At 44.1% G+C, this 56,453-nt stretch carries 65 protein-coding genes (2 of these 65 cut by a window edge); 54 read left to right on the top strand and 11 right to left on the bottom strand.

Annotation, left to right across the window (positions count from 1 at the left end; translation table 11 throughout):
* Window positions 1-407: the 3' end of a helix-turn-helix domain-containing protein gene (locus MHH46_RS19510; protein WP_076190838.1), read on the top strand. It extends 1,315 nt beyond the left edge of the window; only the last 407 of its 1,722 coding nucleotides appear in the window; the start codon falls outside the window, past its left edge; the stop codon is at window positions 405-407.
* Between the two features lie 97 nt (window positions 408-504).
* On the opposite strand, the gene MHH46_RS19505 is transcribed toward MHH46_RS19510, so the two are convergent.
* Together MHH46_RS19505 and MHH46_RS19500 are read right to left on the bottom strand one after the other, a co-directional pair.
* Window positions 505-723, bottom strand: coding sequence for a helix-turn-helix domain-containing protein (locus MHH46_RS19505; protein WP_076190840.1), 219 nt, complete (start codon window positions 721-723; stop codon window positions 505-507).
* A 60-nt stretch (window positions 724-783) separates the two neighbouring features.
* Window positions 784-1,002, bottom strand: coding sequence for a helix-turn-helix domain-containing protein (locus MHH46_RS19500; protein ID WP_076190842.1), 219 nt, complete (start codon window positions 1,000-1,002; stop codon window positions 784-786).
* A 105-nt stretch (window positions 1,003-1,107) separates the two neighbouring features.
* On the opposite strand from MHH46_RS19500, the gene MHH46_RS19495 reads away from it, so the two are divergent.
* The 3 genes from MHH46_RS19495 to MHH46_RS19485 all read left to right on the top strand — a co-directional run bounded on the left by MHH46_RS19495 (window position 1,108) and on the right by MHH46_RS19485 (window position 3,705).
* Window positions 1,108-1,410: a DUF6809 family protein gene (locus tag MHH46_RS19495; RefSeq protein ID WP_076100341.1), complete on the top strand. Its 303-nt coding sequence runs from the start codon at window positions 1,108-1,110 to the stop codon at window positions 1,408-1,410.
* Between the two features lie 1,026 nt (window positions 1,411-2,436).
* The gene (locus tag MHH46_RS19490; protein WP_076190846.1) at window positions 2,437-3,429 is read left to right on the top strand and encodes a hypothetical protein; all 993 of its coding nucleotides are present in this window, start codon (window positions 2,437-2,439) and stop codon (window positions 3,427-3,429) included.
* A 15-nt stretch (window positions 3,430-3,444) separates the two neighbouring features.
* Window positions 3,445-3,705, top strand: coding sequence for a helix-turn-helix domain-containing protein (locus MHH46_RS19485; RefSeq protein WP_076190848.1), 261 nt, complete (start codon window positions 3,445-3,447; stop codon window positions 3,703-3,705).
* Window positions 3,706-3,736: 31 nt separating this feature from the next.
* Here MHH46_RS19485 and MHH46_RS19480 read toward each other — a convergent pair whose 3' ends face one another.
* The gene (locus MHH46_RS19480; RefSeq protein ID WP_076127116.1) at window positions 3,737-4,570 is read right to left on the bottom strand and encodes a MurR/RpiR family transcriptional regulator; all 834 of its coding nucleotides are present in this window, start codon (window positions 4,568-4,570) and stop codon (window positions 3,737-3,739) included.
* Window positions 4,571-4,751: 181 nt separating this feature from the next.
* On the opposite strand from MHH46_RS19480, the gene MHH46_RS19475 reads away from it, so the two are divergent.
* From MHH46_RS19475 to MHH46_RS19460, 4 genes are read left to right on the top strand one after another with little or no spacing between them, the layout of a single operon-like run.
* Window positions 4,752-5,630, top strand: coding sequence for a cell division protein FtsQ (locus MHH46_RS19475; RefSeq protein WP_076127114.1), 879 nt, complete (start codon window positions 4,752-4,754; stop codon window positions 5,628-5,630).
* Complete coding sequence (locus MHH46_RS19470; RefSeq protein ID WP_076190851.1) at window positions 5,623-7,365, top strand: ABC transporter ATP-binding protein; 1,743 nt, start codon at window positions 5,623-5,625, stop codon at window positions 7,363-7,365. The genes MHH46_RS19475 and MHH46_RS19470 overlap by 8 nt, the downstream gene beginning before the upstream one ends.
* Window positions 7,352-8,185, top strand: coding sequence for an energy-coupling factor transporter transmembrane protein EcfT (locus MHH46_RS19465; RefSeq protein ID WP_076100351.1), 834 nt, complete (start codon window positions 7,352-7,354; stop codon window positions 8,183-8,185). The genes MHH46_RS19470 and MHH46_RS19465 overlap by 14 nt, the downstream gene beginning before the upstream one ends.
* 34 nt (window positions 8,186-8,219) lie before the next feature.
* Window positions 8,220-9,017 (top strand): PHP domain-containing protein, encoded by a 798-nt coding sequence (locus MHH46_RS19460; RefSeq protein ID WP_305953529.1) that lies wholly within the window; start codon window positions 8,220-8,222, stop codon window positions 9,015-9,017.
* 308 nt (window positions 9,018-9,325) lie between these two features.
* Here MHH46_RS19460 and MHH46_RS19455 read toward each other — a convergent pair whose 3' ends face one another.
* Entirely contained in the window at window positions 9,326-9,550 is a 225-nt protein-coding gene (locus MHH46_RS19455; RefSeq protein WP_076190853.1) for a hypothetical protein, read from the bottom strand.
* A gap of 170 nt (window positions 9,551-9,720) precedes the next feature.
* Here MHH46_RS19455 and MHH46_RS19450 point away from each other — a divergent pair, with 170 nt between their 5' ends.
* The 7 genes from MHH46_RS19450 to MHH46_RS19420 all read left to right on the top strand — a co-directional run bounded on the left by MHH46_RS19450 (window position 9,721) and on the right by MHH46_RS19420 (window position 15,975).
* Complete coding sequence (locus tag MHH46_RS19450) at window positions 9,721-10,560, top strand: DegV family protein (RefSeq protein ID WP_036688632.1); 840 nt, start codon at window positions 9,721-9,723, stop codon at window positions 10,558-10,560.
* Window positions 10,561-10,715: 155 nt separating this feature from the next.
* Window positions 10,716-11,423 (top strand): response regulator transcription factor, encoded by a 708-nt coding sequence (locus tag MHH46_RS19445; RefSeq protein ID WP_170914177.1) that lies wholly within the window; start codon window positions 10,716-10,718, stop codon window positions 11,421-11,423.
* Window positions 11,424-11,493: 70 nt separating this feature from the next.
* The gene (locus MHH46_RS19440) at window positions 11,494-12,819 is read left to right on the top strand and encodes a cell wall metabolism sensor histidine kinase WalK (RefSeq protein ID WP_256717310.1); all 1,326 of its coding nucleotides are present in this window, start codon (window positions 11,494-11,496) and stop codon (window positions 12,817-12,819) included.
* Window positions 12,820-12,860: 41 nt separating this feature from the next.
* Window positions 12,861-13,967 carry an AI-2E family transporter gene (locus MHH46_RS19435; RefSeq protein ID WP_036688627.1) on the top strand — a complete coding sequence of 369 codons (1,107 nt, stop codon included), beginning with the start codon at window positions 12,861-12,863 and terminating at the stop codon, window positions 13,965-13,967.
* Window positions 13,968-13,995: 28 nt separating this feature from the next.
* Window positions 13,996-14,346: an Asp23/Gls24 family envelope stress response protein gene (locus MHH46_RS19430; protein WP_076127105.1), complete on the top strand. Its 351-nt coding sequence runs from the start codon at window positions 13,996-13,998 to the stop codon at window positions 14,344-14,346.
* Window positions 14,347-14,426: 80 nt separating this feature from the next.
* Window positions 14,427-14,798: a hypothetical protein gene (locus MHH46_RS19425; RefSeq protein WP_076190855.1), complete on the top strand. Its 372-nt coding sequence runs from the start codon at window positions 14,427-14,429 to the stop codon at window positions 14,796-14,798.
* Window positions 14,799-14,958: 160 nt separating this feature from the next.
* On the top strand, window positions 14,959-15,975 hold the full coding sequence (locus MHH46_RS19420; RefSeq protein ID WP_076190857.1) for a S66 peptidase family protein: 1,017 nt from the start codon (window positions 14,959-14,961) through the stop codon (window positions 15,973-15,975).
* A 48-nt stretch (window positions 15,976-16,023) separates the two neighbouring features.
* Here MHH46_RS19420 and MHH46_RS19415 read toward each other — a convergent pair whose 3' ends face one another.
* The 4 genes from MHH46_RS19415 to MHH46_RS19400 form a co-directional block, all read right to left on the bottom strand.
* Window positions 16,024-16,308 (bottom strand): YxcD family protein, encoded by a 285-nt coding sequence (locus tag MHH46_RS19415; protein WP_036689115.1) that lies wholly within the window; start codon window positions 16,306-16,308, stop codon window positions 16,024-16,026.
* Between the two features lie 8 nt (window positions 16,309-16,316).
* On the bottom strand, window positions 16,317-16,748 hold the full coding sequence (locus MHH46_RS19410) for a hypothetical protein (protein ID WP_081383222.1): 432 nt from the start codon (window positions 16,746-16,748) through the stop codon (window positions 16,317-16,319).
* 174 nt (window positions 16,749-16,922) lie between these two features.
* Window positions 16,923-17,483 (bottom strand): carbonic anhydrase, encoded by a 561-nt coding sequence (locus MHH46_RS19405; RefSeq protein ID WP_036688619.1) that lies wholly within the window; start codon window positions 17,481-17,483, stop codon window positions 16,923-16,925.
* 14 nt (window positions 17,484-17,497) lie between these two features.
* Window positions 17,498-17,839 carry an iron-sulfur cluster biosynthesis family protein gene (locus MHH46_RS19400; RefSeq protein ID WP_076127099.1) on the bottom strand — a complete coding sequence of 114 codons (342 nt, stop codon included), beginning with the start codon at window positions 17,837-17,839 and terminating at the stop codon, window positions 17,498-17,500.
* Between the two features lie 162 nt (window positions 17,840-18,001).
* Here MHH46_RS19400 and MHH46_RS19395 point away from each other — a divergent pair, with 162 nt between their 5' ends.
* From MHH46_RS19395 to trmD, 8 genes are all read left to right on the top strand, one after another.
* On the top strand, window positions 18,002-19,519 hold the full coding sequence (locus MHH46_RS19395) for a carboxypeptidase M32 (protein WP_036688614.1): 1,518 nt from the start codon (window positions 18,002-18,004) through the stop codon (window positions 19,517-19,519).
* A 56-nt stretch (window positions 19,520-19,575) separates the two neighbouring features.
* Complete coding sequence (locus tag MHH46_RS19390; RefSeq protein WP_036688612.1) at window positions 19,576-20,223, top strand: hemolysin III family protein; 648 nt, start codon at window positions 19,576-19,578, stop codon at window positions 20,221-20,223.
* Window positions 20,224-20,372: 149 nt separating this feature from the next.
* On the top strand, window positions 20,373-20,729 hold the full coding sequence (gene ylxM / locus MHH46_RS19385; RefSeq protein WP_036688609.1) for a YlxM family DNA-binding protein: 357 nt from the start codon (window positions 20,373-20,375) through the stop codon (window positions 20,727-20,729).
* A gap of 21 nt (window positions 20,730-20,750) precedes the next feature.
* The gene (gene ffh / locus MHH46_RS19380) at window positions 20,751-22,139 is read left to right on the top strand and encodes a signal recognition particle protein (protein WP_036688607.1); all 1,389 of its coding nucleotides are present in this window, start codon (window positions 20,751-20,753) and stop codon (window positions 22,137-22,139) included.
* 54 nt (window positions 22,140-22,193) lie between these two features.
* A complete protein-coding gene (gene rpsP / locus MHH46_RS19375; protein WP_036688604.1) occupies window positions 22,194-22,466 on the top strand; it encodes a 30S ribosomal protein S16 in 273 nt (90 codons plus the stop codon).
* A 22-nt stretch (window positions 22,467-22,488) separates the two neighbouring features.
* Window positions 22,489-22,719: a KH domain-containing protein gene (locus tag MHH46_RS19370; RefSeq protein ID WP_036688600.1), complete on the top strand. Its 231-nt coding sequence runs from the start codon at window positions 22,489-22,491 to the stop codon at window positions 22,717-22,719.
* An 89-nt stretch (window positions 22,720-22,808) separates the two neighbouring features.
* Window positions 22,809-23,333 (top strand): ribosome maturation factor RimM, encoded by a 525-nt coding sequence (gene rimM / locus MHH46_RS19365; protein ID WP_076190860.1) that lies wholly within the window; start codon window positions 22,809-22,811, stop codon window positions 23,331-23,333.
* Window positions 23,333-24,124 (top strand): tRNA (guanosine(37)-N1)-methyltransferase TrmD, encoded by a 792-nt coding sequence (trmD, locus tag MHH46_RS19360; RefSeq protein WP_036689109.1) that lies wholly within the window; start codon window positions 23,333-23,335, stop codon window positions 24,122-24,124. Before rimM ends, trmD begins: the two co-directional genes overlap by 1 nt.
* A gap of 603 nt (window positions 24,125-24,727) precedes the next feature.
* On the opposite strand, the gene MHH46_RS19355 is transcribed toward trmD, so the two are convergent.
* Window positions 24,728-24,904, bottom strand: coding sequence for a hypothetical protein (locus MHH46_RS19355; protein ID WP_155288145.1), 177 nt, complete (start codon window positions 24,902-24,904; stop codon window positions 24,728-24,730).
* 205 nt (window positions 24,905-25,109) lie between these two features.
* Here MHH46_RS19355 and MHH46_RS19350 point away from each other — a divergent pair, with 205 nt between their 5' ends.
* Complete coding sequence (locus MHH46_RS19350; protein WP_036688596.1) at window positions 25,110-25,340, top strand: hypothetical protein; 231 nt, start codon at window positions 25,110-25,112, stop codon at window positions 25,338-25,340.
* A 59-nt stretch (window positions 25,341-25,399) separates the two neighbouring features.
* On the opposite strand, the gene MHH46_RS19345 is transcribed toward MHH46_RS19350, so the two are convergent.
* The gene (locus tag MHH46_RS19345) at window positions 25,400-26,350 is read right to left on the bottom strand and encodes a hypothetical protein (protein WP_076190862.1); all 951 of its coding nucleotides are present in this window, start codon (window positions 26,348-26,350) and stop codon (window positions 25,400-25,402) included.
* A 412-nt stretch (window positions 26,351-26,762) separates the two neighbouring features.
* Between MHH46_RS19345 and MHH46_RS19340 the strand changes: the two genes are divergently transcribed.
* The 11 genes from MHH46_RS19340 (at window position 26,763) to MHH46_RS19290 (ending at window position 36,255) form a co-directional block, all read left to right on the top strand.
* Window positions 26,763-27,053, top strand: coding sequence for a hypothetical protein (locus MHH46_RS19340; RefSeq protein WP_051491579.1), 291 nt, complete (start codon window positions 26,763-26,765; stop codon window positions 27,051-27,053).
* A 147-nt stretch (window positions 27,054-27,200) separates the two neighbouring features.
* Window positions 27,201-27,545 carry a 50S ribosomal protein L19 gene (gene rplS / locus MHH46_RS19335; protein WP_036688590.1) on the top strand — a complete coding sequence of 115 codons (345 nt, stop codon included), beginning with the start codon at window positions 27,201-27,203 and terminating at the stop codon, window positions 27,543-27,545.
* 298 nt (window positions 27,546-27,843) lie between these two features.
* Window positions 27,844-28,452, top strand: coding sequence for a signal peptidase I (gene lepB, locus MHH46_RS19330; protein WP_036688589.1), 609 nt, complete (start codon window positions 27,844-27,846; stop codon window positions 28,450-28,452).
* Window positions 28,453-28,481: 29 nt separating this feature from the next.
* The gene (gene ylqF, locus MHH46_RS19325) at window positions 28,482-29,342 is read left to right on the top strand and encodes a ribosome biogenesis GTPase YlqF (RefSeq protein WP_036688587.1); all 861 of its coding nucleotides are present in this window, start codon (window positions 28,482-28,484) and stop codon (window positions 29,340-29,342) included.
* A gap of 187 nt (window positions 29,343-29,529) precedes the next feature.
* On the top strand, window positions 29,530-30,141 hold the full coding sequence (locus MHH46_RS19320) for a ribonuclease HII (RefSeq protein WP_076100429.1): 612 nt from the start codon (window positions 29,530-29,532) through the stop codon (window positions 30,139-30,141).
* A 118-nt stretch (window positions 30,142-30,259) separates the two neighbouring features.
* On the top strand, window positions 30,260-32,431 hold the full coding sequence (locus MHH46_RS19315) for a hypothetical protein (protein WP_076190865.1): 2,172 nt from the start codon (window positions 30,260-30,262) through the stop codon (window positions 32,429-32,431).
* Complete coding sequence (locus MHH46_RS19310; protein ID WP_038571992.1) at window positions 32,428-32,730, top strand: EscU/YscU/HrcU family type III secretion system export apparatus switch protein; 303 nt, start codon at window positions 32,428-32,430, stop codon at window positions 32,728-32,730. The genes MHH46_RS19315 and MHH46_RS19310 overlap by 4 nt, the downstream gene beginning before the upstream one ends.
* A complete protein-coding gene (locus tag MHH46_RS19305; protein WP_076127091.1) occupies window positions 32,727-33,113 on the top strand; it encodes a YraN family protein in 387 nt (128 codons plus the stop codon). Before MHH46_RS19310 ends, MHH46_RS19305 begins: the two co-directional genes overlap by 4 nt.
* A gap of 154 nt (window positions 33,114-33,267) precedes the next feature.
* Window positions 33,268-33,684 (top strand): hypothetical protein, encoded by a 417-nt coding sequence (locus MHH46_RS19300; RefSeq protein WP_051491578.1) that lies wholly within the window; start codon window positions 33,268-33,270, stop codon window positions 33,682-33,684.
* 174 nt (window positions 33,685-33,858) lie between these two features.
* Window positions 33,859-34,368 (top strand): metallophosphoesterase, encoded by a 510-nt coding sequence (locus MHH46_RS19295; protein WP_076127089.1) that lies wholly within the window; start codon window positions 33,859-33,861, stop codon window positions 34,366-34,368.
* Window positions 34,369-34,575: 207 nt separating this feature from the next.
* Window positions 34,576-36,255, top strand: coding sequence for a YifB family Mg chelatase-like AAA ATPase (locus MHH46_RS19290; protein WP_076190868.1), 1,680 nt, complete (start codon window positions 34,576-34,578; stop codon window positions 36,253-36,255).
* Between the two features lie 369 nt (window positions 36,256-36,624).
* Here MHH46_RS19290 and MHH46_RS19285 read toward each other — a convergent pair whose 3' ends face one another.
* Window positions 36,625-37,053 (bottom strand): organic hydroperoxide resistance protein, encoded by a 429-nt coding sequence (locus MHH46_RS19285; RefSeq protein ID WP_036688575.1) that lies wholly within the window; start codon window positions 37,051-37,053, stop codon window positions 36,625-36,627.
* A 142-nt stretch (window positions 37,054-37,195) separates the two neighbouring features.
* Here MHH46_RS19285 and MHH46_RS19280 point away from each other — a divergent pair, with 142 nt between their 5' ends.
* The 19 genes from MHH46_RS19280 to MHH46_RS19190 form a co-directional block, all read left to right on the top strand.
* Window positions 37,196-37,684 carry a MarR family winged helix-turn-helix transcriptional regulator gene (locus MHH46_RS19280; protein WP_235219564.1) on the top strand — a complete coding sequence of 163 codons (489 nt, stop codon included), beginning with the start codon at window positions 37,196-37,198 and terminating at the stop codon, window positions 37,682-37,684.
* 352 nt (window positions 37,685-38,036) lie between these two features.
* The gene (gene sucC, locus MHH46_RS19275; protein WP_038571984.1) at window positions 38,037-39,197 is read left to right on the top strand and encodes an ADP-forming succinate--CoA ligase subunit beta; all 1,161 of its coding nucleotides are present in this window, start codon (window positions 38,037-38,039) and stop codon (window positions 39,195-39,197) included.
* A 62-nt stretch (window positions 39,198-39,259) separates the two neighbouring features.
* Window positions 39,260-40,189, top strand: a complete 930-nt coding sequence (gene sucD, locus MHH46_RS19270; RefSeq protein ID WP_036688571.1) for a succinate--CoA ligase subunit alpha — start codon at window positions 39,260-39,262, stop codon at window positions 40,187-40,189.
* A gap of 224 nt (window positions 40,190-40,413) precedes the next feature.
* Complete coding sequence (dprA, locus tag MHH46_RS19265; RefSeq protein ID WP_076190870.1) at window positions 40,414-41,532, top strand: DNA-processing protein DprA; 1,119 nt, start codon at window positions 40,414-40,416, stop codon at window positions 41,530-41,532.
* Between the two features lie 36 nt (window positions 41,533-41,568).
* Window positions 41,569-43,668, top strand: coding sequence for a type I DNA topoisomerase (gene topA, locus MHH46_RS19260; protein ID WP_076190872.1), 2,100 nt, complete (start codon window positions 41,569-41,571; stop codon window positions 43,666-43,668).
* Window positions 43,669-43,676: 8 nt separating this feature from the next.
* A complete protein-coding gene (gene trmFO, locus MHH46_RS19255) occupies window positions 43,677-45,059 on the top strand; it encodes an FADH(2)-oxidizing methylenetetrahydrofolate--tRNA-(uracil(54)-C(5))-methyltransferase TrmFO (protein WP_076100371.1) in 1,383 nt (460 codons plus the stop codon).
* A 17-nt stretch (window positions 45,060-45,076) separates the two neighbouring features.
* Window positions 45,077-45,619, top strand: a complete 543-nt coding sequence (gene hslV / locus MHH46_RS19250) for an ATP-dependent protease subunit HslV (RefSeq protein ID WP_036688562.1) — start codon at window positions 45,077-45,079, stop codon at window positions 45,617-45,619.
* Between the two features lie 33 nt (window positions 45,620-45,652).
* Window positions 45,653-47,053, top strand: coding sequence for an ATP-dependent protease ATPase subunit HslU (hslU, locus tag MHH46_RS19245; RefSeq protein ID WP_036688559.1), 1,401 nt, complete (start codon window positions 45,653-45,655; stop codon window positions 47,051-47,053).
* 388 nt (window positions 47,054-47,441) lie between these two features.
* Window positions 47,442-47,849 (top strand): flagellar basal body rod protein FlgB, encoded by a 408-nt coding sequence (flgB, locus tag MHH46_RS19240; protein ID WP_036688558.1) that lies wholly within the window; start codon window positions 47,442-47,444, stop codon window positions 47,847-47,849.
* A gap of 6 nt (window positions 47,850-47,855) precedes the next feature.
* Window positions 47,856-48,302 carry a flagellar basal body rod protein FlgC gene (gene flgC / locus MHH46_RS19235; protein ID WP_076190875.1) on the top strand — a complete coding sequence of 149 codons (447 nt, stop codon included), beginning with the start codon at window positions 47,856-47,858 and terminating at the stop codon, window positions 48,300-48,302.
* A 33-nt stretch (window positions 48,303-48,335) separates the two neighbouring features.
* Complete coding sequence (fliE, locus tag MHH46_RS19230) at window positions 48,336-48,647, top strand: flagellar hook-basal body complex protein FliE (RefSeq protein WP_036688553.1); 312 nt, start codon at window positions 48,336-48,338, stop codon at window positions 48,645-48,647.
* A gap of 34 nt (window positions 48,648-48,681) precedes the next feature.
* Window positions 48,682-50,268, top strand: a complete 1,587-nt coding sequence (gene fliF, locus MHH46_RS19225) for a flagellar basal-body MS-ring/collar protein FliF (RefSeq protein ID WP_076127802.1) — start codon at window positions 48,682-48,684, stop codon at window positions 50,266-50,268.
* Between the two features lie 4 nt (window positions 50,269-50,272).
* On the top strand, window positions 50,273-51,289 hold the full coding sequence (gene fliG, locus MHH46_RS19220) for a flagellar motor switch protein FliG (RefSeq protein ID WP_036688550.1): 1,017 nt from the start codon (window positions 50,273-50,275) through the stop codon (window positions 51,287-51,289).
* Complete coding sequence (locus MHH46_RS19215; RefSeq protein ID WP_036688548.1) at window positions 51,282-52,130, top strand: FliH/SctL family protein; 849 nt, start codon at window positions 51,282-51,284, stop codon at window positions 52,128-52,130. The genes fliG and MHH46_RS19215 overlap by 8 nt, the downstream gene beginning before the upstream one ends.
* On the top strand, window positions 52,123-53,436 hold the full coding sequence (gene fliI, locus MHH46_RS19210) for a flagellar protein export ATPase FliI (RefSeq protein WP_036688546.1): 1,314 nt from the start codon (window positions 52,123-52,125) through the stop codon (window positions 53,434-53,436). Before MHH46_RS19215 ends, fliI begins: the two co-directional genes overlap by 8 nt.
* Before the next feature lie 9 nt (window positions 53,437-53,445).
* A complete protein-coding gene (gene fliJ, locus MHH46_RS19205) occupies window positions 53,446-53,889 on the top strand; it encodes a flagellar export protein FliJ (protein WP_036688544.1) in 444 nt (147 codons plus the stop codon).
* 39 nt (window positions 53,890-53,928) lie between these two features.
* Window positions 53,929-54,846: a MotE family protein gene (locus MHH46_RS19200; RefSeq protein ID WP_076127908.1), complete on the top strand. Its 918-nt coding sequence runs from the start codon at window positions 53,929-53,931 to the stop codon at window positions 54,844-54,846.
* A gap of 24 nt (window positions 54,847-54,870) precedes the next feature.
* Window positions 54,871-56,352 (top strand): flagellar hook-length control protein FliK, encoded by a 1,482-nt coding sequence (locus tag MHH46_RS19195; RefSeq protein WP_076190878.1) that lies wholly within the window; start codon window positions 54,871-54,873, stop codon window positions 56,350-56,352.
* Window positions 56,353-56,385: 33 nt separating this feature from the next.
* A protein-coding gene (locus MHH46_RS19190; RefSeq protein ID WP_036688543.1) for a flagellar hook capping FlgD N-terminal domain-containing protein crosses the window boundary here: on the top strand, window positions 56,386-56,453 show its start. 430 nt of this gene lie beyond the right edge of the window; only the first 68 of its 498 coding nucleotides appear in the window; the start codon lies at window positions 56,386-56,388; the stop codon falls past the right edge of the window.

The following is a 56,453-nucleotide window of genomic DNA, read 5'->3' as shown; positions in this document are numbered from 1 at the left end:
CATTGCTGTCTGAGCAGCTTGCAACGGCGCTGGCGGGTCAGAGCGTGGCCTTGATCCGTCCGCGTGAGTCGCTGGTACGGGTGCATACTGCCTCCCATCGCACAGGTGCCGTGCTGTACCGGGATCTTGGTCTGCCAGCTCCTCTATTTGTCGCAGACACTTCCGACACGGCTTATCATATTACAGTTGATAGACTGCCGGCTGTGCATGCCAGCCATTATTTTTTACTTAGTAACGAGATGATGCAGGAGGGGATATCTGCGACAGAGCAAAGCGTCCGAGGGATGTTGGATTCCGATGAGCGACCGTATATATACCCGGTAGATGCCGCTACATGGATCGGCTGCTACGGACCGACAGGTATCAATTACATTGTGGATCAGGTAGCCCGTACCTTGCTGGCCTGAGCGGTATCTAAGAGCAACCGCTAATTTCAGGCTATTTTTAGCCTAAACGTGAACAGCTCCTGTGATTATCACAGGAGCTTGTTTGTGCTGCGGATTATTATTTGTTGGGATAGCATTTAGAATTATCTGTCTGACCTAAAATATAGTCGATGCTTACTTTATAGAAATTAGCTAGCGTAATTAAAACGGCGCTCGGAACATCCAAATTTCCATTTTCATAGCGGGAGTAGGTGGCTTGTGTAATATGTAAAAGCTCCTCTATTTGTTGCTGTGTCAGATCTTTGTCTTCGCGTAAATCACGGATTCCTGTGTACAATGCTCATCAGCATAAGAATGAAATCCTTTGAAAACTGCGATATCTACTCATTCTTTAAATTTAACTTTTAGAGTAAGGAGTTTTTTGGTTCGTTCTGTTTAGTAAATAGTCAGTACTCGTCTTATGATAATCTGCTAGCTTAATCAGAATGGCCGTGGGAATATCAACATCACCGCGTTCATAATTACTATAAATCCTCTGGCTGCATTGCAAATACTCTGCTATTTGGGTTTGAGTTAAATCTTTATCTTCACGCAAATCTCGGATACGTTGATACATACTAAACACCTCCAAGGCAAGCATATCTTAGCGAATTATTCGCTATTGATTTTTAGCGATAAATTCGCTAAGATGATTGAAGAGATGATTTGGGAGGGATGACTGGTGAGTCTTTTGGAGGATTTATATTACGGGAAAATCTGTCCAAGTGAACTTTTGTGTTTACGCGATCCCGAGTATATACAGAACTCCAAGCTAATCTCAGAGTTTATGGACATCCTAAAAGCAAAGTTATCTATAGAAGACTTTACTATGATTGAACAAGCCTTGGATCTGAGTGGCATGCAGAACTCTATCTCATCCGCTTCCGCCTATACTCTCGGATTCAGAACGGGGGCTGCTATGATAATAGAAGTATTAGAACATAAGGATGAACTTATACACTCTAAGGGAGAAGCTATGTCTTGAAAAAATAAAGATAGAGCTATTAGAGGGTAGAAATCGAGAAGAGGAGAACAAAAATTGAACAATATCATTCCAAACCGCATATGTTGATAGACGAACTTCTTCAGGCAGAAAGTTGGGGCATTATTCAAGCGAAGTTGGTTCCTGCTATTAAGGAAGCTATCGCTATGGGAGAGGTTGAAAAACTCTCTAAACTTAGGACTAAGTTTCCATATTCTTTCGAAAATTCATTAAAGCATTTGAAAAAAGCGGAGCGGGAATTCATTCGAAACGGATGACGGAAGTGGGGGAACCTCTTAACATGCGCTGGTTATATGAAAAAGATAATTTGACGATCAGTTTTACCGTAGTGAGAAACTAAGCCAGTCGGAGGCGTAGTTGATATACCGATTAGCTCTCTTTCTTCGCTTAGGACGGATAAAAATATCGGTATCGGAAGCAGTGAAAAGGATATCATTGCAGCTATCCCTGAGGCATCCCGCAGCGAAAAGAAAGTAGATGGTGTTGTTAACTATTGGGTGAACGTTACCAAGCTTGACGAAGGATTCTATCATCCTTCCCTTGCCTTTGTCGTCAAAGAAGACAAGGTTGAAAATCTAGAGTTAACCAAATTACTTATTGATCTGAGTGAATAAAGAAGGCAGGCTTACATGGCCAGCCTTCTTTATTTAGCTTTACAAGGCGACTTCTTTTTTGTGACCAGCCGGATGCTTCAATTGCTTCATTGGCTACATAAATTCCCGTTAGAACTGATCCTCCTGTTTCTAAGATACCCTGGTTGATTACCGGAAGCAGCTTATAGCCTAGGGTCTTTTTTTTGGTGCCTGTAAAATCGGGGCTTGACCATTAAGGGCAGGGCCTTCTTTACGTTATTCCAGACCATTGACAATTATTGTAAAGATGGTGTATTGTAAGTAGTAAGTAGTAAGTAGTAAGTAGTAAGTAGTAAGTAGCAAGTAAATCAAACGCTCACCATACGGAATAAATATCATCCTGTAAATATGAATTAATGGATAGGGGTGGATGGTTATGATGGATCTTAAATTAGCACCAAGTTTTTCATTGATCGCGCTTAATGCACAGAGAAGTCTTCAGATGACTACTGTTAAGAAAGTGTCTTTGCGCTGCATGGCAGCAGCGGTTATATTGGAGCTTTACTTAGAGGGATGTTTTACACAATCTGAGAACAAGTTAACTTTGCACAAGGAAGCACTTGATCAATCTCATTCAACACTCTATAGAGAAACTGTTCTACAACCCTTACTTCATAATAGTGCTGGGGTAACGGGTGACCTAAATTGGTGGTTAAAGAAGGCTTCGAGGAAGTCTAACCATCAATTAAAAAAGTTCGAAACCGCGATTTCAGATTATCTTCAAGCAATGAATTTGCTTGAAGATATACCAAGCCTGATAGGAAGCGATATGTATTTTGATTCTGCTGAAGTTGAAATTAGAGCCTATCGCAGTAATATGGAGGCGTACACAAGCATTACAGAGAATATGCGGGCAGAGATTTTGGAAGAGGGCCCAGTAACAGATGAGGTCATTTGTATGCTATGGCTACTTCGTGAATGTGGATGTATGCATGATTTCTTCTCGCTGAACGAATTAGAAGAGGTGAATATCAAATTACATGATCTATACCAAAGTAACTTATGGGCAAAGGCGCTGTTTCCTATACAAATTCGCCAGGGAGTTGAGTTAGGTATCAAACGTTTTTTAGCATTGAAGACAAAGTTTGCGAAGACCTTTATCGGCAGTAGTCTCAATCTTATCTTCCCTGCCCTAGAGCGATCACGAGCTGTCTTTATAGAAACAGAGTCCTGGTTTGATAATTCTAATCAAAGGTTAGACGCAGTTATTACAAGATTAATGTCCTATGGACATGAAGTTAAGGTGCTGGAGAGAGGATCGATTGCGACTCTTAAAATTGATAATTTGCTCTACGATGCGATCCCACATTTTGTAATGATGAAAGTGCCAATTCAAGGTGTGCGTCTTATTCCGAAGCGCCCGCTGTAAAGGAGTTGGTTATCAATGTCTAGACAACGATCCATGGAGAATATTATGGCGTCAGAATATGTATCGATAGGGGAATTAGTAAGAATCACAAATACTCGTTATAGTACACTCAAACATTATACAGAAGAAGGCATGCTGCCCTTTGAACAGGCAGAGGAGAATTTAACACGCAGATATAAAAGAGAAGAAACCGTCGCGCGCATTCTTTGGATCAAAGAAATGAAAGCAAACGGTTTATCTATCCCACAAATTAAAGAAGCTTTAGGAATGAATTAAATTCCCCTTATCCTTGCAGTCAAATCTAAACCTAACTCCGTGGGAGCTTCCCCCCATACTGCGCGCGCAATTGCTGCAATTTATCCAGCTTGCTTAGACTACTGTCCCTATTCGCTAATCCCACTCCAAGGATCAGATTCTCAATAATATAGGTGGGGCCAACCATGGAATGGAACTCCCAAACCTCACCTCTCCCCGCATAAAGCACGATATCTGCATCTTGGGATCGCGGGTAGACAAGTCTATCTGTGATCAGGATGACCTGGTAATTTGCTTCACGTGCATGGTTCAGTATGACTTCAATCTCAGGCAGTATTTGCACAAATCCAAAGACAAGCAAGACATCTTGTTTGTCAGCATGCATTAAGGTCTCTAGCAGCTCATGGCCGCTGGGGGCCATTTTTTTCATTTGAAGACCAAAACGCGCCATTCGATAGATCATTAGCTCTGCTAATCCGGCGCAAGGTCCAGGGCTGTATACATAAATAATCCGAGCTGTAGATATCGCATCCACTGCACGCTTTAGTACATCGTCGCTTAAATAGCGGCGTGTTTCTTGCAAATGATGTGAACAATTGTCCAGCAGCAGTTGAGGGAGTGAGGTATCGTCTGATCGCTGCATGGCATCACGCATTTTTACAGAAGGTGTGGATTCAAAGCGGAAACGGAGCCGGTTTTTAAAATCTTTGGCATGTTTGTATCCCGCAGCTTTCCAGAACCGTGAAACGGAGGCGATGCTCAAATGCAGCTCGTCTGCCATTTCTTGTTCGGTCATGTAGACCACACGTTGCTCATTTTTTTGAATAAAGTCGGCAATTATCCGTTGATTAGGCGAAAAAGCGCGGTGGTTCCAATCTTTATACAATCTCTCAATCCTCCTATGATGATGCGATAGATAGAATATAACGTGTGAATATGTTGTAAATATTTTTACAACGTTAAAAATATTGAAAAAAATATTACTCTCATTTAACAAATGAAAAAAGCTGTGATGACATGGCCTTCTTATAATGAAGATAAATTCTTATTGGGAGGCCAAATATTTCATGAGCACGATAAAAACGCGTTACACACTGACTCAGTCACAAAAAATGATGATTTTTGTACTGTCGATGTCGCTTTACGGGTTGTCCAATATGTTTACCGAGCTAGTGCCTGGGATCAAACTGGGCCCGATTGAATTATCCATTGAATATTTCGCCTTCATTCCTTTGACATTATGTATGTTGTTTCACCCCTTATATGCGGCGGTCGGAGCAGCTGTTGGTGAGGTAATCTTCGGGGAATTGATGTTAGGCCAATTTGGAGGTTTAGGGGAGCTGGAGAAATTCATTACCTTCTCACTGGCGATGTATACCGCAGGCCGTATGGTGTCTGATCCGAAAAATCGAAGACAAGTTGGAGTGGCTGCGATTACCGGCGTGGCGATTCACCAGTTTTTTAGCTCCGTTATAGATATTGTGAAGGTATGGGTAGGGGTAGAAGAGCTAGAGGCTGTTAAAGGGCTGGCAGAAAGTATCGTTGTAATTGAGGGAGTAGGGTTCCTGAATGATGTCCTTTTCTCCGGCATTTTGTTCGCGCTGATTCCTACCATGTATCTGGTTCCGCGTTTATATGGAAAAATTGAACCTTTGCTCGGCATGAAGCCGCGTGAGCGGAATATGAAATATGCAACAGGAGCATGGCTATCTCCTAAGCTGGTCATTGCCGGAACCTTTCTAGTGATGGTAGCGGTGGGTTCGGAATTGTTATCGGAATCGGGCTGGAACTTCGGTGATTTTGAGCTTGCAGGCGCGGAATCGAATGAAAAGACCTTGATTTGGCTCAGTATGTTGGTAGCGGCTGTTGTAGCGGCAACGGCGATTATTGCACTGCTTCGGCGTTCGGCACGAAAAAGACAGGAAGCGGGTCAAGCAGATGCGTAATACAATTCTTGAATTGAACAAAATTAACTTTACGTATCCGGGAGCCGAACAACCAGTATTGCAAGACGTAGACTTACGACTGGGGGAAGGGGATTTTATTGCGATCATCGGCAGTAATGGCTCCGGGAAATCTACTCTCTGCAAATGCTTTAACGGCTTAATTCCACATTATTACACTGGTGATTTCAGTGGAGAGGTGACAGTTTGCGGCCAATCTGCGGATGGAAAAAGTGTAGCAGAGCTGTCCAAACGTATCGGTTATGTTTATCAGGATTTCGAGAATCAATTGGTACGACCGACAGTGCTTGATGATGTGTCTTTTACACCTCTAAATTATGGGTTTACGGATTACAGGGAACGGGGAGAGCGTGCGCTGGCGCTAACCGGACTTAGTGACTTGAGGCATGAATTTATTTGGCAGTTAAGTGGTGGGCAAAAACATCTGCTCGCTCTAGCTGGAGCCCTAGCTATGGATCCGGAAATTCTGGTGATCGACGAACCCGTAGCCCAGCTGGATCCGCAGCATGCCCGTCATATCTATGATATTTTGCAGCGTTTGAATGAGGAGCATGGAAAGACCATTGTAGTGATTGAGCATCATGCGGAATTTATTGCGGATTATTGCAAAAATGTTGTCCTGATGGATCAGGGGAAAATGCGCTGGCAGAAGCCTGTGCGTGAAGCTTTGTCATCTGTACAAGAATTGCTAGAGCTGGGCATTTACCCACCGGATGTGACCCGGGCGGCTTGGCTGCTACAGCCTGATGATCAGAAGTCAAAGCTGCTTCCCTTAAATGCTGAGGAAGGCAGTACCCGTATGACGCTTCGTCAGGATGCCAAGGAGACACTTCCAATCGGACGTATGCAAGAGCAGCTCCCCATAGCTGCAAAAGAAAAAAATTCTATCGTTCAGCTGGAGAATGTTCACCTCTCTTACCGTACGATTCATAAGGTGCTGCATCCTGTACTGAATGGAATTCAGCTAGAACTGGGGCAGGGAGAGTCCATTGCTCTTATTGGCAACAACGGAGCAGGTAAATCTTCATTAATGAAGCTGATTGCTGGTATTGTCAGACCTACAGCTGGAACCGTAAAGGTTAAAGAAATGACGGTGAACGGGTTGCCGCCTGAACGTCTCTCCGGTACGGTAGCTTATGTATTCCAGAATCCGGAGGAAATGTTTATCGAGGATTCTGTGCGTAAGGAAATCGCTTATTATCTGAAGGCGCGGAAACTACCAGATACGGATGAAAGAGTGGATGAGATGCTAAAGGCGTTTCGCTTAAGCGAGCTGGCTGAACGGGATGCCCGACTGTTAAGTGGAGGGCAGCAGCGCCGGGTATCCTTGGCGATTGGTGCCGCGGTTAGGCCTGCTATCATGTTGCTTGATGAACCGACAGCTAATCTGGACATTTCGACCAAACAAGAAATGGTACATGTGCTGGAGACGCTTCGTAATCATGTGAAGACGGTCGTCATCGCAACTCATGATATGCAGCTTGTCTCTGAATGGGCCAGCAGAATAATTGTAATGCATCAAGGGCGGATAATTGCGGATGGGACGAAGGATGAAATTTTCGCTGACGGCCTTCTTTTACGGCGTACGGGTCTGGCACAGACCCAATTGATGGAGCTAAGTCGTATGCTCGGTCTCCCTAGAATTTGCAGTAGCTTAGAAGAGTTTGTGAGTTTAGTGGAAAAGAAGGAGGTAGCTGCAATCCATGGAAGCTGTTAAACGGGCACTTGACCGTATATCTGTAGAACAAATCAAATTGGAGTTACTCGGGACCGCATATAACAGCAGCAGCACTTTTCTGGGCAGGCTGGATCCGCGAACCCTGCTGCTCTGGTATCTCTTTTTTGCCATCGTGCCTTGGTTTGTACATAACCGGACAATCCTGTTAGGGATGTTCGTGCTTATGGTTTTAACGACCGTCCTCTCCCGGGTCAGCCCTTATATTATTTTTATATTATGTCTCGGCTTAATCAGCCAGATTGGCTGGATGTTTATATTGTCGCTCTTTTTCGGTGGGGGGATTGAATCCTTGCTGCCTATGCTGACACTGACGCTTAAGCTTTCGGTGATTTCGCTGGCGAGTATAACGGTTTTCTCTAGTCTTGATCCGGAACGACTTAGTGACGGCTTACTGTCTTTAGGAATCCCTGATACCTTTGCATTCAGCTTATCTTATGGCTATCGTATTTTGCCTACTTTACTAGAGGAATTCCATCAGATCCTACTTTCCTTTAGATTGAGAGGGCAACGACCGCTTCAACATGGAATTTTCTATTGGCGAACAATAACGTATTATTTGCGAATCGTCATTCTGGCATTTTACCCGCTCATGTTGAACACAGCTAAACGTTCTCGAACAACGATTGAAGCACTTGAGACTCGGGGATTTAGCTACGGCCTTAATAATAAGAAAGTGAAGAAGATCAAGTTATCTTATTTGAAAATGAAGCGGTCCGACTGGTACTTTTTATCCGGATCCACTGCTTATGTCATCTTGATATTCTGTATTGGTTATCTCTACCCTGAACTGGTGTATTAACATAACTTACAAGCTCAAAGGAGACGAATTAGACATGATGAATATTGATCTGCATACCCATGGTAAATTATCTAAGAAATCTACGTTTTCACCCGAATATTTTGCGGAGATGATGTTCGAAGCCAAGGCGAATGGATTACAGGCTGTAGCATTGACCGAGCATTTTAATACTTCTAATTTCTTTGCGATGTATGATGCGCTGGATCAGACTTATCCCTATAACGGGCATTATTACGATGTGAACGGACTTAAACTGTTTCCAGGCATGGAAGTGGATATCGCGGAGACAGGTCACATCCTGTTGATCGGACTGAAGGAGAATGTTCTAGCTGTCCGCGCTTTACTAGATGAGCATACGCAGGAGGGGAATTTCATACCGTTTAAGCAGTTGCTTGATATGGCCGATGAACATAATCTTTGGAAAATCGGAGCCCACCCCTTCCGAACTTCTACGCCTTTACATCAACTGGATCCGGCATTGCTTCAGCGATTAGATGCTTTTGATTTCAACGCTAAGGATATTTACATGCAGGGGGTGGAGACTTATAAGAACCTGATCACGCCCTTTGCTGAGAAGCTGGGTGTGCCTGTGATTGCTGGCAGTGACAGTCATCAGTGTTTGCAGTATGGCAGTGTTGTGAATCGTCTGCAAGACTCCTGCTCAACTGTGGAAGAATTGAAGGAAGCTATCAAACAAGGGAACTATGAAATAGAGGTTTCTCCGTGTCTTCATACCAAAGTAAAGGCTTCGGTAATGATGAAAAAACTATTGAAGCAGTTAATTGGCGAAGCCCCCTCCAGAGATGAAGCGGAGTTAGGATATATGGCGTAGAAAATAGAAGAGGGTTGTTCCATAAGCCATGAAATGATGAAATGGCTACTGGGACAACCCTTTTTGTTGTTCGCTGGATTTCATTACTTTTGCATGTACAAAGATAACTATCGGACACAGATGACCTTAAACGCAGTTTTACTCCGCATTTGGGATGCTAACGGACTCCATAGCCACTATTGGCACGGAAAACACCATATATGAACCTCATTCTACGGAATAACGGCTCTGGAGTCCGAAACTCTGCTCAAAAGGCTGGAAATTTGCCAATAACGTCATCTGGGTCCTCAAATCTTAGAATGTATGAATTATCGTTTGTCTTTCGAATCTTTATTGCTGACTCGGGTGGGTCTGGTCACCCAATTCGTGCGATTCATCGGTTTTACGGTATCAATTCTTGAATTGGAAGGTTCATTCGAAGGTTCTGTAGATTCAGTTTCAGTAGAAGCTGCACCCTCTTGATCTACAGTTTTTTTCCTCGATAGTCCTGTACCATCATGTTTGCCTCTGTTCCATACTCTACCCTTACTCATACATACACTCCATTTCTATACGCTTATTCATAAACCATATCATATAAGGACAAGTTAAGGAAGAAAGACATAACACAGATCGAAGAATTTTTCAAGTTATAAAGGTTACTGGAGATTTCATTTTATGGTGGCTATAATAGTACTGATATTGAAAGGAGAGTACTTATATTATGGCAATCAAGATCATAACAGACAGCGGTTCAGACCTACCCCTTGACTACATGGAGAAGTATAATGTTTCCGTGATCCACCTACCGGTTCATTTTGGGCATGAGTTAATGCCGGCAGATACGGACACGAAAAGCTTTTATGCTCAAATGCGCGAATCCAAGGAGCTGCCTACCACAGCTAGTCCAAGTCCCAACGAATTCCTTGAGAAGTTCAAGCAAGTGGAGGAGGGAACTGACATTATGGTCATTTGTATGTCCTCTAATATTAGTAGCACTTATCAGACGGCTATGATTGCTATGGAAATGTATAAGGATGAAGGACATACCAATGCAATAGAGGTTATAGATTCCAAAAACTTCTCAGGCGGGCTGTCATTGATTGTCGGCCTGGCGGCGCAGTGGTCCTTAACTTGTTCAAGCTTGCAAGAGCTCAAGGAAAAGGTACTTCAGCAGATAGAGGAAGTTAACGCTTATTTTACGCTGGACACTCTGGAGAATGTAATGAAAGGCGGACGTCTAAGTCGGCTCTCGGGAGCCGTAGCGTCTGTACTCAATATAAAGTTGCTGCTCAAAATCAGCGAAGAAGGCACTGTCGAAGTAGTGGAGAAGACCCGGGGTCTTCCAAAAGCACTGAATCGTCTGCTAGCGCATTTGGATGAGAAGCAGCATGATTACGAGAAAGCGGTTATCGCTATTGTACACAGTAATTGTGAGAAGCTGGCACTCGAGATTAAAGAACGCATTTTACTAAAGCATCCCTTCAAAGAAGTCTTACTCTCAAGCATGGGGCCGGTTATGGGAACCTATGCTGGGGAAGGCGGAATTGGCGTAGCTTTTTAAAGTAGTGATCCTCACAATCCAGACAAATTACGATCGTACATGGGACGGTTTCCCGTGTGCGATTTTTATTTTATTACTATGTGATAATTTAGCTATTCTTTAGATTGTGTTTAGGCTCTGTTAATAATCACAGAATATAGTTAGATGGGGGGATTATCATGTATACAATATTGATCGCTGATGATGAAGCAGAAATTGTGGAATTGCTAAGATTATATTTAGAGAAAGAGTACAACATTTTGGAAGCAAACAGTGGTACTGAAGCCTTAACGCAGGTACAGAACCATAAAGTTGATTTGGCAATTCTGGATATTATGATGCCGGGTCTGGATGGACTGCAATTATTGAAAAAGATCCGCGAGGTGCATCATTTTCCAGTGTTATTTTTATCCGCCAAAAGCGAACATCATGACAAAATTCTGGGTCTTGAACTAGGAGCCGACGATTATATTTCCAAACCGTTTAATCCATTAGAAATAGTAGCCCGTGTTGGAGCACTGCTGCGGCGTGTACATCATTTCGATGCGCAAGTCGTTGAGGAAAAAGAAGCTGAACAGATTGTATTAGGTGAATTAATGCTGGATCAAAGCCAGTGTCTGCTTTATCGTTCAGGTGAACCTGTGGTGCTTACTTCTACCGAGTATAAAATTTTGGAACTAATGATGAAGCAGCCTGGACGAGTCTTCACACGCAAAAAAATATATGAGGCCGTGTGGGAAGATTTCTATGTGTACGAAGATAATAGTATCATGGTACATATCAGCAATATCCGGGAAAAAATTGAGGAAGACTCCAAAAAGCCAGTATATTTAAAGACTATTAGAGGGCTGGGATACAAAATTGAAGCGCCTATGGAGCAATAGAGATCAACGACCTTTACAATCATCGCTGACGCTGGATTTTTTGTTGTTTATCTGTATTTTGTTTTTTCTCGTGATTGTATATTATTTGTTTATTAATCTTGATGTGACCCATATTTTTGAAAAAAATAAAATCGCTGATCCTGATTTGAAGGTGGAAGCTAGTGCTTATCGAGATAATCTGGAGCATGGGATAGAAACCAAACGTCTTCTGCGTAGCGGGGGATGGATCGAGGTCTTGGATCAAGACATGAAGGTCACCAAGGTTGTTGGAGAAAAAAAAGACGGTGTAACCCAATATACCAGTAACCAGCTTTTAAAAAGTTTGGAAAATGGAGAAGATCAAGCTTACTTTTATTCGTTGACCACGCTAAATGCTCAGAGCGAATCGGAGTGGCTGCTCTTGAAGCTGCCGCGGGAAGCTATCACCATCACCATTAATAGTGATCCCTTCGTGGCCTACTTTAATCATTCGCTTTCATACTACGTCTTTTTGGGTGTGGGAATGATTCTTTTGCTAATTATCGTGTACAGCTATTGGGTAGCGCGGCGAATCAGGAAACCACTGCGTATCATCACGCTTGGATTGAAGCAGATGATTCAGGGGAATTATGATACTCGAATCGCTTTATATGCAGAGAAGGAATTTTCGCAAATTGGAGAGACTTTTAATTATATGGCAGACGTAATTGAAAAGACGACCAAAGAAAAACGCCAGGCAGAGGAAAGTAAGAAACGGATGATGGTTGATCTATCCCACGATCTGAAGACGCCGATAACGAGTATACAGGGCTTTGCCCAGGCGCTTGTAGAGGGTAGAGGCGAGGATGAAGAACGCCAAAAAAGATATTTAAGCTATATTTATAATAAATCCTCACAAGTTACTAAGCTGATTCAGAACATGCTGGAGCTGTTAAAAATAGATTCACCGGATTTCTTGCTACGAATGGAACATCAAGAACTGGGCGAATTTATTCGTGAAATCATTGCAGATACGTACGGAGAGATTGAACAAAAGAACTTTGTTTTGCATCTAAATGTTCCCGAAGAGGATGTGTTCTTGAACTTTGATGCGGAGCTGCTCTCGAGTGTGGTTCATAATTTGATCTCCAATGCACTGATCTATAATCCTCCAGGTACACATTTGCGTGTGGAGGTGATTCCTTTGGAGAAAGAAGTCACGATTGAAATCGCTGATACTGGAGTGGGTATTCCAGAAGAGCTGTGGTCCACAATGTTTGATCCGTTTGTTCGGGGAGATAAAGCGCGGACAGCTTCGGGAGGGACAGGGCTAGGTCTCTCGATAGCTATGAAAAATACAGAGAAAATGGGGGGTACGCTTCATCTCAGTCGCCGAAAGAAGGAACCTACGGTATTCACCATCCGGATTCCGAAATAACGAGCTGGAAGACATCCAAATCAGAAGACGGGAGAGAAACTATGGCTAAACTGAACAATTTCATCAGAGTTTGTCTAGCGATTCTTTTAGTGTTAGGCATTGTATTTTTAGGCTCACGCGTAGATTTTTTATTCACACCGATCCTGTCTTTGTTCAGTGTCATTATAGTGCCTTTAATGCTGGCGGGTTTCTTTTATTACCTGCTGCGGCCACTGATCGATACCTTGGAGAAATATAAGCTGAATCGTTCTTTGGCGATTATCATCGTATATGTAGTTATTTTAGTGCTTCTGTTTGCTTTTATTATCGGCGTTTGGCCTTCACTTCGCACACAATTAGTTAATTTCGTCGATAATATGCCGAATCTCATTGCCTCCTTGAATCAACAGCTATTGAAACTAGAAGATAATGAATTTCTGTCTGCGTTGATCCCTGCTGATGCGAATCCAGCCTCCACATTGACGGATTATTTGAATAAAGGGTTTACGCTGTTAACGAATTACGTATCAGGACTGTTCTCTTTTGTTTCGAATTTCGCGATCATTTTATTCACCTTTCCGATTATGTTATTCTACATGCTTAAGGAAGGTGGGAAATTCGGACGTAAGATTGTAAGTTTCTTCCCAAAGAAGTATCGTGAAGAAGGAACTACAATGATGACTGAAATCGACAGTGCGCTTAGTGGCTTTATCGTGGGCCGGGTGCTTGTTAATTTAGCCTTAGGCGTTCTGATGTATATTGGTTTCCTTATTATCGGCCTGCAATATGCATTGCTGTTGACTGTAATCGCAGTTGTGATGAACTTCGTGCCTTTTATTGGTGCGATACTGTCTAGTATCCCTATTTTCATCATCGGATTCATTCAATCGCCGTCTATAGCCGTCTGGTCCATCATCATTGTTCTGGTAGCGCAGCAGATACAGGATAATTTAATCGCTCCCTACATCTTTGGGAAAAAGCTCGATATTCATCCACTGACAACGATTATCCTGGTATTAGTTGGCGGTGATTTAGGCGGGATCATTGCGATATTGCTGATTATTCCGCTGTATATGATTGTTAAAATCGTCTTGACCAAGGCCTATTATTTGTTTGTCAAGCAACGCCGGGTAGAGATAGAGGTAGAGGAGAGTCCTGATATCTCTTAAGTTAATAAAACATTATGGAGGGATTTCTATGAATGAAGGAACGGAGCAAGGACTAATTCATATTTCAGATGATGTGGTGACTTCGATCGTCGGGCAAGTGGTTCTGGACACACCGGGTATTGCCGGCATGTCAGGAAGCAGTATCTCGGACAACTGGGCTAAACGTCTAAGCGGTAAAAATGTAAAAAAAGGAATGTCCGTTGAAGTAAAAGAAGTGGATGTTGCCATCGATCTTCAGGTCATAGTTAATTACGGATGTGTGATTCAAGAGGTCTGCTATATACTGCAGCAAAATGTAAGAAATGCTGTTGAAAATATGATGGGACTGTCTCTAGTTTCTGTAAATGTTAAGGTTGAGAAGGTCGCTCTGCCATTCTAAGAATAGCCCATTTAATAGGCACCGTAATCTAGGCTTCTGCATAGAATGGAGCAAATCCATTTACGGAGGTCAGAACATCCATGTCGACATTTAACACTGGGCAGCAACAGAATGTGATTTATCAGGCCGATCCTGCTGTGATCCGGCACCTGCGCGGTGTCCGTGATTCCCTACATCAATCTTGCAAGCCATACCTTAACCATAAGGTGAACGTACAGACAATAGATGGCTTTGTACATGAAGGCGTTATAGCCGGAGTAGATAATAAACACTTGTATTTGAACGTTGCAGCTAATGGGCAAATGCCCCGCGGGTTTTACAACCCTCATCAGCCTTATCATCCTCATCCGGGACCTGGCCCATATCCAGGACCTTATCCAGGTCCCCCATACAATAATAATGTGATTTTACCGCTTGTGTTGTTTGAACTGCTTGCTATCTCTTTAATCTAGTGCTTGGGTTTAATTGAAGAAGGACATGTGCAGGATTTGTGGTCATACGTTGACGCATCCCGCCAGGTCCTTTTTTTGTAGGCGTAAAGTATGTGTTAGAAGAAGGTGTTCTCATTATCACTTTAGGGATATAATGGGTACAAACTCTGGGAGGTGGCATATGATTAGATACCCTTTTTTGAAAAAGAATGCGACGATAGGCGTTACAGCACCTTCATCTGGAGTAGGCATTCAAAATGCAGAACTACTAACACTGGCCTCCGGCCGTTTGAAGTCGCAAGGATTTAATGTCATTATCGGCGAAACGGCATGGAAGCAAGATAAGGCTAAATCTGCACCAGCCAATGTTCGTGGTCATGAGTTTAATGAGATGATCAAAGATGATGGAATCGATGTCCTTATTCCGCCTTGGGGCGGGGAATTGTTAATTGAAGCTCTGGAATTTATTGATTTTGATGCTTTGCAGGACAAATGGATCGTGGGATATTCAGATATAAGCGTCTTGCTGCTTGCGGTCACGCTGACAACCGGGTTGGCTACTGCCCACGGAGCGAATCTCATTGATTTACGGGGAGAGTATTCGGATGATACTACAGCCCTCTGGCAGGCGGTTCTAGAGACACCAGTGGGTGAGTCCATTGTGCAGCATTCATCTCTTAAATATCAGCGGGAATGGCAGCATGATGTGCCTTCGCCATGCGTTTTTCATTTGACAGAGGAGACTTATTGGAAGTCTCTAACTACAGATGCTGTAACGATGAAAGGACGTCTGTTGGGTGGTTGTATAGATGTAATTAGGCATTTGATCGGCACACCTTATGGAAAGCTCCAGCATTTTCAGCAAGAAATGATTCATGACGAACCTATAGTTTGGTATTTGGAAAATTGTGAATTGAACACAGCGGATTTACGCAGATCTTTAGTGCAGATGAAGCTGGCAGGGTGGTTTGAGAATTGTTCGGGGATTATGTTTGGCAGAAGTCCAGCTAATCGGCCTGTGGATAACTATACTGCCGAGGATATCTATGCTGAACTATTTGAAGAGCTTAAGGTACCGATCGTTTATGATATCGATTGTGGTCATGTCCCGCCGCAGGTTACTTTTATTAATGGAGCTTATGCAGAAATTGAAGTGGCAGACGGAGTAGGGACGGTAAAGCAATATTTCTATGAATAGCGTTATATCAAAAAAGGACAACCCCTCGGGTTGTCCCTTTTACTATCATTAGTTCCCTGTATTTACAATCGCTGTGATTTCCTCATCCAGGTCCAGTCTTACATCTTCACGATAGGCGCGAACACCATATTCGCTGAGCATGTAACGCAAGATCGCTTCAATCATATTGGACTCCACTAGAAATTGACTGCGGCCCTGTACCCAAACCTCTGCAGAGTAACCGGTATCTTCTTCCCAGCTCAGTTCTACCTGAACATCCTCTGGACGAACAGCTTTTCGTTCCGCCATGTGCAGACAGAGGGCATTGATGATCTCATCCATGCTTAGAACAATTGTAGACATTAGTAACGACCATCCTGTTCTTCTAAGCGGCGACGTTCTTTTCTACGACGGAAGAAGGACATCACGAGCATAACCAATACATAGATAGCTAGCATATTAACGGCAAAGCCTAGGAAGTCACCAAAAGCTCCCATTCCACCAAACATTCCACCGAATAATAATCCAGCCAAACCACCGATCATCATGCCTTTCATTAAGCTGCCGCCGCTGAAGAAGCCACGTTTTGTATTTGCAGCAGATCCTGCTGTGGAACTTTTAGTGCTGTCACTTTTTTTGATGTTATTTGTTGTTGTTGATTTTTTTGGAGTTGTTGAATAGCTGCGAGTGCCGGATTTGAATCCGCCGCCACCTCGACGTGCATCGGCAAAGTCTGGAGCAACCACTGCAAAAAACAGAGTGAAGGCCATTAGAATCATCATTACGCGTTTCATTGGTTTCATTTAGTACGAAAACCCTCCTGTGAGCATGAATTTTTGTGTATGGTCGGTAATACGCAGACATGTCCCACAAGGTTTCAATTTTATTTATCATAATTTATACTTTTATACACAAAAAAAGCGTGGATCCAGGATCCACGCAAACAGCAGTTAGAGAGTCGTCATTCGTTACTTATACCCATCAGCGACAAGCTCAAGCGCTCCGGTTGCCGGATCGATGATCATGCCATGGATAGGTACATTAGGAGGAAGCAGTGGATGACGTTTAATCAGGTCCACAGTCTGAATTACCCCTTCTTCGACATTGTCAAACCCACGCAGCCATTTTGTAAGTTTGATTCCGGAATTCTCCAGTGTAGACAGCACTTCTTCAGATACTCCACGTTCTTTAATGGAATTGATCATATGGTCCGCATTGAGGGAGGCCATACCGCATTCATAGTGTCCAACCACGATTACTTCTTCAGCATCTAGTTCATATAGAGCTACCATTACACTACGCATAACACTACCAAAAGGTTGAGAAATAACCGCACCAGCATTTTTGATGATTTTGACATCACCATTTTTGAAATTCATGGCTTTCGGCAATAATTCAACGAGTCTAGTGTCCATACAGGTGATGATCAGCATTTTTTTGTCAGGATAACGACTGGTTAAATAAGCTTCATAGTCCTTATTCTCTACAAAACTTTTATTAAAGTTAATAATTTCTGATACGTGGCTCATATTAGCTTCCTCCCTCAAATTCCTTGAATTGTACTTACGTTGCGCATATCTCTTACCATGATATTGTTGCCATAAATCTGAGAATCACTGACCAGCTTATAGGAAGAGAAACGTTCCTCTGCATCGAGTCGCATCTTGTCTTCATAAAAGATTTCCTGTTGCCGGCTTACGATAAAGGGAAGAGAATTCGTCTCTATCCTAGAATCGCCTTGCTCCACTTCTGAAACAATCAGTAACACATTAATTCCGTCACACCCGCAGCCTACCGTATCATAAAAGAGCTTGAAAAATCCTGGCTGATCTCCAAGCCTTTCCTTCAACTTCCTTTCTGCGAGAGGTGTAACTTGAATCATCATAGCCCTGTTCACGCTCCTTGATTTTTGTTCGAAGCATGGTCTGCTTCTTATGTAACTCATTAAATATTTAAAATTAGAGATGTATCTCTGAAGTTGATTATACTCATTCAAAAAAGTATCATCAAGAGGAGTCTGTAAAACAGAGAAAGCAGGTGGAGTAGAATGGAACAACAAGTAAAGGAACGATGGGAACAATTCAGCGAGTTATTAGCAAAAATTAGTGGATATTCAGAGGCCATAGAATTAATGCACTGGGATTTGCGCACAGGTGCACCACGTAAGGGAGTAGAAGTTCGTTCCGGTACGATTGGGATGCTGAGTGGAGAATTGTTCAGACTTGAGATTTCACAGGAGATGGGTGACTTTACAGCATTTTTCAGCCGTCCAGAAGTGTTGAGCCAGCTTACAGCTAATCAACAAAAGATCGTCAACGATTGCCGCAAAGAGTATGAGCGCAGTAAGAGTATTCCTTCCAAAAGATTTGAAGAGTACGCTGTCCTGTCTGCTCATTCCCAAACGATCTGGGAAGAAGCTAAGGAGAACAATGACTTTGCTACATTTGAACCTTATTTGAGTAAAATCGTAGCTCTGAAACAAGAGTTCATCGATTATTGGGGTGTAAATGGCACACGTTACGATACGCTACTAGATATGTATGAGCCTGATCTCACGGTAGAAAAGGTGGATGAAGTGTTCAGTCGCCTCCGCAGCCGCTTGGTTCCGTTAGTGGAAGCTATCGCTGCTTCACCTAATAAACCTGATACCAGCTTCTTGCAGCAGATTTTCCCTAAAGAGCAGCAACAAAAGTTTGGTAACTTTATTCTGAAGCAAATGGGCTATGACTTCGACGCAGGCCGCTTGGATGAGAGTGTGCATCCTTTTGCTACAGGGCTGAATCCAGGTGACGTTCGTATTACGACCGCTTATTTACTTGATAACGTGACTAGCGCCGTCTTCAGTTCACTGCATGAAGGTGGACATGCGCTTTACGAACAAAATATCAGCCAAGATTTAGTGGGAACACCGCTGGCTCAAGGCGCTTCGATGGGGATTCATGAATCTCAGTCGAGACTATGGGAGAATATGATCGGCCGCAGCCGTGCGTTCTGGCAACGTTATTACGGTGATCTGCAGCAGCATTTCCCAGAGCAGCTTGCTAATGTAGATGTAGAGGATTTCTACCGGGCTATTAACAGTGTGGAAAATTCATTCATCCGAATTGAAGCAGATGAGCTTACATACAATCTGCACATTATTGTGCGTTACGAGATCGAAAAGCTTATTTTTAATGAAGGACTATCTGTCAAAGATCTGCCTCAGGTATGGAATGCTAAATATCAAGAATATTTAGGTATTACACCGCCTAATGATGCGCTTGGTGTATTGCAGGACGTGCACTGGTCCGGTGGAGACTTCGGATATTTTGCATCCTACTCTTTGGGAAATATGTATGCTGCCCAAATCTTGAATACACTCCGCAAGGAGCTGCCGAACTACGATGAATTGATTGCTGCGGGAAATCTTTTGCCAATTAAAGAATGGTTAACAGAAAAAATCTACCGTTTCGGAAAAAGCCTGACCCCTTCGCAAATTATCGAACAAGTAACAGGTGAGCCGCTCAGTCCAGATTATCTGGCTGATTATTTGGAGGAGAAATACACGGAGATTTACAAACTGTAATCCAGTGAGGTCCGCGTGGTATAATAGAAAGAAAGCTTAGACGGAAGGATATGGATATGGCAAATACTCACACCTACACCCGGAGAGAAGAAGTCGCGAATGCGATTACGCACGGGATCGGAGCTGTATTAAGCGTCGCTGCACTTGTCCTGCTTGTTGTTTTTGCAAGTCTGAAAGGAACGGCATGGCATGTAGTCAGCTTCTCCATTTATGGAACGACAATGCTGCTTCTGTATCTCAATTCAACACTTGTGCATAGTCTCAAAGAGGGCAAGGCGAAGGATTTGTTCGAATTTTTCGATCACTCCTCTATTTATCTGTTTATCGCAGGCACGTATACACCCTTTTTGCTAGTAGCTATTCGGGGAACACTTGGCTGGAGTTTATTTGGTGTTATATGGGGAATCGCAGTATTTGGCGTTTTCTTCAAAGCGTTTTTTGTTAAAAAGTTCTTGTTCATGTCTACGGTGTTCTACATTGCTATGGGTTGGCTGATTGTTATCGCCTGGAATCCTCTTTCAGCAGTGGTAGCGGATGGTGGCATGATTCTGTTGATGGCTGGAGGAGTGCTTTATACTCTAGGTACAGTTTTTTATGTATGGAGAGGGTTTCCGTTCCATCACGCGATCTGGCATGTTTTTGTTCTTGCGGGCAGTGTCACACATTTCTTCGCCATATTGATTTATGTACTGCCAATCCAATAATTTCAAGCGGATTTATCGCGGAAAATATGGATTTTTAATAAAGAAAGAGATGACAAGCAAAAGTGCTTGACATCTCTCTTTCTTTTAGGTATCATAAGGGACGTTGTGAAGGTGTAAAGTGTTTTTCCTTGACGAAGGGGTTGTCCTTAATGAGTCAGGAGAATAGGCTCGAGAAAACGAATCGTATCAATTTGCTTTTTGCCTTCTATGAACGACTGCTTACAGATAAGCAGCAAACGTTTCTTAAATATTATTTTCACGATGATTTTTCCTTGGGAGAGATTGCCGCTGAATTTGAAATCAGCCGCCAAGCTGTTTATGAGCATATTAAGCGGGCTGAGCAAGTCCTTGAGAATTATGAAGAAAAACTTGGACTATTAGTGAAACATGAGAGTCGTACTAAATATTTAGAAGAGCTGCGCAGACTGCCGGAGAATGGGATGCTGCCTGAGCAATATAAACTTCGGTTCGCGGAGATCGTGGATCGCTTGCAGAGGTTAGAGTAGCATGAAGGGAGAAATCTGCATATGGCGTTTGAAGGTTTAACCGGAAGATTGCAGAATGTGTTCAGCAAGCTACGCGGTAAAGGTAAAGTATCCGAAGAAGACGTAAACGAAGCTATGCGTGAAGTGCGGTTAGCCCTTCTGGAAGCCGATGTTAACTTCAAGGTAGTTAAAGAATTCGTGGCTAAGGTGAAAGAAAAGTCCATCGGCAAGGAAGTCATGGACAGCTTTACGCCTGGCATGGTAATTATCGACATCGTCAACAAGGAACTAACCGAGCTGATGGGCGGAAGCCAAGCGAAGCTGGCCAAGTCGAACAAGCCACCGACCGTCATTATGATGGCGGGTCTACAAGGGGCTGGTAAGACAACCACTTCGGGTAAGCTAGCTAAGCTGTTACAGAAGGGCAATCATCGTCCGCTCCTGGTTGCGGGAGATATTTACCGGCCTGCTGCTATCAAGCAGCTGCAAGTGCTGGGAGAACAGATTAAGGTTCCTGTATTCTCGCTTGGTGATCAGACTAGTCCGGTAGAAATTGCCAGACAAGCTGTACAACATGCGAAGGATAACGGACTTGATTATGTTATTATCGATACTGCAGGCCGCCTGCATATTGATGAAGAACTAATGGAAGAACTCAAGCAGATTCACAATGTTGTAAATCCTGATGAAGTACTTCTTGTAGTAGATGCTATGACGGGTCAAGACGCCGTGAATGTAGCCGAGAGCTTTAATAAGCAGCTTGAGCTTACAGGGGTCGTATTGACGAAACTCGACGGCGACAGCCGTGGTGGTGCTGCACTGTCAGTAAAAGCTGTTACCGGTTGCCCGATCAAATTCGCCGCTTTAGGGGAGAAGATCGACGCGCTGGAGCCGTTCCATCCGGAACGTATGGCTTCGCGGATTCTGGGTATGGGCGACATGCTGTCGCTGATTGAGAAAGCCCAGGCGAACATTGATACTGACAAGGCTAAAGAAATGGAACGTAAGATGCGTAATGCAGAGTTTACGTTCGATGATTTCCTTGAGCAAATGGATCAGGTGAAGAAGCTAGGCCCTATCGATCAAATTCTTGATATGCTTCCGGGTATGAACAAAGCCAAGGGCATTAAAGATTTAAAGGTCGACGATAAGCAAATGGGACGCGTTGAAGCCATAGTTCATTCTATGACTAAGGCGGAGAAGCAACAGCCTGAGATCATTAACCATAACCGCCGCAAGCGTATTGCAACCGGCAGCGGAACCTCAGTCGCTGAGGTCAACCGCCTCATCAAACAATTTGATGAGATGCGTAAGATGATGAAGCAATTCTCCGGCATGATGGGCGGAGGCGGCAAAGCCTCCAAGAAAAATGCCATGAAGCAGCTTAAAGGTCTTGGTGGTGGAAAAGGGCTGAAATTCCCTTTTAAATGATCTTGAATGTCTGACCAACTAATGTTGGAAACTATTATAAGGAGGTGATTTTTCGTGGCAGTACGTATTCGTCTGAAAAGAATGGGAGCGCATAAAGCGCCTTTCTATCGTGTAGTGGTTTCCGATTCCCGGTCCCCTCGTGACGGTCGTTTTATCGAGGAAATCGGTTATTATAATCCGATTGAACAACCGGCAGTAGTTAAGATCGATGAGGAAAAAGCTCTTAAATGGCTTCAAACAGGTGCGCAAGCATCTGATACCGTCCGCAACTTGCTTTCCAAAGCAGGCGTGATGAAGAAGTTTCATGAGCTTAAGCAACAGAAATAATGACTGATTGCGAGGGTCCTCTATGGAAGAATTAGTTGGAGTAATTGCTAAGGCTTTAGTGGATCATCCAGAAGATGTGACGGTACGGGCTGTGGAGAAAGAGCATTTGATTGTCTATGAGCTGTCCGTACATCCAGATGATGTAGGAAAGGTCATCGGCAAGCAAGGCAGGATCGCCAAGGCGCTCCGTACAGTAGTCACATCTGCAGCAGTCAAGAGCGATAAACGCGTAACTGTAGATATTTTATCTTAAATAATGCGTACAATGAGGGGCTAGGGATAGTATATCCCGGCTCCTTTTTGTTCAAATATATAGATGAAGCTTGTAGAGGAGAGGGTTATATGACGGAAGAATTAACCGTAGGCCGGCTTGTGAATACACATGGAATTCGCGGGGAGATTAAAGTATTATCCCATACCGATTTTCCTGAGGTTCGTTTCGCTAAAGACAAGAAGCTGTTCGTCATTCCTGCGGATGGCAGTGCAAAATTCGAAGTGACTGTAGAATCCGCTCGAGAGCATAAGGGTATGTTTATCGTTAAGCTTAAGGGATATACCAATATTAACGAAGTGGAAAAGTATAAGGGAAGTTTGCTTAAGGTGCCAAGTAATGATCTGGTTGAACTGCCAGAGAACGAATATTACTTCCACCAAATCGTTGGCTGTGAAGTTTATACGGATGATGCTGGAAGTGAACCGCTTGGCACAATTACGGAAATTTTACAGCCAGGTGCAAATGACGTGTGGGTTGTTAAGCCTGCTAAAGGTCAAGACATCCTTATCCCTGTAATTAACGATGTAGTGCTGAACGTGGACATTGAGGCCAAACGAATTACGGTTCACTTAATGGAAGGACTATTGCCATGATCAGAATTGATGTGCTAACGCTCTTTCCGGAGATGTGCGAAGGCGTATTTAGCACAAGTATTCTTGGTAAGGCACGCGAAAAAGGGATTGTATCTTTGAATGCTGTGAACTTTCGTGATTTCTCAGGAAATAAGCACAACAGTGTGGATGATACACCGTATGGCGGGGGCGGGGGTATGGTACTAAAGCCTGACCCGATCTTTGCAGCGGTAGAACATGTATTGGGGATCGAGGCTAGTCCTTTGGAGAATGGTTCTGAATCTGCAGTCCCGTCGCCTTCCTCTGTGAAGCCGCGCATCATTCTTATGTGTCCACAAGGAAAGACCTATAATCAGAAGATTGCTGAGGAACTGGCACAAGAGCAGCATCTAATCTTTATATGTGGTCATTATGAGGGCTACGATGAGCGGATACGGGAGCATCTGGTTACAGATGAACTGTCGATTGGCGATTACGTGTTAACGGGTGGAGAACTACCAGCACTGACGGTTATTGATTCAGTAGTTCGGCTACAGCCAGGGGCGCTTGGAAACGAAACCTCTGCGATCACCGATTCGTTCAGTACAGGGCTGTTGGAATATCCTCACTACACTCGACCCGCTGAATTTCGCGGCTGGAAGGTACCAGATATGTTGCTGAGTGGCCATCACGCCAACATCGAAGTATGGCGGAGAGAGCAAGCGTTACAGCGTACACTTGAACGTAGACCTGATTTGCTCGAAAGTGCAGAACTAACATTGAAAGACAAGAAAACACTGGAACGTCTGAAAAATGAAATCAAGCCGGAGTAAAATTTTAATAAAACAGGCATATTTTACGTCTTTTTAACGTATCTTACGTTAAGGAGGCGTTTTTGTTATGTTTACTTAAGTATAAGAAGGGCAATAATCTCGTATTTTTTTTGCGTAATTTCCAAAATAAATTAGCATAGGTGCGTTGAACTCTTCTATTTGGGGTAATAGATAGAGGTGGCGTAATACTATATGCAGCTTACGATGCAGCAAGCTTAACTATTGAAAGGAATGAACTGAAGTGACTACGAAGACGCGTGAAGAATTCAAGCCTAGCGTGGACACGATCCACAAAGATGCGGAGCCGCTCCGCACCGTGAATGATATTATCGATTATTATACAAATCGCAAATCGTAATTCCCATTCGCCCTTTAAAGCTTGAACATATAAGATTAATAATTAAGTATGAATAAGCAAGTCCAATAAAACCATTAGAGTATAGCGAACGAAAGTTCACTACATCTAATGGTTTTATTGTGCTCTACTAAGAGGTCAAACCCTGTGATTCTGATCAGAATGTAAACGCCCCCTCTTCAAGGAGAATTAAAAACTCTTTGGAAAGGGGGCGTTTGGTTAACTATAAAAATTCGTGGAGGCGCATTCTACTCTTTGCGAAAGAGGCGATATACTCCTGTAAGTAGAGCGTAAAGCGCAAAACATACGAGAACAGTTACTGCCCATGCATAGTTGCGAACGGTATAGGTAAGCGATGATAAAATAATAAAGATGGTAATACGCAGTACGCCTTCCTTAATAAACTGTTTACGTGCTACATTCATTCGATTGGCCTCCTTGAATGGATAGGATGGTACGGATAACAAGCCGAAAATATGTCTTTCCTTATATATAACCTTTGGGAATACAAAAAATGCAGAGAACGGAAAGTAAATATCGATCCAAACAAATGACCTATGTAACTTAGCCGTTACCGACCTGTACTCCTCACCATAGAGTATATCATTACGAATGAGGAGGAGTACACTAGTGGAGGCTTATTATAATTGCTTACGTTGTAAGAATAGAAGGGTACGTATCCTGACTACTGATGGCAGACAGCATGAAGGTGTGATTACAGATGTGGACAGATATAATGTTTACTTAAGAACAGGATCCAATGGACCTGTGCAGACTTCTGCATTTTTTGGTTACCCTTATGCTGCTGACAATATTTTAACTCTCAGCTTGTTCACACTGTTGGCTATTGCATTAATCTGATATGATGATGCAGAAACAGACCGTCCGCTAATCCGGACGGTCTGTTTTTTAGTGGTTGGTTACTCTACTGTAATTGCACCTATATCAGAGCTTAAGGACAACAAAGGACCTCCTCCGTTAACATCACGTTTGCCACCCTCAACCCCGGTGATCTGGCCTAGATCACTTTTAGCCACCAAGCTACATTTCACGCCATCGGCTAGAACAGCATTGAGGCTACCTACATTTGTTGTCGCTTTAAGACGGCTATCACTCTTCATTCCGGCTATATCCATACGTATGCTTCCTGTATTAGACTCTAGAGTGGACTTACCCGTGATGTTAGCTCCTTCGATATCAATAGCTCCAACGTTGCTGACGATGCGGTAATTTCCGTCCAGATTGCGGAGACGAATTTGCCCGACATTATTGGTGATTTGATATTCATCCATACGGGTGGGGATCTCAATGGTATAGTTAATGCTAAAATCTGAATAACCGTATTTGTCTTGAGCCCAAGTCCATAAATCCTTCTTCGGATTTGATTTGGAATTTGTAGATACCTTCAGAGTATCGCCACTAACGTCTATTGAAATCTCAGCGTCATCCAAGATTTTCTGGCGGTCAGCTTTATGAGCGGAGCCGTTATGGGCTAAGATTGTCGCACTCACATTAATTTGATCACCCGTAGTTGATGTAACTTCTATTTCTCCCACTGCATTGTTCATGCTAAGCACTGAAGCAGAGCCGATCTCTTTAGATAAGGATAGTTCTTTGCTAATGCTGTTTGCTTTAACTTCGTCGACCACCTTGGTAGCTGTATCCTGAACGGCCTGCTCCACGCTTGCAGCGGCTTTACCCAGCTCTTGCTTCACAGCCTCACCAATATTTTGCTGCACATCTTCAGTAATATTCTTTCCTAGTTCATTATTAGCGGATTGCCTACCCGGTAACTCTGTGCATCCTGCCAGAAGTACGACGGACAAGACGGCTACAGCTGCCATTACGCTAGTTGTATTACTCTTTTTCATTGAATAAAATCCTCCTTATTTTTGGGTATATGTGTTCTTCCCTAAGCGCTACGTTATGTACGTACTTCTGTAAGTATAGCCTATGGGGATTTATTGTAAAAACGGCTGTAGGCGGGTTAATATACTGGACCAAAGACTAGGTATTTAAAAAGTGTTCACTACACTTCAAATTTCAATTGTGCTAAAATGAAATATAGATCTTACGCTCACATTAAAATGGGTAAGGGTACATATAAAAAGAGCGAAGATGCTCTCATATATAATCTTCAGCAGCTACTGAAAAGCGCTTTTTATAGTGAGATGTGCTAAGGCTAGTTTGCGAATACGATATAGACCGTTGCCTTACTTGCATCACAGGGCGGTCTTTTTATTTTCTTACCTCAAGTAAATCATGAAGAGCGGAGGGAGCCAGATGAAATATGTAGTTATTTTGCTTGTCTTGCTAGCGCTGGGTGTTGGGTATTATATCGTTCAGAAAAAGAAAACAAGCAGCTCAAGCGATCCTTTGCGCACGACTAGCAGTAATGTGATCTCAATGGATAGTCATCGCAAAGCCAAACAGAGTCCAGGGGAGCAACCTTGCTCTTCTTGCAAGAAGAAGAATGGGAAGTTGATCTTCTATGCTCAAGACAATGGAACCGTGGTCGGCTTGTGTAAAGACTGCCAGTCTAAGGCAAAAAAAAGAGATATGTTACCGTTATAAAATAGAAAAATAAGTTGTATTAGCCCGTCCTTTATGATATTATTAACTCTGTTGTGTGGAATACGGTGGTCCGCTGCGGATAATGAGGGAGAGCTCAGATCTCTCCGGAAGAGGCAAGAACACCTGTACGGAAGGAGGAAGTCCTTAATGAATATCCTACAAGCTATTACGCAAGAGCAACTTCGTAAAGATATCCCTAGTTTTCGTCCGGGTGACACTTTGAAGGTGCATGTAAAAGTTATCGAGGGAACTCGTGAGCGTATCCAGTTGTTCGAAGGCGTTGTAATCAAACGTCGTGGCGGTGGAATCAGTGAGACTTTTACGGTTCGTAAAATTTCTTACGGTGTTGGTGTGGAAAGAACATTCCCAATCAACTCGCCTAAACTCGAAAAAATCGAAGTGGCTCGTCGTGGTAAAGTGCGTCGTGCTAAGCTTTATTACCTTCGTGAACTACGTGGTAAAGCAGCGAGAATTAAAGAAATTCGTCGCTAGAATAGTGACAGAGGAGAGGGGCTTGAGTTCAAGCCCCTTTCGCTTTATTTTTTTTTGGAAATATAAGAAAAGCATAAGTTTTACGTTATACATTATTCTTATATTTCTCGCATAAACGCATACCGTCCTTAAAAGGACGCTGAGGGCGTTTTAGCTTGGTATACAATGCGTGTGACATATACGCTTGGGGATAAGCTTCTCCGAAAAGGCCTCCTGAAGGAGTATCTGTGGAGGGGTTTTTGGCAGGAGTTTTTTTGTGTTGTATAGTAAGAGTAGTATTAAGAGAGGACGGTGAACTATGCAGCAGGAACAAAGCGAAACTTTGGAATCAAGCGAGCAGAACCCACGTAAACAGAAAAATGAAGTGCTGGAATGGGTCAAGGCCATTGCGATTGCTTTAGTTCTGGTTATACTGATTCGCTGGCTTTTATTCAAGCCTTTTATTGTAGATGGACCTTCCATGCAGCCTAATTTCCATACGGGAGAACGTGTTATCGTTAATGAAATTTTATACGATATAAGATCTCCGCAGCGGGGTGAGGTTATTGTATTCCACGTGCCATCTGAAGGCAGAGATTTTATTAAACGTGTAATTGGTGTGGCTGGAGATACTGTGAAAGTAGAAGGAGATGTAGTTACAGTTAACGGTGAGGTTGTTAACGAGACTTACATCCAAGGCGCTATTGATGCTGCGCATAGTAACAACGCTCTGTATAATAATAAAGATTTCCCAAATGAAAAATTCACGGATGGTACTGTACCAGAAGGACATATTTTCGTTATGGGGGATAATCGCTCGGATAGTACAGACAGCCGGATGATTGGCTATGTGCCGCTGGGTGATATTGTGGGTCGTGCGGATTTAATCTTCTGGCCGATAAAAGATATTACACTGATTAACCATTAAGTTGACAGAAGTCAAAGGAGGTGACGGCAATGGCCATTCATTGGTTTCCTGGTCATATGACGAAGGCTAGGCGGCAAATCGAGGATAAGCTGAAGCTGATTGATGTTGTTATAGAGTTGCTCGATTCCCGTCTGCCGCTTTCCAGCCGCAATCCGATGATTGACGATATTTTGCGGGACAAGCCGAGATTAATTATTTTGAACAAAGCGGATCTGGCGGATCCGGAAATTACTCGGAAGTGGCTGGCGTACTTTAAGGAACAAGGGCATGTTGCCCATCCTGTGGACGCATCTACTGGAACAGGCGTTAAGGAGATTCCGGAGCAGGTCAAGCTGCTGTTGAAGGAAAAGATTGATCGGCAGATCGCAAGGGGAATGAACCCACGGGCTATGCGCGCATTGATCGTCGGTATTCCTAACGTCGGTAAATCAACGCTGATTAATCGAATGGCTGGTAAGAGTATCGCTGCTACGGGTGATCGCCCGGGGGTTACTAAGGGCCAGCAGTGGATTAAAACAGGAGGTAATCTGGAGCTTCTGGATACTCCTGGTATCTTATGGCCGAAGTTTGAGGATCAAGACGTGGGTTACCGCTTGGCCGTGACGGGTGCGATCAAAGAAGAAATCCTGAACATTGAGGACATTGCTTTTTATGCAGTGAAGTATTTGGTCAAGGATTATGGTTCCAGATTTCAAGAACGCTTTGGTATTGAGAAGCTTCCTGAGGATCTTGAGAACCCTGATGAGATCGTTGCAGTTATGGAAGCCGTGGGCCGCAAACGCGGTTGTCTGATTAGCGGTGGACGTGTTGATCTGGAAAAAGCTTCACGTGCTTTGCTGCATGAGCTGCGGGCAGGTAAGCTTGGTCGTTTTACGCTGGAAACACCTTAAAGGCGTTTAAATGAATGGGTATGGAAGAGCCATCCGGAAATTTTCGGGGGCTCTTTTTTTTGCCGATTTGGATCAAATTGGAGTGGTTATTTGTACATGACCATGTGAGCTTTACTATGGTAAGCTGACTTATGTAGTTTATAGAATAATTTATAATTGGCGGTGACAGATCGTGAGTACGATAGATATGTTGAGTTATGAAAAAGAGGGCTGGGAACAGTCTTATCGCCGTATAGCCGGCGTAGATGAAGTAGGCAGAGGTTGTTTGTTTGGGGATGTTGTTGCAGCAGCGGTGATTTTGCCGGAAGGGCTTATTATTGATGGCGTCAACGACTCTAAGAAGCTTACAGCGAAAAAAAGAGATGCCTTATTCGAGATTATTATGGAGCAGGCGATAGCTATTGGTGTAGGTTATGTGGATTCCCGCATGATTGATGAAATTAATATTAAACAGGCTTCTCGTCTGGCGATGAAAAAAGCGGTAGAAGGTCTTAGTCATACCCCGGACTATATGTTAATCGATGCTGAAAAAGTTGATCTTCCGTTGCCGCAGCAGGCGATCATAAAAGGGGATGCTAACAGCCAGTCTATTGCGGCAGCTTCGATTATAGCTAAAGTAACAAGAGATAGACTGTGTGAAGGGGTGTGGGAGGAATTATACCCTGATTATGGGATTGCGATACATAAAGGTTATGCGACCAAGCTTCACAGGGAACAAATTACGGCGTTAGGTCCGACACCTATGCATCGGCGCAGCTTTATTGGGAAGATTCTTGCTGAACAGCAAACCCTTTTTTAGAAATATCAGAATATAAAAGACGCCAAAGGCGTTTAAGCTTGGATAAATTCACCGCTCAAAAAAGTCGGATTAATACCGATATAGTAAGAAGAGAGAAAATGGAGGGAGGAGAAACGGTATGAATATCGGAACATTGATCCGTGGATTGCTCGGGGATAATAAACCGGGAGCAGCCAAGTCTTTGGAATTGAAGGAAGGGCAGGTTGTACGTGGTGTTGTATTGTCTGTATCGGATTCGGGAAAAGAAGCCGTTGTGCAGATTCAAGGCACACCTGTTCGTGCGGAGTTGGAAACACCACTACTGCCAGGAGAGACCCTGAACTTACAGGTTGGAGCACCCGGAGAAGGCGGATTGCCCGTATTGAAGCCGGTCTCCCTCGGCGAAACGGTGTTAGCCACCCCGCAAAACATGGGCGAGGCATTGGAATCGCTTGGGCTTACTGACTCCAAAGCGGGTCGGGAAATTGTGTTGGCGATGCAGTCGGGTGGTATTCCGCTTACCAAAGAGACAGCGGCGATTCTGGATGCTGTAATGAGTGCGAAACCTGCGGGCGTGCCGACCTCAGAATGGCTTGATGCAGCTGTCATTTCTGTAAAGCGGGGCTTGCCGGTTACCCCTGAAAGTGTGAAAGGATTGCAGCAGGCGGTTTTTGGTCCGCAGCTTCATCAGCTTTTGTCAGCGCTCGAAGAACAGATTACGATTTGGGCAGGTCAAGTCGCCGGTGAAGAAACAACAACAGCCGAAGCTAAACCTGGAATGGGTACCCCAACCGGAAAGCTGAATGCTCCTGTAACGACAGGTACGGGCGCTGTGATTAACGGGGAAGTGGTATCAGCAGGTGATGCTGATGCGGAAATGGACCAGGTGGCGGTTAAAGGAACTGGACAACCTGTAAGTAAACCTGCTGAAGGTAGTGGTGGTGTTACTACTACAAGCGGAAGTGCTGCTGCAACAGGAGGGGCAACGGGAGCCGGAGTTATTTCTGATGAACCAATAATTCCTTTGAATTCAGTGAAATCAGAAATATCAGGAAGTGCAGCTGCAAGTACAGCTGAAACTCCTGAGAATGAAACCGGTATTGTAACTGCCAAGCCAGTGGTCCCCGAAGAGGCTGGTGAGGTAGTTCAGCTCTCGAAGAGTGGAAATACTGGTGAACCTTTGACTGGGAAAATAACTTCTACGCTTGCTTCAGGAACTCAGAGTAGTGCTGCTAACACGCAAGGGGACGGAATTGTAAGCAATCAAAATAGTTCTAATCAGAGCGAAACTCATGGCAATGAAATGAGTCTAAATAAAGATAGAGCGCAGGGTAGTGTCAGTGGCGCGATTACAAGCGCCACTGGATCAGCAGGTGCAGATAGCCAGGCTGCTGCGGGAAGCCAAGCTGCTGCGCCTAGCGGGGCTGCCCTGCTCGCGAAGCTGCAGGGCGTGCTCACCGAGTTGCGCGGCAGCATGCCGCAGCTCGCGAACGTCCCGCCCGCTGAGGCGGCGGGACAAGAACCTGCCCCCGCGCCGGCAGCGCCGCGCGGGGAGACCACGGCTGCTGCGGCTTCGCCGGTGCAGCCAGACACCGCCCCACCCGCGGATGCGGAGTCGTGGGTGGGGCGGGTGTTGAAGCTGCTCGGTGCGGAGCACGAGCAGCAGGCCGTGCGCGGCGGCGCTTTGCCGGCCGCGGAGACGGCGCGAGCGGCAGCGGGGACAGCTGCAGCCGCGCTAGGCAGTGTCGGCGGGGAGCAAGCTGCCGACACGTTGAAGGGCGTGCTGCTGCAGCTTATGAGCAGCAGCGAGGTGCCGCCCGCGGTAAAAGATGCCGCGAGCGGGCTAGTGCAGCAGCTGACAGGCCAACAGCTGCTGCTGAATACAGATCGGACTGCTCCCTTCGCGCAGGTTACATTGTTCTTGCCGCTGCAAGGTCCAGATGGGCAGGAAACTGCATCGGTTCATATCCAGTCCAGGCGGGGCCGCAAAGGGGAGTTGGATGCAGCTAACTGTCGATTATGGTTCGATTTGGACATGAAGCAGCTAGGGCAGACATTGGTAGATGTGCAGGTTGTCGATCGAATCGTTAGTCTTAAGCTTCATAATGATCATCCGTGGGTGCTTGAGCTGCTGGAGACGCGGCGTGAAGAAATAAAAACTGCAGTAGAATCCATCGGTTATCAATTATCAGGTTTAAGAACCGAACCCTTGCCAGAATTGAATTTGCCTAAAGAGCTTGCTGGCTCCAATACTAATAAGTTTGTTGATTATGTTCCTGAGGCTTACAAAGGAGTGGATTACCGTATATGAATGAGCCTGTACAGCCAATTTCACAAGGGCTCAAAAAAGCGGTCGCTCTCAAATATAGTCCCGGACAAAACGAGGCTCCTGTCGTAGTAGCCAAGGGACAAGGCGCGATAGCAGACCTTATTCTGCAAAAGGCTAAGGAGAGCGGGGTTGCTGTTCAGGAAGATGCAGCCCTCGTGGAGGTTCTTTCAAAGCTTGATCTGGACCAACAGATTCCGTCTGAGCTCTATCAGCTGGTGGCGGAAATCCTCAGCTTTGTGTATCAGAGCGATCGTTCCGCTGGTGAACGGGGACAAGAATGAAAGAGCCCTATGTAAGAAAGCACTATAACCGCAAAGAGAAAGGAACTGCTGCAGAGAACGGAGCTGTGCAGTACCTATCTTCTAGCGGGTATATGATATTGGAACGGAATTGGCGTTGTCGTACTGGAGAGCTTGATATCATTGCGGAGCGTGAAGACTGTATTGTTGTTGTCGAAGTTCGTAGCCGCAGTGGAGAGCTGCTTCAGGGAACTCCAGAAGAATCGGTGAATGCTCGCAAAATAAACCAGGTTCGGAGTACAACACAGGTTTATTTGCATATGAAGGGTTATGAGGAACGGCGGGTTTCTTTTGATGTAATTAGCGTCTTGTTAAATGACGATCTTAGCCTAGCTTCACTTAGTCATATTCGCGAGGCGTTTTAAGAGTAACTCTATTTTCTCATGCGATTCTTTATGAATTTGCTGCTGTTCTGATAAAAAAGTCTTTACATACCTTCCGCACTGTGGGTCATTTCTCAAAAGAAATGGGTAAACATTAGGAGTAACTTTTTAATGTCATCATGAGGAGGGCTGTCTAGTGAAGAATAAACCTTCTGAAATGCAGGTTAGTTTTACATGCCAATATTGCCAGCAGAAGATTGAAGTGAAATTTAAAGCAGAGCCAATATCTGTCGTCTGTTGCGATAATTGCAATAAGACCTTCACGGTAATGCGGCCCACTATAGCGGAGGAAATATTAATAGATTGGGAAAATGAAGCGTTATTTCAAAAAATCCGGGCTGAAAAGTCGCAAAACAGCAATAGCAGTCTCTTAGCGCTTGTAATTAGAGTTATTGAACTGCTTACATGGCGTGACAAAGGCAATGGACAGGTGGAAGCGATCAAGGAGATGCGTGGCTGGCTCATTGACAATGAGGAGGCGCCTCCTTTAGCTGAACTGATTCAGAGTGATGTTAATAAACGTTCGAGTAAGCGGCGCGACTGGGAAAAGTAACATTAACAATAAAGAGGTATTCCGTCATCGCCTCATGACATAGAATGATACGTATAATTTCGTGAGAAATTAGGCGGAAAAGTCCTCGGGGCTCCGAATTTCCTAGGGTTTATGGGTAGTCGGAGCTTTTTTCATACATACTGTCATTAGAATAGGAACAAAAGGAGGGTGCACATGGCTAAGGTTTTTTTCACATCAGATCATCATTTTGGGCATAAGTTGATCATTGATTTTGAATCCAGACCCTTCAACGATGTAGAGCAAATGAATGAAGTTATGATTGAAAGTTGGAATTCGGTAGTGAATCCGGAAGACAAAGTATTTCATTTGGGAGACTTTTCTTTTCTGAATAAGGAGGCAACTCGTGCGATTGTGGCCAGGCTGCATGGATACAAAATCCTGATTCTTGGCAATCATGATCGCGGCCGCAGCCGAAGTTGGTGGCTTGATGCAGGTTTTGATGAGGTTAGTGAATATCCTTTGATTTATAAGGATTTCTTTTTCCTCTCACATGAGCCTATGTACATGAATAAACATATGCCTTACGTAAATGTGCACGGCCATATTCATGGGCAAAAATATGAGGGAAACAATCATTTTAACATTTGTGTAGAACATTGGAACTATAAACCGTTGACTTTTGAGCAGATTAGGGACTCGGTCGTAGTTAAAGAAGGAGATTGATGTAGGTCTTTAGAGATGTGCTTTCGCTTTTATGTAAAACTTGAATTTCTTATTCTAAAGATAAATTGCTCACAGATTGCGTTAGGACACAACTTCTATAATGTACTTAACAGCTAATATATATTTGGAAAATAAGGAAGCACCTTTTTTCTTGAAGCTATGACACCCCAAATTAGGGTGTAATTCAGGAGATGAGGTGTTTTTATTATGTATGGGAAAATGTTTAGCGCGTGTCTGTATGGGATTGAAGGGGTAATGATTGGTGTGGAAATCGATCTTGCAAATGGACTGCCGCAGACGAATATCATTGGCTTACCAGATTCAGCGATTCGCGAGGCTGTTGAACGAGTTAGGGCTGCCGTTAAAAATTGCGGTTACCGCTATCCACAGCAGCGTATTACGATCAATCTTGCTCCAGCTGACCTGCGTAAAGAAGGTTCCGCTTTTGATCTAGCGATTGCTTTAGGGATACTGATAACTAGTGGCCAGTTGATTATGCCTTCAGCTCAAGAGATGCTTTTGATTGGAGAGCTTGCGCTCGACGGCAGTCTGCGTCCGGTTTCGGGTGTGTTGCCGATGGTTGAAGCAGCGCGTAAAAGCGGGTTTAAAGCCGTTCTGCTCCCGCAAGGCAATGCGGCAGAAGCCGCTTTAATCAGTGGCATAAATGTTTATACCATCGACCATTTGCAAGCGTTAGCGAATGCTGCTGAAGCTGTGGCTAGCTTTGGTCCGATTATAGATAAGCTAGTTCCTCTAGAAGAATCTGAAGGATCACCACTTCCTTTTCCTGTATCCGTGAGTATGGGGACGGGGGCAAAAGAACAACCTCCGGTGCTTGTTCTTTCTGTAGAGCATCTCAAATATAACCCTAAATATTCTGATTCTGAGGCTGCTTCTTCCGAAGCGAATGAAATAATGGATGATTACAGTGATGTGCTTGGACAGCAACATGTGAAAAGAGCACTAACTATCGCGGCTGCAGGGATGCATAATATTATGCTCATCGGCCCACCTGGCACAGGCAAAACGATGCTGATCAAACGCCTTCCCAGTATCCTTCCACAATTGTCGGACAGTGAGGCACTTGAGGTAACCAAAATTTTTAGTGCGGCTGGAAATTTGAAGGATGCACACAACGGTTTGCTGCGAAGTCGTCCATTTCGTTCTCCACACCACACGATATCTTCTGCCGGATTAATTGGAGGGGGCGGTATTCCCAAGCCAGGTGAGGTAAGTCTTGCGCATCGAGGTATTCTGTTTCTGGATGAATTGCCTGAATTCTCCCGGAATGTGCTTGAAGTGCTGCGACAGCCACTCGAAGATGGGGTGGTTACTATAAGTCGTGCCCGGGCTTCCTTTACTTTTCCTGCCAAATTCATGCTCGCTGCATCGATGAATCCGTGCAGCTGCGGCTTTTTTGGAAGCGGTATCTCCCAGCAAAATTGTACCTGTAGTCCATCAAGGATTGCCCAATATCGAGCCAAAATATCCGGTCCATTATTGGATCGGATCGACTTACAGGTTGATGTTCCCCGCCCGAAGGAATGGAATCGGCAGGGGCATGTTTTATCGTCAGCAGATATGCGTGCGGAGGTGTTGGCTGCTCAGGCCATCCAAGCTAAACGTTACAAACGACTGGCGATTTCATGGAACAGTGAACTTTCCGGTGCTTCCCTTCGGAAATATGCAAGCCTAAACCGAGAGAGTGCTCAAATGCTGTATGATATTTTGGAGAATTTAGGTCTAAGCATGCGAGCGCATGATCGGATTATTAAGCTATCCCGTACCATAGCTGATCTGGAGGGTGCACAGGATATTTCTTCTGCACATCTCGCGGAAGCTGTGCAATACCGTAATCTGGATCGACAGGTATTAGCGGAGGAATAAAGATAAAAGAGCAGCGATTCCCGTTAATGAGAATCGCTGCTCTATACTATGGACCGGTAGTGACGAGCATCGCCGAACCATTATTATGCTCTGATGCTTACGGAACGGACCTTGAGGACGTTGTTTGCAAGTTTTTAGCCCTTGGAGCGTAGATTCGGACTCTGGAGACGCTATTCCTTCGGAAGAAGGTTATATTGAGTGGTTTTCATTCCAATAGCTGCTATGAGGTCCGATAGCATCCCAAATATGGGATTAAGTTGCGTTTAAGATCAACTGTGTCCGTTAGCGACTTCGAATGTGAAATGCCACGTATTCAAACGAAGGTTAGATCGTTTAGCAAATTTCACATACATTTTTCTCTATAATTTCTTACAGTACATTCAGTTCTACTTCGATATTGCCACGAGTGGCACGGGAGTAAGGACATGCGCCATGGGCAGCTTCTACCAAAGATGCTGCGGTTTCTCTGTCAACGCCTTTAACCAGCACGTCAAGCTTAACCGCAATGCCGAATCCGCCATCTTCAACTTTACCAAAGCTTACAGTAGCCGTAACTTCACTGCCTTCAATCTTCACTTTTCCAAGACGAGCAACCATGTTCAGAGCACTGTCAAAACAAGCGGAGTAGCCAGCTGCGAATAATTGTTCAGGATTAGTGCCTTCACCACCGGCACCACCCATTTCGCGTGGTGTACTGATCGTAAGGTTGAGTTTAGGGCTTTCTGATTCTATATAACCGTTTCTTCCCCCAACGGCTTTAACTGTGGTTTCATACATCTTTTGTTGAATTGTCATCATAATAAATCTCTCCTATTCACTAATTAGTTTGTGTACAATCTAATTTATCACAATTAATATAAAAGTCAAATTAATTTTTTGCTATTATTATGATATATGAGGGAATTATGATAAAATAAAGAGACAAGGCGGGTGAATAAATATGAAAATGAGTGAAGAAGATATGCAGAAAATGACTACAACCCCAGAGCTGCTGATCGAGAATCAGCTCTGTTTTACCATTTATGCTTGCTCGCGTGAGATTACAAAGCTGTACCAACCGTATTTGGATAAGATCGGTTTAACTTACTCCCAATACTTAGTAATGCTTGTGTTATGGGAACGGCAGCAATGTACAGTGAAAGAGATTGGTGAGGCGTTATTTTTGGATTCAGGCACGCTGACTCCGCTATTGAAACGCTTGCAAGCTGCAGGCCTAATTATACGTGAACGCTCGATGCAGGATGAGCGAAAGGTATTAATCTCACTAACGAAACAAGGCTGGGCACTCCAAAGTGATGCCGTGTGTATTCCCGGCAAAATGATGGAAGAAACGACACTGACAAATAATGAATCCATAGAGCTACTTGATCAGTTTAAAGACTTACTGAATCGTGTTCACGAAGCTAATATCCAAGATAGTAAAAAGTAAGCGTAGTAAGGAGTCAATGCGATCGTTCGCATTCCGGCATGAAATCAAGCGAAAAAATGTGTACAAATCATGAATATATTTAAGGTAAGCGTTTTAAAAACATGTTACACTATTCTGGGTTCCTTTGTATGGCATATAGGTAAATATAAGCTTAGTCTTATAGATTTACACAATGTCTCTTGCAGAAATAATGCCATTCTTTTTACGAGTGGTAGATCAGTTTCTGCTGGTTCCGGAATAGTGCTGCATGTATAACATCAGCCTATCCCTAACCCCGCGGCAATCAAAACGGAAAGCGAGATGACAACAGGCTGCCTGTTTAGTCACCACGCTACTTTAGGAGGCTACCGCTATGAATATCCACGAGTATCAGGGAAAAGAAGTGCTTAAGAAGTACGGTGTAGCCGTACCGAATGGAAAAGTAGCTTATACAGTGGAGGAAGCGGTAGAAGCCGCAGAGTCACTGAGCACACCGGTTGTTGTAGTTAAAGCTCAGATTCACGCAGGTGGACGCGGTAAAGCTGGAGGAGTAAAGGTTGCTAAGAATATCGATGAGGTGCGTAGTTACGCAACTGAGATTCTGGGTAAGACTCTAGTAACTCACCAGACTGGACCGGAGGGTAAGGTAGTAAAAAGACTGCTCATTGAAGAGGGTTGTCAAATTGTTAAGGAGTATTACATTGGTATCGTAGTTGACAGAGGTACTGGCCGAGTGGTCATGATGGCTTCTGAAGAAGGCGGTACTGAGATTGAAGAAGTAGCTGCAACACATCCGGAGAAAATTTTTAAAGAGATCATTGATCCGGCAGTGGGTTTGCAGACTTTCCAGGCGCGTAAGCTGGCTTACAGTATCTCTATTCCTAATGAGCTGGTAGGCAAAACTGTGAAATTCATGCAAGCGCTATATTTAGCTTTCGTGGATAAAGATTGCTCTATTGCCGAAATTAACCCATTGGTAGTGACTGCGGATGGGAATGTGATGGCACTGGATGCCAAACTGAATTTTGATTCCAACGCCTTGTTCCGTCATAAGGATATTCTAGAGCTGCGGGATTTGGATGAAGAGGATTTAAAGGAAATCGAAGCCTCGAAGTATGACCTTAGTTACATTGCACTTGATGGCAATATTGGGTGCATGGTAAACGGTGCAGGTCTCGCGATGGCGACTATGGATATTATTAAGTATTATGGGGGCGAACCCGCCAACTTCCTGGATGTAGGAGGCGGTGCAACGACCGAGAAGGTAACAGAAGCCTTTAAAATCATTTTATCCGATGAAAAGGTGAACGGAATTTTTGTTAACATTTTCGGTGGTATTATGCGCTGTGATGTTATCGCTAACGGTGTTGTAGAAGCGGCTAGTCAACTGGGTTTGACCAAACCGCTGGTTGTGCGTCTTGAGGGAACAAATGTTGGATTGGGCAAGCAGATTTTGGCCGGATCGGGACTTAATATTGTTGCTGCTGATTCTATGGCGGACGGTGCCCGTAAGATTGTGTCTCTTGTGCAATAATGGCCTGATTTAGGAAGCCAGTTATCGTATTTGACAATATAAGTAGGGATGTGACTTAAGGCATGAGCATTCTTGTAGATAAAAATACGAAAGTTATCACGCAGGGAATTACAGGATCAACGGGTTTGTTCCATACTAAAGGTGCGCTGGATTATGGAACACAGATGGTTGGAGGGGTAACACCGGGTAAAGGTGGAACATCTGTCAACATCACGCTTGAAAATGGCAGTGAGGTTAGCCTTCCGGTATTCGATACTGTTGTAGCTGCTAAGGCGGCTACAGGCGCAACCGCTAGTGTAATCTATGTACCGCCAGCATTTGCAGCAGACTCCATAATGGAAGCCGTGGACGCAGAACTCGACCTGGTGATTTGTATTACCGAAGGGATTCCAGTGCTTGATATGGTAAAAGTGTCCCGTTATATGGAGGGGCGCTCTACTGTATTGATCGGACCCAACTGTCCGGGAGTTATCACTCCTGGTGAGTGCAAAATAGGAATTATGCCGGGTTATATTCATATGCCAGGGTATGTAGGTGTTGTCTCGCGCAGCGGAACTCTAACCTATGAGGCTGTTCATCAGCTGACCACGCGTGGAATCGGGCAATCTTCAGCTGTAGGTATTGGCGGAGACCCTGTTAAAGGCTCAGAGTTTATTGATATTCTGAAGCTTTTTAATGAGGATCCGGGTACAAAGGCAGTCATCATGATTGGTGAAATTGGCGGAACCGCAGAGGAAGAAGCAGCAGAGTGGATTCGTGAGCATATGACTAAGCCGGTAGTAGGGTTTATTGGCGGCGCTACTGCACCTCCTGGCAAACGTATGGGGCATGCGGGTGCTATTATTTCCGGAGGCAAAGGCACAGCGAGTGAGAAAATTGCCGTACTTGAATCGTGCGGAATCAAGGTTGCTCCTACACCTGCCGAAATGGGCTCAACGCTAGTAAGTGTGCTTGAAGAACGCGGTATTCTTAGCGCTTTTACAACGCATTAATTATTTTATTTACTTGAAGGAATTCACTCTACGCGAGTGGGCTTCTTTCGTGTATAATTATTTCAGAGGTAAGCAACCTTTTGTTCCTATCCAAGGGATAAAAGGTTGCTTTTTTTGTTTTTTAACATAGAAAAATATTGAATTACAAGAAAATATTGCATTCCTCTAATTCATGTTACAAAATAGGGAAGGCTAACCCTTCCATTAAAGGAGAGTAAGCTTATATGGAAGAAAAAGATCTGCTGTTTGGTTTTAATGAAGTGGAGGGGATTGGCTGGAAGAGTATCGACAAGATTCGCAGAGCCGGTTTAATGTCAGAACGAGCATTTTGCTTTAGTGCAAAAGATTGGGAAACGATCGGATTGAACGGAAAGCTGTCGAATTATCTTGCTTCCATATATACATTAGAATGGATCGCCAAAAGGCGCTTATTAATGGAAGAATGTGCAGTGAAGATGGTAACTGTGTTTGATGCGGCTTATCCTGTTTTGTTGAAGGAGACGGCACAGCCACCGTGGATCCTTTATTATCGAGGGCGTTTGGAACTGTTATCAACTCCTAGTGTGGCGATGGTTGGCACTCGTGTGCCAACAGCTTATGGACGAAAGGTAGGGGAGATTCTCGCGGAGGAGCTTAGTGCAGCAGGTCTAACGGTGGTTAGCGGACTTGCGAGGGGGATCGATAGCATTTGTCATGAAGCGGCGCTAAGAAGCGGTGGAGGGACAATAGCGGTAGTGGCAACAGGGTTGGACAAAGTCTATCCAACTGAGAATATTGAACTGGAGCGGCGTATCTCTCAGGATGGGCTTGTCATTACAGAGTATCCTCTTGGAACTAAAAGTCATCCTGGATTATTTCCACAGCGTAATCGGATCATAGCAGGTTTATCACGGGGGACAGTGGTCGTGGAGGCTGACAGTCGCAGTGGATCACTTATTACAGCCGATGCTGCCATGGAAGCTGGAAGGGATGTCTTCGCAGTTCCCGGACCTATTACATCACCTAAGAGCAGAGGGGCGTTAGAGCTTATCAAACAGGGTGCAAAGCTGGTAACCAGTGGATTAGATATTATAGAAGAATACACTTCTTATTTGCCGACAAACGTAATAAAAACAGGGAATAATAGCCCTACCGAACAGACAGCAGACGACTTTATGATTGAAAAGAAATTGACAAATGAGGAGTCTCACCTATACCATATACTGCATCAAGGCCCTTTTATATTGGACGATCTGCTTGTAAGAACAGGATGGGATTTTGGACATTTGCATTCAGTTCTGTTATCTTTAATCATAAAAAAAGCGGTAACACAATTACCAGGAGCTATTTACAAGGTAATTTAATATAGAGGTGCGAGTGTTAACGAGGAGGAAGAGTCTATGGCAGATGCATTAGTTATTGTCGAGTCGCCTGCAAAAGCGAAGACAATTGGCAAATATCTAGGTAGTAAATATATTGTAAAGGCATCAATGGGACATATTAGAGATCTACCGAAGAGTCAAATTGGTGTTGAGGTGGAGAATGATTTCAGTCCCAAATATATTACTATCCGCGGTAAGGGATCTATATTGAAGGAATTGAAAGACGCTAGTAAAAAAGTTAAAAAAGTTTATCTCGCAGCTGACCCCGACCGCGAAGGGGAAGCAATTGCTTGGCATTTGGCGCATGCGCTGGATTTAGATAATACACAAGAATGCAGAGTTGTTTTTAATGAGATCACCAAACAAGCGGTAAAAGATGCTTTTAAGACACCGCGTAAGATTAATATGGATCTCGTGAATGCACAGCAGGCTAGACGTATTCTGGATCGACTGGTAGGGTACAAGATTAGCCCTCTATTATGGAAGAAAGTCAAAAAAGGTTTATCTGCTGGACGTGTACAATCCGTTGCCGTGAAGATCATTATGGATCGTGAGAATGAAATCTCCGCTTTTGTACCCACCGAATATTGGAGCATAACAGCGAAGCTTGGAATCCGGGATTCCGTCTTTGAAGCTAAGTTTCATAAGCTGAATGGTGTGAAAAAAGAACTGAACCAGGAAAGTGATGTTCAGGAGGTTCTTGAAGCCATTAAGAACGCATCTTTTAAGGTGAGTGATGTGAAGGAGAAGGAAAGACAACGTCATCCTTCAGCTCCTTTTACCACCAGTTCACTTCAACAGGAAGCAGCTCGTAAGCTTGGATTCCGTGCCGCTAAGACAATGTCCGTTGCACAGCAGCTATACGAAGGTGTGGAACTCGGTAAAGAAGGTACCGTAGGTTTGATCACTTATATGCGTACTGACTCCACGCGTCTCTCTGTCACCGCTCAGGATGAAGCTAAAGAGCTTATAACAGCTAAGTATGGTGAGAAGTTCTTGCCAGAATCCCCACGGCAGTATTCTAAAAAGGCAGCTGGAGCACAGGAAGCGCATGAAGCGATTCGTCCTACCTCGGCATTACGCGAACCTGAAATGGTCAAAGAGTTCTTGAGCCGTGATCAATTCCGTCTCTACAAGCTAGTGTGGGAGCGGTTCGTATCAAGTCAGATGTCTTCTGCCCTGCTGGATACGCTTTCGGTCGATATTGCTGCAGGTACTGCTACATTCAGAGCTGTTGGTTCGAAGGTTTCATTCCCCGGGTTCATGAAGGTTTACGTAGAAGGCAACGATGACGGAACTACAGATGAAGACAAGTATTTGCCGCCGCTTCAAGCGGGAGATGCTTTAAATAAGCAGGAGATCGAGCCTAAGCAGCACTTTACACAACCGCCTCCACGATATACGGAAGCAAGACTTGTAAAGACGCTTGAGGAGCTGGGTATAGGCCGTCCAAGTACATATGCCCCAACGCTGGAAACCATCCAGAAGCGTGGTTATGTGGCTATTGAAGAGAAAAAATTCATGCCAACCGAACTTGGCGAGCTTGTAATAGAGCAGATGGAGCAATTTTTCCCCGAAATCCTAAACGTTGAATTCACCGCGAACATGGAAGGGGATCTTGACCATGTGGAAGAGGGCTCAGAAGACTGGGTAAAGGTTCTTGCAGAGTTTTACGAATCGTTTGAGAAGCGTTTGGTATTCGCGGAAGAAGAGATGAAAGAAATTGAGATTGAAGATGAAGTCTCTGATGAGATCTGTGAGAAATGCGGCAAACCTCTCGTGTATAAGCTGGGTCGCTTTGGGAAATTCCTAGCATGCTCTGGCTTTCCGGATTGCCGAAACACGAAACCGATTATCAAGGATATTGGCGTAACTTGCCCTAAATGTCATGAAGGTAAGGTTGTGGAGCGACGCAGTAAAAAAGGGCGTGTTTTCTATGGCTGCGACCAGTACCCTGGTTGTGATTTCGTTTCATGGGATAGACCTTCTATAAAACCATGTCCATCATGTGGATCTTGGATGATTGAGAAACGTAATAAGCAAGGAGCCAAGCTACAATGTACGTCTTGTGATCATACAGAGGCGGTTCTAGACAACGAAGAAGAATTAGCAGATTAATAGTCTCTATGGGAGGAAAAAAGACAGTGTCAGATACAGCAAAAGTAACAGTAATTGGAGCGGGTCTCGCAGGAAGCGAAGCCGCTTGGCAAATAGCATCACTAGGAGTACCGGTAAGATTATATGAGATGAGACCCGTAGTAAAGACACCAGCCCATCACACGAATCAATTTGCTGAACTGGTATGCAGCAACTCCTTGCGTGCGAATGGATTAGGAAATGCTGTAGGTGTATTGAAGGAAGAAATGCGGCGTTTGAACTCTCTTGTATTAGGTGCTGCTGACCGACACGCGGTACCCGCAGGAGGAGCACTCGCCGTAGATCGTGACGGATTCTCAGGTGAGATCACCCATACTTTGCATAATCATCCGCTCGTTGAAGTCATAAATGAAGAACTTACGCATATACCGGAGGAAGGGATTGTTGTTATTGCAACGGGCCCACTAACTTCACCGGCATTATCTGCTGAAATAAAAGGGCTCCTGGGTGAAGAGTATTTCTACTTCTATGATGCAGCAGCACCGATTGTTGAGAAAGACACCATTGATATGAACAAGGTGTATTTGGCTTCCCGTTATGATAAGGGAGAAGCGGCTTATCTGAATTGTCCGATGACAGAAGAGGAGTTCGACGTGTTTTATGATGCGTTGATTTCTGCTGAGACAGCAGCACTCAAGGATTTTGAGAAAGAGATATACTTTGAGGGCTGTATGCCTATTGAAATCATGATGAAACGCGGCAAGCAAACAGCGTTATTTGGCCCAATGAAGCCAGTAGGACTTATCAATCCGCATACAGGTAAACTTCCTTACGCGGTTGTGCAACTCCGTCAGGATAACGCTGCTGGCACACTTTACAATCTTGTTGGTTTTCAGACCCATTTGAAATGGGGCGAGCAGAAGCGTGTATTCTCGCTGATCCCTGGTCTTGAGAATGCTGAATATGTTCGTTATGGTGTGATGCACAGAAATACATTTATTAATTCTCCTAAGCTTCTGCACCCAACCTATCAGATGAAAGGCAAGGAAAGACTCTTTTTTGCTGGACAGATGACAGGTGTAGAAGGTTATGTGGAATCAGCTGCTTCCGGGCTCATTGCTGGCATTAATGCTGCACGGGCAGCACTCGGACAGGAAGGACTGATCTTCCCGCAGGATACTGTTCTAGGCAGCATGCCAGCTTATATTACTTCTGCCGATCCAGAGCATTTTCAGCCTATGAATGCCAATTTCGGTTTGTTGCCGAAGGTAGAGAAGAAGATCCGCAATAAGAAGGAAAAGAATGAAATGTTAGCTCATCGCGCTCTGGACAGTCTTGCCGAGTATGCCAACCGTACAGGACTCGCTTATTCGGAGCCGGAGGTTGTCGATAGCGAACAAAGCCCATCTTAAGGAGGTAACTTACAATCATGGTACCCAGCTTTCATGCGACTACAATTTGTGCTGTAAGACATAACGGACAGGCAGCTATAGCAGGTGATGGACAGGTTACATTCGGAGAGAGTGTTATTATGAAGACGACGGCCAGAAAAGTCCGTCGCCTGTACAGAGGACAAGTAATAGCAGGCTTTGCGGGGTCCGTTGCGGATGCTATTACCCTATTCGAAAAATTCGAGGGCAAGCTGGAGGAGCATCATGGGAACCTGCAGCGGGCTGCAGTTGAATTAGCGAAGGATTGGCGTCAAGATCGTATTCTTCGGAAGCTTGAAGCTTTGATGATTGTTATGGATAAGGAAGGAATGCTCCTGATCTCCGGAAATGGTGAAATTATCGAACCGGATGATGACGTTCTTGCGATTGGTTCCGGTGGTAATTTTGCGCTGGCTTCAGGTCGAGCACTCAAACGTCATGCACCCAATCTCTCCGCTGCGGATATTGCTAGAGAATCGCTTCAGGTAGCATCTGAAATTTGTGTGTACACTAATTCCAACATTATTGTTGAACAATTATAGACTCAGTGCCATAGAGACAAGGAGGAATTCACGATGGTGAATCAATCGCTTACACCCCGTCAAATTGTAGCCGAATTGGATAAATATATCGTAGGTCAGAAGCAAGCCAAGAAATCGGTAGCCGTTGCGCTTCGTAACCGGTATCGGCGCAGTCTGCTAGCAGAGGAACTGCGTGATGAAGTCGTTCCTAAGAACATCTTGATGATCGGACCTACAGGTGTGGGAAAGACAGAAATCGCCCGGCGTCTAGCAAAGCTTGTTAATGCACCGTTCATCAAAGTGGAGGCCACTAAATTTACTGAAGTCGGTTATGTAGGTCGAGATGTGGAATCTATGGTTCGTGATCTGGTAGAGACTTCTATTCGTATGGTGAAGCTTGAGCGTACGGAGAAGGTTAAGGATCGTGCGGAAGAACTGGCTAATGAGCGGATTGTTTCTATATTGGTCCCTTCCTCTTCCAAAAATAAATCACAAAAGAATCCTTTCGAGATGATTTTTGGAGGGAATTCTGCCCAAGAGGACTCTAAAGAAGACGCTGAGCAGGATGGAAGCCTAAGTGAACGCCGCCGTGGGGTTAGATTTAAGCTGTTAGCTGGTCAGCTGGAAGATGACATCATTGAAATTGATGTTGAGGATACAGCGCCAACTATGATGGATATGTTTGCAGGTCAAGGAAATGACCAGATGGGTATGAATATGCAAGAGATGTTCGGCAGTTTGCTGCCTAAGCGGACGAAGAAACGTAAGCTTCCTATTCGCGAAGCGCGCAAGGTACTCATTCAGGATGAGGCGGCCAAGCTGATAGATATGGATGATGTGATCCAGGAATCCGTGACTCGGGCTGAACAATCAGGCATTATTTTTATTGATGAAATCGATAAAGTAGCAAGTCAGGGAAAAGGGTCTGGACCGGATGTGTCGCGTGAAGGCGTGCAACGGGATATTTTGCCGATTGTAGAGGGCTCGACCATTATGACGAAATACGGTCCTGTGAAGACTGACTATGTACTCTTTATGGCTGCCGGAGCTTTCCATATTGCTAAGCCTTCAGATTTGATTCCAGAACTTCAAGGTCGTTTTCCGATTCGCGTAGAGCTGAGTAGTCTAACGTTAGAGGATTTCGTTTCTATTTTGACGGAACCAGAGAATGCTTTAACTAAACAATATGTGAATCTGCTTAAAACAGAAAATTTAGAAGTGGAATTCCAGAAGGATGCTATACATGAGATCGCCAAAATAGCGGCTTCAGTGAATCAAAATATGGAGAATATAGGTGCACGGCGTCTTCATACTATTTTGGAGAAGCTGTTAGAGGATCTTTCTTTTGAAGCACCTGAGCTGACTTTAGAAAAAATGGTTATTACCCCGGAGTATGTGCGCGAGAAATTGGCAAGTATAGCTCAGGATCGTGATTTAAGTCAGTATATTCTTTAAAGCGACAAAAAAACAAAAAATCTATGTATTTTGAATTTGGGCATAACGGATTAGATAAATTACAAATTGGTGTCGTGAAAACGTAAAATTATGTCAAAACATGCAATTAAAAAGAAAAAAATGAGTTGAAAATGTAAATAAATAGTAATAAAGTGCTAAAAGCCCTGTCTTTTCTAAAAAGATAGGGCTTATTTCTTATTGTAATAATATACAAATTAAATGAAAATCAATGTATGTGAAAATGCTAAGTGTTATTCATTGCGACAGCGTTCGACGGAATACCGTAAATTTAGAGTATTTTTTTCTTTATTTGTCGAAAGCAAGCAGGTTTTTTGATGGAAGTTGTGGAATTCTTTTCATTATGATAGCTTTGAAAGGAGGAATTGTCTTGGGATTGCTGAATAGTGTCAGTTTTCAACGATTGCAGGGAGGCATTGATGCTGCCTATAAACGACAAAATGCTCTAGCAAATAATGTGGCTAATCAAGATACGCCCAATTTCAAACGTTCTGATGTTTCATTCGAAAGTATCCTGCAACAACAGGAAAGTGGAATCCAATCTACACTTAGAGCGAAAGTTTCGGATACCCGGCATTATCAATTTGGCAGCAACACAATTGTTCCCGCTGCTGTTGAAAATACTGATGAAACTACCTCTATGAACAATAACGACAACAATGTGGATGTAGATCGCGAAATGGCGTTAAGCGCAGAGAACCAGCTTAGGTATAGTTCTTATGTTGAACAGATTAACAGTCAGATTTCGATGATGCGAGCCGTAATTCAAGGAGGATAAGAGAGTATGAACTTTGGTAGTAGTTTTGGGATCAGCGCATCTGCATTAACGGCTCAACGGTTGCGGATGGATGTAATTTCTTCCAACGTAGCCAATGCTGAAACTACAAGAGCATCCGTGGTGGATGGCAAGGATGTTCCTTACCGACGTAAGTTGGTTGTTTTGGAAACGAACGAAAGTAATAAATTCTCGAATATACTAAATTCGAAAATGAATAATAGCAATGAAGGGGTTAAGGTGCAGTCGATCATAGAAGACTCTTCACCATTGAAGCCGGTGTACAATCCAAGCCATCCCGATGCGGATGCTGAAGGATATGTCTATATGCCAAACGTAGACATTACCAAAGAAATGGTTGATATGTTATCTGCATCTCGCTCTTATGATGCCAATGTTACGATGCTTAATGCATCCAAAGCTATGGTAAGCAAGGCACTCGAAATTGGTAGATAAATGAATGTTAATTAACTTAAGGGGGGGAAACAGTTGATACAGAATATATCTAATGGGGTTCAGGCTGTACAGCAGCTTGCAATGAAACCGACATCTTCCGAAGTTTCATCCACTCCTGCTAATTCGATGGAGAGCTTTGGCTCTTATCTTGAGGATGCGCTCAATAAAGTGGCTGATCAGGAACAACAAGCTAAGGATATGAGTAATAAATTTGTATTGGGAGAAGTGAACATTGACGAAGTGATGATTTCTTCCCAACAGGCTCTACTGAGTTTACAGTTGACTACACAAGTCCGGAACAAAGTGATTGAAGCCTATCAAGAAATTATGAGAACTCAAATATAATAAATCCTAGCTTAGTTTCGGATGGGGTGACACTGTGAATGAAAGATTTGCCCAATATCGGGAGAAGGTTCTCTTGTATTGGAACAGATTTAGTGGTAAACAGAAGATTTTATTCTTTTCAACATTGTTTATCATTCTAATAATAATCGTAGTTATGACCATGCAGCTTTCAAAAACAGAATATGAAGTAGCATTTCAAGATTTGGACAGTACGGATTCGGCTGGAGTAATGAAAGCCTTAGATTCAGCAGGTGTTTCATACCGATTAAGTCAAGATGGAAAGAGTATTTCTGTACCAAGTACAGAAGCAGCTCGGGTCAAGGTGGATATCGGTTCTCAGGGGATTGTTCAAGGTGGCTCTATCGGATATAAAGTCTTTGACGAAAATTCGTCAATGATAGGTACAACAGATAGCGAGTTTAACGTGAAGTACAATAATGCATTAAACGGTGAAGTTGAACAGTTAATGAGACGTATGCAAGGGATTAAAGATGCAAAAGTGCTGATTAATTTGCCTAAAGAGACAGTTTTTGCCTCACAGGCTGATCAGGAGCAGGCGTCTGCATCCGTTGTGCTTTCATTTGATCCAGGATTTAGACCTACCCAAGACAATATTGACGGGTATTTCAATCTTGTGAAAACTGCTGTGCCTAATTTACCAATTGACAACATTACTATTGCAAATAATGAAATTGAATTAATGCCAACAGCTAAAGGTGGACAGGCTGGTGTCACAAACCAAGTTGAAGAAAACTTCGCTCTTCAGAAGAAATTCGAAGAAGAAGTAAAGAAAAATGTGAAACAATTCCTTAGCACTCTTACCGGTCCTGATAAAGTGGATGTTCTTGTGTTCTCAAAGTTGAACTTTGACAAGGAAAACCGGAAGGAAGATCTTGTTACCCCTGTGGATACAGAGAACATGAAGGGGATTGAGATCAGTTCACAAATAATTAGTAATTCGTATTCGGGTCAAGGTAACACGACTGGCGGAGTGGCTGGCACTGGTTCTCAAGATGTTACGGGCTATCCTTCTAATGCGGGTGCGGATACTTCTACCTCGGAGGAATCTTCGGAAACGAGGAACTTCGAAGTTAACCGAATTACTAAAGATGTTATTGCTAGTCCGTATACTGTTAAAGACTTAACCATAAATGTTGCAGTTGAACCACCTTCAGGAGAAAAAAGTTTAGATGATGCAACATCAGCTGCAATTCAAAATATTTTGGTGAATATTGTTCGCGCTTCTCTTGCAGATTCAGGTACTACATATACAGACGCTGATTTGACCAAAAAGGTTTCGGTCTACTCGCAACAATTTGGTGGCACCGATGCCAACACCGTTAAAGGTGGTCTCGCTTCTTGGATGATATGGGCTATCGGAGCAGCAGCATTGCTGGTTGGAGCAGGTGGAGGATATCTAATCTACCGGAGTCGTAAACAGACTGTGGAAGAGGAAGATGAAGACATTCCATTGCAGGTTCCTACTGAATTTCCTTCTATTAACTTGGAGAGCGTGACGAATGAAAGTCAAGTTCGTAAGCAATTGGAAAGTTTGGCCAAGAAGAAGCCAGACGAATTCGTAAATCTGCTGCGTACATGGCTTGCAGACGAACAGAGGTGAACTAATGGCAAAGGCTAGCCAGCAGGGACTTAGTGGCCGTCAAAAAGCTGCGATCCTGCTTATCACACTAGGGCCCGAGGTATCGGCGCAAATTTTCAAACATTTAAGAGACGAGGAGATTGAACAGCTGACTCTTGAAATTGCTAATGTTCGCAAAGTGGACAGCGGTGAAAAAGAGTCGATCATGTCTGAATTCCATCAGATATGCCTCGCCCAGGAATATATATCACAAGGCGGTATTAACTACGCTAAAGAAATTCTGGAGAAAGCGCTTGGGTCAACAAAAGCAATGGAGGTCATTAATCGTCTGACTGCAACATTGCAAGTAAGACCTTTCGATTTTGCACGAAAAGCGGATCCGAATCAGATTCTCAACTTTATCCAGAATGAAAATGTACAGACTATTGCACTTGTATTGTCTTATCTGCAATTTGAACAAGCTGCTGCAATCCTTTCCTCACTTCCTCAAGAGAAGCAGGCAGAGGTGGCGAGAAGAATTGCTGTGATGGACAGTACCTCTCCAGAAGTAATTACGCAAATTGAACGTGTGCTGGAGCAGAAGCTTTCCGCTACAGTAACCCAGGATTATACAAATGCTGGTGGTATCGAATCAATTGTACAAATCTTGAATGGGGTTGACCGGGGGACAGAACGTACGATTCTGGATTCTCTCGAAATTCAAGATCCAGAGCTTGCCGAAGAGATCAAAAAACGGATGTTCGTATTCGAAGATATTGTTAATGTGGACAATCGTTCAATACAGCGCATTGTTCGTGATATCGATAATGCGGATTTACAGCTTGCACTCAAGGTTGCCAGCGAAGAAGTACGGGATGTTATTTTCAGAAATATGTCCAAGCGTATGGCAGAAACGTTCCGAGAAGAAATGGAATACATGGGTCCTGTGCGGCTGCGTGATGTTGAAGAAGCACAGACTCGTATTGTAGGCACGATCCGCAGACTCGAAGAGTCTGGTGAAATTATCATCGCTCGTGGCGGAGGAGATGACATCATTGTCTAAGCTGATCAAACACTCCCAGTATGTTCCGGTTGATGTCTTTAAGAGACTGGAACAGGCCCGGCAATATGCGGGCCTAACTGAGGAGCCCGTTCCCGAGGAGACTTTAAGCGAGACTGACTATCATGATCCCGCACGTGAAGAGGCAGAAGAGACGCGTAAGCAAATGCTTAAGGACGCTCAGGATTTTGCTGAAGAGCAGGTTCGGAATGCATCTCTTGAAGCGGAACAGATTGTAGAGTCCTCGAAAGCGGAGGCTGAAGAGTGGTGGAAACAACGGCGTGAGCAGGATGAACATCTGATCGAAGCTATCAAAGCTGAAGCTCATCAGCAAGGTTATGAGGAAGGTGTTTCTCAGGCTGAGGAAGAGATGAAGCATAAGATTGCAGAGATGATGGAAGAAGCGCGTGCTGTTTTGACTGAGGCGTATAAAGCAAGAGAAGTGATTATTCAGGAAGCGGAGCCTTTTTTAGTAGAGTTAAGCTGTGATATTGCAGAGAAAATTGTGGACAAGCAGTTAACGGTAGAACCACAATTCGCAATGGACTTAATTCGCAAAAATCTGGCTCGTAAGCGAGAACAGGGTTTGATCTCACTTTGTGTATCCCCAGCGCAATTCGCTTTTGTGAATGCTGCTCGGGAAGAATTATCACTAGCTGTTGATTCACAGGCTGAACTGCAAATCTTGCCCGACTCAACGGTAAAAGACCAAGGATGTGTTATCCGCTCTTCCTTTGGCAGCATTGATGCTCGAATCGACACTCAGCTCGCAGAGATCAAGAAAGAGCTGGTAAGAATTGCGCTGGACACCGATGAGCAGAGAAATGGGGAAGACGATGCTTAATAGCAACCGTTATAAGGAGCAACTTCGTAATCTCGATCCGGTGAGGATCAATGGGAAAGTGACGCAGGTAATCGGTCTAATGGTTGAATCGGAAGGTCCTGACGCAAGTATAGGTGATGTATGCTACATCTACCCTTCTAAAGGAAACAAACCGCTGCAAGCTGAGGTCGTTGGTTTCCGTGATAACAAGGTACTATTGATGCCACTTGGTGAACTGCAGGCGATTGGACCTGGTTGTGATGTAGTGGGCACTGGTAAGCCGCTTAGCGTGCAAGTAGGTTCTGAATTGTTAGGAAAAGTACTGGATGGTCTGGGGCAGCCGCTTGATGGCTCTCTCATTCCAGCACGAATGCCACATAGCTCTACCTTTAATATTCCTTCCAATCCACTTAATAGACCGCGGGTGCAGGAACCCATCAGTATTGGTGTGAGAGCGATTGACGGTTTGCTAACGATTGGCAAGGGACAGCGGGTCGGTATTTTTGCTGGCTCGGGGGTCGGCAAGAGTACTTTGATGGGGATGATTGCCCGGAATACATCGGCCGACGTAAATGTTATTGCTCTGATTGGTGAGCGTGGCAGAGAAGTATTGGATTTCATCGAACGTGATTTAGGACCAGAGGGCTTGCAGCGATCCGTAGTAATTGTTGCTACCTCTGACCAACCTGCATTGATTCGCATAAAAGGTGCGCTTATCGCTACAACGATTGCCGAGTATTTCCGCGATCGTGGACTTAATGTAATGCTGATGATGGATTCGGTCACCCGTTATGCCATGGCCCAACGTGAAGTTGGACTTGCAGTTGGAGAGCCGCCAGCCATGCGGGGATATACACCTTCGGTGTTTGCCAGCTTACCCAAACTGCTGGAACGTGCCGGTACAGGTCCTACAGGCTCTATAACAGCCTTCTATACGGTACTGGTTGATGGTGATGACATGAACGAGCCGATCGCAGATGCAGTAAGAGGAATACTTGACGGACATATTGTACTCAATCGAAATATTGCTAACAAAGGACACTTTCCAGCAATAGATGTTCTTTCCAGCATAAGTCGAGTAATGAAGGATATTGCTCCAGAAGAACAGATTGCAGCAGCGGAGAATGTGAAACGCCTTATGGCCGTTTATAAGGATTCAGAGGATTTGATTAATATTGGAGCTTATCAAAGAGGCTCTAATGCTCAAATTGACGAGTCGATGGAATTTATCGACAGTATTTGGGATTTCACCAAACAAAAGGTGAATGAAAAAGTTACGCTGGCTGAAGTTCAACAGTCTTTAATTTCACAGTTCTCAAGGAGTTGATTCGGTATTATGAGGTTTCATTATACTTTTCAAAAAGTCGTTGACTTGAAGGGCAATGAGAAGACACAGGCAGAATGGATGCTCTCAAGCGCGCTTGGAGAATTGCAGGCACAGGAAAGAAGCCTGGATGAACTCATCTTTCAGCGGAGTGCTATCATGCTATCCTTACAAAATGCCGCAGAGCAAAAGACACCTATGATTAAGATTCGTGAAATGCAGGAGTATGTGGAATATCTGGATAAATGCATTGCCCGTAAGCATACGGACATTAGCCGTGCACATCAAGAAGTCCAGAAGAAACAAGATCAGTTAAGCACTAAGGTTTTAGATGAAAAAGTATGGTTGAAGGCAAAAGACAAGGCTGAGACACTGTTTCAGCAAAGTATGATTTTACGGGAACAAAACGAACTGGATGAGATGGCAACCGTCCGCTTCGCGATGAAATCCCTCTAACCCGGGAGGTTTCCGCTAGTGGCTAATATTGATAATGATATGGAACTTGAAAATGAAGGGTCAGCGGGGAAATTTGAGCGGTTCTTATTCTTAATGATACCGATTATCTTCACGCTAGTACTGCTTGGAGTACTGTTGACGCTTTTTAATATGGACATTCGTAATAATGTGCTTGAAGTTGCGAATAAAATTCCTATCCTGGAAAAATGGGTTCCTGATCCGCCTGCAGATCCTTCTAAACCGAAGGAAGAAAGCAAAAAGCAGGAAGTGAGCTCAGCGACAACGATTAAGGAGCTTAAAGCTCAGCTCGCCCAGCAGGAAGAAAACCTGAAGAAGGTTACAGATGAAAAAACAGCCCAGGATACCAAGGTTCAGGCGCTAGAGTCACAGATTGAAGGTATGAAGAAGGAAGCTGAAACCGCAGAGGCAAGCACAGAAGAAACTGAAGATCCTTATCAGAAACAGGTTTCTGATTTGGCTAAGCTGTATGCGGGCATGAAAGCTTCGAAGGCTGCACCGATCATGGAGAATTTAACTACAGAAGAAATGGTACAGATCTTCAGTGTCATGAATAAAGCGAGTAAAACTGCGATTTTGGAAAAAATGGATCCGCAAAAGGCTGCAGATGTAACGATTAAGTTAAAAGAAACCACATCTTCGAGTGACATGGCGATCGCAGCCCTTCAATCTAGATTGAAGAAAGATGCCGGCACAACAGCAACAGCAACAACCAGTAAGAATTTGGATAAGGAAAAGTTGAATCAGACCTTCAGCTCAATGACTCCTGCTAATGCAGCATCGTTACTAGGAGAAATGTACAAGATTAGCCCTGATAAGGTCGTGACGATTATGAATACCGTAAGTGATAGTGTTCGTTCATCTATTTTGGGAGAAATGACTAAAAATGATAGCGCGCAAACTGCGAAAATTGTTAATCGTCTGATGGGTGCTAAATAGATAGGGAAAGGAGGTGAAAAATAAATGAGTTTAGTCGTTCAATCGCTTGTCAGTGCAAACGCAACTGCAGTAAACGGGAGTTCATCGACTACAACGGGCACAACAACGACGGCTGCACCATTTGCTCAAACCCTGGTACAAACCATGGGAGGCAATACCAACACCTCGTCGACTCCAGCTGAACCCCTATTGGGAAATCTAGCTTCTTTGCTGCAAGGCCTGTTAAAGGAAGTGCAGCCGACTGGAGAAGAGCAAGCAGGGCAAGACACTCAGAAGGGTGAGCTCCTTGAAAAACTTGCTGCTGATGTTGAGAAGCTGGATGAAAGTATCAGTAGTGATCCAGCTCTGTTGGTAGCCTTGCAAGCTTGGATTCTTCAGGTATCTGCACTTCTATCTGGAAGCCATGCTGCAGAGAATGGTACTACTACAACGGAAGCAGAAGTGGCTGGAAGCTTGTCACCATTGGCACAGAATGCTGATACATTAAGATTTGCAGTTCAAGATGACTTGCAAAGTTTAGTTTCTATGATTCAAGAAGCTGCAGTAAGTGGCAATGAGGAAGTTGCAACTAAGGGAATCAGTTTATTGAATAATTTCACAGCGCTTTTAGAAGAGTCCTCCTCTAACACTAATAAGGGGAAGGGAAAGACCAGCAATGTGAGTATTAATTCTGATTCTTCCTTACAACAGCCCGTTATTACTGAAAGCAAAAATAACCAAACGGATAAAACAATTCAGAATGTGAGCAGTCGTTCCGGAGAAGCTGTTGTAGTGAAAAATGATACGGTTGTAAGCTCACCTGTGACATCAGGAACTGTGCAAGAAGCTGAAGCAGAGACTGCGAACACACCGTTAATCAAGACAGGCGTAACCGGGGAAACGAAGACAACAGAATCTGCTCAAGATTCCCCGCTAGGAATTACAGCTAACGAAGGGGATCATGAGGTTGTTACTGCGGGGCAGTTATCTCTGCGCGGAGGAATTACAGCACCGCTGAAGGCTGAAGTGCCAGCAGCGCCTGTTCCGGTTCAGCAATTTGCTCAAGAAATGACAGGTTTCATTACAGGCAAATTAGAGATTGTGCAAAAAGGTGGGATCGCTGAAGCGACTATATCCCTTTTTCCAGAAAATCTCGGACAAGTTGATGTTAAGATCACCATGCAAAATGGTCATTTAGTTGCCCAGTTCATGACTGAACATACCGGCGCTAAAGATATGCTGGAACAACAAATGAACCAGCTTCGCGCTGCATTGCAATCTCAAGGTCTTCAAGTGGAGAAGCTGGAAGTTACGCAAAATAATACCCCACTCAATTCGCAATGGGGGCAGGAAGGACGCCAACCTAATTCCGGAAGTGGACAGCAGGGTAGACGTTCCAAAGAAAGCAGAGAGGAAGCCAGTGATGCTGTTCTAGCCGCAGAGCTGAATGGTGAATGGAAGGACTGGGTTTCAAATGCGGGACAAGAAGATCAGTCCCAAGGTGGATCTTTTTCTGCTAAGGCTTAACTTTAATAACAAAGGAAAGAGAGGTGAGTGGTTATGGCGACAACAGTTCCGGTCTCTACTAAAGATCAGTGGAATTATACAACTCCCGACTCTAGTGCACG

Source organism: Paenibacillus sp. FSL H8-0175 (assembly GCF_045040615.1).
Lineage (GTDB): Bacteria > Bacillota > Bacilli > Paenibacillales > Paenibacillaceae > Paenibacillus_AQ > Paenibacillus_AQ odorifer.
Note: the sequence above shows the minus strand (reverse complement) of the source record. Positions and strands in the feature narration are given on the sequence as shown.

Bases quoted from the DNA above. Each gene is read 5' to 3' on its own strand.
- MHH46_RS19500 (WP_076190842.1), bottom strand. From the start codon at position 1,002: ATGTATCAACGTATCCGAGATTTGCGTGAAGATAAAGATTTAACTCAA.
- MHH46_RS19490 (WP_076190846.1), top strand. From the start codon at position 2,437: ATGATGGATCTTAAATTAGCACCAAGTTTTTCATTGATCGCGCTTAAT.
- MHH46_RS19485 (WP_076190848.1), top strand. From the start codon at position 3,445: ATGTCTAGACAACGATCCATGGAGAATATTATGGCGTCAGAATATGTA.
- MHH46_RS19475 (WP_076127114.1), top strand. From the start codon at position 4,752: ATGAGCACGATAAAAACGCGTTACACACTGACTCAGTCACAAAAAATG.
- MHH46_RS19470 (WP_076190851.1), top strand. From the start codon at position 5,623: ATGCGTAATACAATTCTTGAATTGAACAAAATTAACTTTACGTATCCG.
- MHH46_RS19465 (WP_076100351.1), top strand. From the start codon at position 7,352: ATGGAAGCTGTTAAACGGGCACTTGACCGTATATCTGTAGAACAAATC.
- MHH46_RS19460 (WP_305953529.1), top strand. From the start codon at position 8,220: ATGATGAATATTGATCTGCATACCCATGGTAAATTATCTAAGAAATCT.
- MHH46_RS19455 (WP_076190853.1), bottom strand. From the start codon at position 9,550: ATGAGTAAGGGTAGAGTATGGAACAGAGGCAAACATGATGGTACAGGA.
- MHH46_RS19450 (WP_036688632.1), top strand. From the start codon at position 9,721: ATGGCAATCAAGATCATAACAGACAGCGGTTCAGACCTACCCCTTGAC.
- MHH46_RS19435 (WP_036688627.1), top strand. From the start codon at position 12,861: ATGGCTAAACTGAACAATTTCATCAGAGTTTGTCTAGCGATTCTTTTA.
- MHH46_RS19430 (WP_076127105.1), top strand. From the start codon at position 13,996: ATGAATGAAGGAACGGAGCAAGGACTAATTCATATTTCAGATGATGTG.
- MHH46_RS19425 (WP_076190855.1), top strand. From the start codon at position 14,427: ATGTCGACATTTAACACTGGGCAGCAACAGAATGTGATTTATCAGGCC.
- MHH46_RS19420 (WP_076190857.1), top strand. From the start codon at position 14,959: ATGATTAGATACCCTTTTTTGAAAAAGAATGCGACGATAGGCGTTACA.
- MHH46_RS19410 (WP_081383222.1), bottom strand. From the start codon at position 16,748: ATGAAACGCGTAATGATGATTCTAATGGCCTTCACTCTGTTTTTTGCA.
- MHH46_RS19405 (WP_036688619.1), bottom strand. From the start codon at position 17,483: ATGAGCCACGTATCAGAAATTATTAACTTTAATAAAAGTTTTGTAGAG.
- MHH46_RS19400 (WP_076127099.1), bottom strand. From the start codon at position 17,839: ATGATGATTCAAGTTACACCTCTCGCAGAAAGGAAGTTGAAGGAAAGG.
- MHH46_RS19395 (WP_036688614.1), top strand. From the start codon at position 18,002: ATGGAACAACAAGTAAAGGAACGATGGGAACAATTCAGCGAGTTATTA.
- MHH46_RS19390 (WP_036688612.1), top strand. From the start codon at position 19,576: ATGGCAAATACTCACACCTACACCCGGAGAGAAGAAGTCGCGAATGCG.
- ylxM (WP_036688609.1), top strand. From the start codon at position 20,373: ATGAGTCAGGAGAATAGGCTCGAGAAAACGAATCGTATCAATTTGCTT.
- ffh (WP_036688607.1), top strand. From the start codon at position 20,751: ATGGCGTTTGAAGGTTTAACCGGAAGATTGCAGAATGTGTTCAGCAAG.
- MHH46_RS19370 (WP_036688600.1), top strand. From the start codon at position 22,489: ATGGAAGAATTAGTTGGAGTAATTGCTAAGGCTTTAGTGGATCATCCA.
- rimM (WP_076190860.1), top strand. From the start codon at position 22,809: ATGACGGAAGAATTAACCGTAGGCCGGCTTGTGAATACACATGGAATT.
- MHH46_RS19355 (WP_155288145.1), bottom strand. From the start codon at position 24,904: ATGAATGTAGCACGTAAACAGTTTATTAAGGAAGGCGTACTGCGTATT.
- MHH46_RS19345 (WP_076190862.1), bottom strand. From the start codon at position 26,350: ATGAAAAAGAGTAATACAACTAGCGTAATGGCAGCTGTAGCCGTCTTG.
- MHH46_RS19340 (WP_051491579.1), top strand. From the start codon at position 26,763: ATGAAATATGTAGTTATTTTGCTTGTCTTGCTAGCGCTGGGTGTTGGG.
- rplS (WP_036688590.1), top strand. From the start codon at position 27,201: ATGAATATCCTACAAGCTATTACGCAAGAGCAACTTCGTAAAGATATC.
- lepB (WP_036688589.1), top strand. From the start codon at position 27,844: ATGCAGCAGGAACAAAGCGAAACTTTGGAATCAAGCGAGCAGAACCCA.
- ylqF (WP_036688587.1), top strand. From the start codon at position 28,482: ATGGCCATTCATTGGTTTCCTGGTCATATGACGAAGGCTAGGCGGCAA.
- MHH46_RS19320 (WP_076100429.1), top strand. From the start codon at position 29,530: ATGTTGAGTTATGAAAAAGAGGGCTGGGAACAGTCTTATCGCCGTATA.
- MHH46_RS19315 (WP_076190865.1), top strand. From the start codon at position 30,260: ATGAATATCGGAACATTGATCCGTGGATTGCTCGGGGATAATAAACCG.
- MHH46_RS19310 (WP_038571992.1), top strand. From the start codon at position 32,428: ATGAATGAGCCTGTACAGCCAATTTCACAAGGGCTCAAAAAAGCGGTC.
- MHH46_RS19305 (WP_076127091.1), top strand. From the start codon at position 32,727: ATGAAAGAGCCCTATGTAAGAAAGCACTATAACCGCAAAGAGAAAGGA.
- MHH46_RS19295 (WP_076127089.1), top strand. From the start codon at position 33,859: ATGGCTAAGGTTTTTTTCACATCAGATCATCATTTTGGGCATAAGTTG.
- MHH46_RS19290 (WP_076190868.1), top strand. From the start codon at position 34,576: ATGTATGGGAAAATGTTTAGCGCGTGTCTGTATGGGATTGAAGGGGTA.
- MHH46_RS19285 (WP_036688575.1), bottom strand. From the start codon at position 37,053: ATGATGACAATTCAACAAAAGATGTATGAAACCACAGTTAAAGCCGTT.
- MHH46_RS19280 (WP_235219564.1), top strand. From the start codon at position 37,196: ATGAAAATGAGTGAAGAAGATATGCAGAAAATGACTACAACCCCAGAG.
- sucC (WP_038571984.1), top strand. From the start codon at position 38,037: ATGAATATCCACGAGTATCAGGGAAAAGAAGTGCTTAAGAAGTACGGT.
- sucD (WP_036688571.1), top strand. From the start codon at position 39,260: ATGAGCATTCTTGTAGATAAAAATACGAAAGTTATCACGCAGGGAATT.
- dprA (WP_076190870.1), top strand. From the start codon at position 40,414: ATGGAAGAAAAAGATCTGCTGTTTGGTTTTAATGAAGTGGAGGGGATT.
- topA (WP_076190872.1), top strand. From the start codon at position 41,569: ATGGCAGATGCATTAGTTATTGTCGAGTCGCCTGCAAAAGCGAAGACA.
- trmFO (WP_076100371.1), top strand. From the start codon at position 43,677: ATGGGAGGAAAAAAGACAGTGTCAGATACAGCAAAAGTAACAGTAATT.
- hslV (WP_036688562.1), top strand. From the start codon at position 45,077: ATGGTACCCAGCTTTCATGCGACTACAATTTGTGCTGTAAGACATAAC.
- hslU (WP_036688559.1), top strand. From the start codon at position 45,653: ATGGTGAATCAATCGCTTACACCCCGTCAAATTGTAGCCGAATTGGAT.
- flgC (WP_076190875.1), top strand. From the start codon at position 47,856: ATGAACTTTGGTAGTAGTTTTGGGATCAGCGCATCTGCATTAACGGCT.
- fliG (WP_036688550.1), top strand. From the start codon at position 50,273: ATGGCAAAGGCTAGCCAGCAGGGACTTAGTGGCCGTCAAAAAGCTGCG.
- fliI (WP_036688546.1), top strand. From the start codon at position 52,123: ATGCTTAATAGCAACCGTTATAAGGAGCAACTTCGTAATCTCGATCCG.
- fliJ (WP_036688544.1), top strand. From the start codon at position 53,446: ATGAGGTTTCATTATACTTTTCAAAAAGTCGTTGACTTGAAGGGCAAT.
- MHH46_RS19200 (WP_076127908.1), top strand. From the start codon at position 53,929: ATGGAACTTGAAAATGAAGGGTCAGCGGGGAAATTTGAGCGGTTCTTA.
- MHH46_RS19195 (WP_076190878.1), top strand. From the start codon at position 54,871: ATGAGTTTAGTCGTTCAATCGCTTGTCAGTGCAAACGCAACTGCAGTA.